This window comes from Alkalicoccobacillus porphyridii (assembly GCF_007293315.1).
In the GTDB taxonomy this organism is placed as follows: domain Bacteria; phylum Bacillota; class Bacilli; order Bacillales; family Bacillaceae_D; genus Alkalicoccobacillus; species Alkalicoccobacillus porphyridii.
This window is the reverse complement of the sequence record NZ_VLXZ01000001.1, coordinates 461,371-519,041: the sequence shown is the minus strand read 5'-3', so window position 1 is coordinate 519,041 and position 57,671 is coordinate 461,371. Positions and strand designations below refer to the sequence as shown.

The window sequence follows — 57,671 nt, the reverse complement described above, 5'->3', positions numbered from 1 at the left end:
TAAACAAGCTAGCGCATGACGAAGGGTTAACAATAAATGTAGTACCAGGTCAGAGTGTACATCTTGATGATGATTTACCAAGGGCTTTTTCAGAAGGAGAACTTCAAACACTAAATGATACACAATATATGCTATTGGTATTAGATGGAGAAACCATTCATCCGAGGATATCAGATATACTATATAATTTACAACTTGCGGGTGTTAAACCTATCATTGCTCACCCAGAGCGCCATAAAGAAATTATTGAACAGCCGGAGATTTTATATCGTTTAGTAAAGGGCGGTGCATTAGCACAATTAAACGCATCTAGCTTCACTGGCAGAGTAAGTGGTTACACCAAAAAGTTTTCAGAGCAGCTGATTGAGAATCGACTCGTTCACTTTTTAATGTCCTCTTCCCTTAACACAAAATCAAGAAGCAGTGATTTTTTAAAAGCTTTTCATATATTAGAACGCAATGGTGACGGATCAGATGCGCAGTTTTTTAAACAAAACGCAAATCGATTAATGAAGGATTACAACATCTATGTGGAGCCGCCTTTGCGAGTGAAGAAGAAGAGATATATGGGATTATTCTAAATATCATTTGATGACCATTTGGCAGGGGGTTTTCTCTATGCTGAATGGCTTTTTTTGTATGAGAGCAGGAGCAGTATACCCTGTGATTATGAGGAAATGAAATCGATGTAAAGAGATTTGAGAAAGAGGATATTTTGTTTCTTTGGCTGCCGCTCTCGAAAATGGGGGCACGCTTACCGCGGAATGTATCAAGAAAGAAGCATCGTGTACCAAGAACGAGCTCAATACCAAGAGCCAGGGTACGATACCAAGAAAGAAGGACTGCCCATCAAGAAGAACAAGAGCATTACCAAGAGCCAGAGCAGGAAACCAAGAAAGAAGCCCCCCACACCAAGAGGAACGAGCGCCTTACCAAGAGCCAGAGCTTGTACCAAGAAAGAAGCTCCGCATATCAAGAGGAATGAGCGCCTTACCAAGAGCCAGAGCTCAATACCCAGAAAGAAGCTCCGCACAGCAAGAGGAACGAGCGCCATACCAAGAGCCAGAGCTCAATACCCAGAAAGAAGCTCCGCATACCAAGAGCCGGAGCTCAATACCAAGGAAGAAGCCTCGCACACCAAGAGGAACGAGTGCCTAACCAAGCCCCAGAGCTCAATACCCAGAAAGAAGCTCCGCACAGCAAGAGGAACGAGCGCCATACCAAAAGCCAGAGATGGAAACCAAGAAAGAAGCTCCGCATACCAAGAGGAACAAGCGCCTTACCAAGATTCAGAGTTGGAAACCAAGAAAGAAGTATTGCCTACCAAGAAGAACGAGCTCAATACCAAGAGCCAGAGCTTGTACCAAGAAAGAAGCTCCGCATATCAAGAGGAATGAGCGCCATACCAAGAGCCAGAGCTCAATACTAAGAAAGAAGCCCCGCACAGCAAGAGGAACGAGCGCGATACCAAGCCCCAGAGCTCAATACCCAGAAAGAAGCCCCCCACACCAAGAAGAACGAGCGCCTAACCAAGAGCCAGAGCTCAATACCCAGAAAGAAGCTCCGCACACCAAGAGGAACGAGTGCCTAACCAAGCCCCAGAGCTCAATACCCAGAAAGAAGCTCCGCATACCAAGAAGAACCAGCACCATACCAAGAGCCAGAGCTCAATACCCAGAAAGAAGCTCCGCATAGCAAGAGGAACGAGCGCCTAACCAAGCCCCAGAGCTCAATACCCAGAAAGAAGCTCCGCATACCAAGAAGAACCAGCACCTAACCAAGCCTCATCCCCACACATCAAAAAAATCCACCCAAAACGGATAGATTCAGCGGTGAACTCTATAGGAAGGAGCACTAATCACGAGTTACCTCTAGCTCCATCACATACTTATTAGTTCTGAATTAACTCTCGTAAACGTTCAATCATGACATTATCTGTATAGATTTCTAAAAATTCAATGCCATAGAATGAGAGAATGGTCATTAGAATGGTCCACAATGTGAGGGAAATCATCATCCAGACGGTTGTCCGCATGCGGCTTCCGCTTAATGACATTCCTATTAAGGCAGTAAGGTGGCTACCAAACGTTGGTCCAATTAGGCATAGGCCGGGTAAGCCATATTTTGCAAAGATGCGTTGAGCACGTTCGTTCTTTTTAGTTTTCGCTGGTTTTCCCTTTTTCTCTCGTCTGCGGTCTAACCAAGCTTGAATTTGTTCAACAAAAATAATAACAAGTATCACGGTTAATGCGTTTCCGAGCAAAGCAATAAACCCAGTAAGGAAAGGATCTAAGCCGGCAATAGTACCGATTGGAATCACGGATACGACCTCAAAGAATGGTGTAGCAGCTAATAAAAAAGCGACGAAATATGCAATGATATAACCCATTATAAATAATCTCTCCTCTAATGATTATAAATGTATTAGTTTAAGTAACGTTTAATTTCAATGTACATAATAGAATATTGAATAATGGCAAGTATAAACAACAGGATCAGAGGCACTTCAGGAAAATATGGGAATGAGACCATTAAGGCTCCCATCAATGGAATGGCATACCAGTACATGACATAGACCTTCCGACATGCACGGTTCGTCACCCATTGTTGACCTTCATCATCTTCTAGTAGTTCGTAAGGCGTCATCGTAAAGAATCGAACTTTTCGATTGGGGTTTCTTTTATTATGGATGAACATCAGTATTAAAAAGGCTATTAAAAAACCCACTAGTATGACTAGAACTATGGGGACCAAAGTAGGAAATGGTTTGGCAAGTACATAAAACCATATCATCAGCATGCCAACACAAAATAATTGGGTAATTGGCGAACGGATCATCTTCTCAATCATTGGGTTGTTCCTCTCCTTCTAACCAAAATACGTCCTCTAGTGAAACCCGAAAGACGGCTGCTATTCGTAAGGCAAGCACAACAGATGGTGCGTAATCTGCCTTCTCAATCATTCCGACTGTTTGTCTAGTGGCACCAATTTTTTCTGCTAAATCTGCCTGGGTATAGTCATGTCTTGCACGCAGTTCGCGTACTCGATTTCTCAACATAGAGTTAATCCTTTCTCTATTAGATAATCACAGTGTAAACAATTCTGTTCAAAATGTAAAGAATAATTGTCATTATGTTCATAAAACCTGTCACGATGTACAGTTTTTTTTCCTTGCTTCTTTTTATAGGGACATAAATGGGAAATGCCTGTAATTTACGTCTTTCGGTTAAAAAAACAACTATTTATCTAACAATCACTGTATAATCATGAATAAATCCGAACATTAGGTTGCCCAACTCTTTAAATTTATGTATAATAACCCTACAAGAGATTTTCATTATCTTCTATCAGGTGATGGCGTGGAATTAAAATCAAATGAAACAAAAAAACTGCTCGCACATCTTTATAATGAAGTGTCAAAGGAAATGTTTGGAGTAGGCACAACTTTACTAAAGGTTTCCATTGAAAATGACATTATTACTTTTCAAGCTAAGCATCGACGTTCTCCACGCTCTACAGCGTTAGAGGGTGAGGTGCCAAGTCTTAAGCAGGAAGTTGATTTTCAGTTATCGCTTTTATATAAGAAGAAACTACTGCAAAAGCTAGAGGAACAAACCGATTTAGCCATTGATGTCGTGTTACGCGATTTTGATGCGAGAACCCAGTGGGCTTTCACGAACATCATTTTAAAATAAGGATTTTCTGATCGGATCTATCTGAGTAGAAAACCGTAATACATACTGACGGGTGTAACCAATTCTTTGTATACAAGGAAAAGGGACTCTTGGAGAATGCATTTAATTCTGCGAGAGTGTCTTTTTCTTTTTTTATGGGAACTTTTAGCGTGAGCTGGGAACCCTATACCTAATAAAGAACTCGGGAGGATTTCACATGAAGAAAGTAATAGGAACGTCGCTCATTGCATTAACTGCTGTCGCTTTAACTGCCTGCGGGGGTTCAGATGAATCTCAAGGATCAAATGGTTCACCAACTAAATTGGTGATTTCAACATGGGGTTTCTCGGAGGATTTCTTTAGGGAAGAGGTTTATGCTCCTTTTGAAGAGGAACATAATGTAGAAATTGTTCTTGATGTTGGGAACAATGCAGAACGTTTAAATAAAATCCGCCAAGGAACATCAAATGTTGATCTTGTGTATCTTTCGGATTATTATGCACAACAAGCAGTAAACGACGATTTATTTGAAGAGATTGATCGTAGTAACATTCCTAATATTGAGGAGATCTATGAAATGGCCCAAGCTCCATTAGGAGAAGAATATGGTCCGGCCTACACAATTGGTCAATTTGGAATTGCTTATAATGCAGATGAAGTAGCTGGTGAGATCTCTTCATGGGCTGACTTATGGGATACAAGTCTTGCGAGAAGCCTAACGATTCCTAGTATCACTTCAACAACAGGTCCAATGTTCTTAGATGCTGCTTCAAAAGTTGCTGGAGAAGATACATTTAATGAGGATGCGGCGTTTGCTCAGGTTCAAGATTTGTCTGGAAATGTTGTAAAAGAGTATAGTCAAACATCCGACTTTATTAATATGTTTGCACAAGGAGAAATTGTTGGCGGTCCTGTGATGGAAATGTACGTTAACGATTTAAAGGAAGCTGTTCCTTCTGCTGTGTTTGTTTCTCCGGAAGAGGGCGGTTATGCCGTGATGAACACTGTGAATATTGTCAAGGGCAGCGAAAATAAAGAGCTGGCTGAACAGTTTATTAACTATCAATTAAGCCATGATATTCAAGAAACGACTGCCAAAGCTAAAATCGATTCTCCTGTTAATACATCCGTTGAGTTAACGGAAGAAGAAGCGGAAGGTATTACGTATGGACAAGATCTTGTAGATAGCTTAAATCAGTTAGACATGGAATTTGTTAATGATGAATCAGCAAAATGGATTGAGCGCTGGAATCAAGAAATCGCTAACTAATGTAACGTTGAAATAAGGCGCCGGTTATATTTTAGTCGGCGCTTTTATCATGCCCAAGGGAGTGGTGAAGATGGTCCGAAAAGTAGTATTGGATGTGGATACAGGTGTTGATGATGCACTAGGTATTTTGCTTGCCGTACATTCGCCTGAATTAGAGGTTCAGGCGATTACAACAGTGAATGGAAATGTTTCGTTGTCTACAGCAACCCTTAACACGTGTAAGATCGTTGAGATGACTGGTCAAACCTCTATACCTGTCATTCCAGGAGCAAACCAGCCATTAAAGCGGGTTTCTTACTTTGAGCATCGGATTCACGGTGTCGATGGCATAGGTGGCGCATTAAAAGACATGGTTCCAGTTAAGCAGCCTGAATCTGCATACGCTCCAGATGCAATCATTCATCTTGCCAAAACGAGTAGCGAACCGTTAACCCTTATCATGACGGGGCCGATGACAAATTTAGCTGAAGCGCTGCAAAAGTGTCCCGAGCTCCCTACATACATTGATGAGGTCATATATATGGGTGGGGCCGCACTAGATATGGGCAATGTGACTCCAGTCGCAGAATACAATATGTACGTTGACCCTGAAGCAGCATGGGACGTTCTACAGGCAGGCTTCAAAAAACTAACGCAGGTTGGACTGGATATCACTAGAAAGGCTTTACTCACTGAAGACCATTTAAAACGCTTGGATGATACAAAGTATGGTGCGTATGTTCGTGAAAGTACTTCTGACTATATGAAACGATATAGCGAGCGTAATGGAGTCAAAGCATGTGCCATGCATGATCCATTAGCTGTGGCAACGGCTATTCAACCAAACCTTATAGAGACGAAGCATCTATATGTCGATATCGAGACAAATAGCGACTTATGTGATGGACAAACAGTCTGTGATTTTCAAGGCAGATTAGCGAAAAAACCCAATGCTCATGTAGGGTTACATGTTGATGCAGAGGCCTTTCTCGATTTGTTTGTTCGCACAATCAGTCTTTTGCAGGAGGAGTCATCGTGAAAAAGAAATACATGTATTTGCTGTTAATGCCAGGTGTCTTATTTTTAACCGTTTTTATGGTAGTGCCACTTGCATTAACCTTTGCGGCCACCTTTACAGATGCCGGAAGTTTTTCCTTCCAAGGCTACTTACAATTTTTTCAGAATGAATACTTTATGGAAATTCTCTTTCGAACGATTCGTGTTAGCTTAGTGACGACATTCGTTTGTATCCTTTTAGGGTTTCCTGCCGCTTATTTTATTTCTGGCTTAAATCCGCGAATGAAAGCGATCATGCTACTATTATCTGTCTTCCCGTTATTGGTTAGTCCGGTGGTGCGTTCGTTTAGTTGGATGATTATTCTTGGACGTAATGGATTGCTAAACCAAGTCTTAATGGGAACGGGATTACGCTCGGAGCCACTAGAAATGATGTATACACCCGTGGCTGTAAACATTGGACTTATACACTTATTCCTACCGTTGATGATTGTTACGCTAGTTGGTGTACTCGAAACGGTTGATCGTAATCTAATGGAAGCTGCAGAAAGCTTAGGTGCACCTCGTATCACGATTTTCAGAAAAATTTTGCTCCCGCTTTGTGTGCCTGGTCTAATGATTGGAAGCACACTTGTGTTTGTAGGTAGCTTTACCGCCTATACCACTCCGGCTTTGCTTGGTGGGAACCAACGAGTGATCTCGACCTTTTTGTATCAAAATGCAGTGACCTTAAATGATTGGCACGTGGCTTCCATCGTTAGTGTCATCATGATTGCTGTAACGGTTATTTTTGTGATGGCCATTAACAAACTTGCACTGAAACTAAATCCAAGGGGGTAGATAGCGATGAAAAAAAACTGGCTCTTATCCGTTATAACATTTTTTGTTTTTGCTTTTTTGATTGGTCCGCTGGTGATCATCTCTATCACCTCTTTTGAGCCGGGAAGTGTGCTGCGCTTTCCACCAGAGGGCTTCTCATTTAATTGGTATGAAAACATCTTTAAAGTCTCGATGTTTTTAGAAACCTTTAAGATTTCCATTCTAGTCTCATTAGCAGGAAATTTAATGGCGCTTATCCTAGGTATACCAGCGGCTTATGCGCTTAGTCGTTATGACTTTAAAGGGAAACAACTGTTAAATGCAGTCTTTATATCACCTGTGTTGATTCCAGGTATTGTTCTTGGCTTTACATTTCTGCGTTACATCATTGTTTCTTATGGCATCCCTGTGTACGCAGGTTTGTTTATTGGACATACCATTATTATGCTTCCCTTTATTATTCGAGTGATTTCATCAAGTCTTTCGAATTTTGATTTCTCCATAGAGGAAGCAGCCTTAAGCTTAGGGGCAGGGCCAATTCAAACCTTTTTCAGAATTGTACTACCAAATATTCGTTCCGGTATTATTGCGGCTGTCCTGATTGCCTTTTTGGAGTCGTTTAACAACGTTGATATATCAGTCTTTATGACTGGACCAGGGTTCAGTACCTTACCGATTCAGATGCTAACCTATGTGGAGAATTATTTTGATCCAACGATTGCAGCCATTTCAGTTCTGTTGATGATTCTCACAGCTGGCATGATGTTTCTAATTGAACGATTAATGGGCATTGCATATTTCACAAAAAGATAATGGAGGCACGTGACATGGCATTACTTACATTAGATCAGATTGCGGTAGCCTATCAGAAGCAAGACATTCTGAAGGACTTTCACCTAGATATAGAAAAAGGCAAGCTTGTTTCACTCCTTGGACCAAGTGGGTGCGGTAAAACCACGACTCTTCGATTGATCGCGGGATTCCTTGAAGCAAGAGAAGGAAAGTTCCTTTTTAAAGATAAGGATTATACTCGAGTACCTGTCAGTAAACGCAACTTCGGCTTTGTGTTCCAGAACTATGCGTTATTTCCGCATATGTCTGTTTTTGATAATGTAGCCTTTGGATTAAGACTGCGCAAAAAAACAGCCGCTGAGACAAAAAAGCTCGTTCACGAAATGCTTGAGGTTGTTAATTTATCCGGATATGAAAATCGTTTCACACAGGAGCTGTCAGGTGGTCAAAAACAGCGCGTAGCCATTGCGCGTGCGTTGGTTATTAAGCCTGATCTGCTTTTATTTGATGAACCTCTTAGTAACCTGGATGCCAATTTGCGTGAAAGCATGCGTGTTGAAATCCGTCGTATCCAGCAGGAGCTTGGAATTACGACTGTATATGTATCACATGACCAAGAAGAGTGCTTCTCCATTTCAGATCAAGTGGCGATTATGAACAAAGGCATCATTGAACAACTGGATCAGCCATCGGCCATCTATTCTTATCCAAAAACAAAATTTGTTGCGGATTTTATTGGGTTCAAAAATTTCATCACGTTTACCGGTAAACAGGAGGTAGAAGGTGGATACATTATGGAAGCTGGAGGTAAGAGTTTTCATGTGGCAGATCAAAAACAGGCAGCCAGTCCAAACAGTATGATTGGTGCGATTCGTCCTGATTATTTGTCCATTCAACCGTACAAAGGAGAACAGCAGCAAGCGAACGAGATAAATGGTCGGATAACAGTTAGTACGTTCTTGGGTAGAAGTCATCAATATGTGGTGGATACAGAGCTTGGTCATTTTACCATCAATCAGGATGCAGAATATGCATTTGCTTCAGGTGAACAGGTGACCATTCACATTCCTAAAGAGAAGCTTGTTCTTGTTGATTAATTCTGGAGGGGCCGTTTATGCAAATTGATACGCTGATTACTGGGGTAAGAGTATTTAATAGCTATGAGAAGACATTTAAATGGGCAAATGTTGCGATTAAGGATCAACACTTTCTCTATATTGGTGAGAAGGATGCCTCGTTTTTTCAAGCGAATGAGTTAATAGATGGGCAAGGCAAATATATGATTCCCGGATTAATCGATATACATCTTCACATTGAGAGCACAATGGTCACACCTGCTACATTCTCAAACGCACTGATTCAAAATGGGGTAACCACCATCGTACCTGAGCCACACGAAATGGCCAACGTTTTTGGAGTTGAAGGTGTAAAGCAGATGATCCGAGCAAGTGAAGAGTGTGAAGTGGACATGTTCTATTCCATTCCAAGCTCGGTGCCAGCTACATCTATGGAAACAACGGGCGGAGCCATTGAGATTGCAGACATAGATGAGCTAATGGCAACAGAGAATATCATCTGTTTAGGTGAGATTATGAATTATGTTGATGTGATTTCGGAGTCTGATAACAAAACCAAGCAGCTTCTCCAGCATGTGAGACAAACCTATCCAGATCTCATTATTGAAGGTCATGTTCCTAAGCTTGTTGATACCGATCTTCATCAAATGATTTTTGCTGGAGTTGATTCTGATCATACGCATCAGACCATTCCAGGAATGGAGGCTCGCATCGAGGCAGGTATGTTTATCGAAATTCAAGAAAAATCCATGACGCCTGAAGTGATAGATTATTTAAGCACACAAGATGTTAGCGAACATTTCTGCTTTATCACGGATGACGTGATGGCTGATTCATTGATAGAGCGTGGCCACCTGAACCAAATTGTTAGAAAAGCAATTCAGATGGGCATGAAGGCGGAGGATGCGATTTACGCAAGTACAACCACTCCAGCTAAGCGGATGCGTATGCACGATAGAGGAGTCATCGCACCTGGAAAGGTAGCTGACTTTTGCTTCCTGACTAGCTTAGAGGATTTTAAGCTAGACGCTATTTATAAAAACGGGAAACAAGCTGAACAGAAGGCAGTTACAACTGATATAGAAAAGCAATTCCCGGCGGCCTTTTACGAAAGTGTAAACCTCGCACCGCTCGGGCCGGATGATTTTCTGATCAATGTAGATAAAGCAGATGGGCTCTACACCGCTCGTGTGATGAAGGTTCAGGATGGATCAACCTTTACAGCTGAAGAGCATCAACAGGTTGAGGTGAACGATGGATTGCTTCAATGGCAGAAATCAGGTTACCAACAGATTGCTACATTTGAACGATACGGAAAAGGTGGTACCAGAGCACACGGGTTAATTACAGGGGATATCCTTAAACACGGAGCGATTGCAACAACCTATTCTCATGATAATCATAATCTATTGGTAGTTGGAGCAAATGCGGAAGATATGCAACACGCAGCAAATGAAGTCATTAAGATGAATGGTGGCATTTGTGTGGTACATGATGGGCAGATCAAAGCGCACGTTCCACTTCCAGTTGGAGGCATTTTAACAGAGGAGCCACTCGAGGATCTGGCAAAAAAAGTAAAGCAGCTATGTGATTCCTTACGTGAGCTCGGGTACAAACACTACAACCCAATCATGTCCTTCAGCACACTTTCATTGCCCGTTAGCCCAGCACTTAAGATCACAGACCAAGGTTTAATCGATGTAAATGCAGGTAAAGTCGTCCCGTTACTTATAGAGGATGAGGAGTAGTCCTATCATTAGTAAGACCATGATTAGCTACTCACGAAACGAGCGGACGCAAATGGTGGGCTGACACCTGCGGGATGAACAAAAGTCACTGAAAAGGACGTTTTACCTTAAATATAAATGCTAGTTCAAAGACGTGAAAAATGAAAAGTTCCCTCTTTTCACAAGGAAATCGGGAATGAGAGGTGGATACATCTGAAGACTATCTAAACATGCGTGCGTAAGTCGGTAAGCAAAGCCAATCCACCACCATCCCCACCTCACGGATGGAAAATGCGCGATAAGGTGAGGTATGCGCGAAAAAAAGTAAAATGCGCGAAAAACATCGGGTCATGCGCGGAAGCCAGTAAGCGCAGCCAATCCATTTAAAGATGAACAGGCTAAGAAAAAAATAAGCAACTGCCCGCGGTAAGTTGGCCCCCTATTTCATAAGCGGATTAGAGGAAACTTACCAATCTCCCCCTCATTTCAACGCTAATTCCATGAATGACTAAGCAGAAAGCATACCCATATGCCTTCTGCTTTTTCTATAGCAAGGTAGGATTGCGCATATGTTATACTAGACTCATTTACTTTGAAAACGGTTTATGGCTTGGCTGTATGGATTGGGGCATCTGTATGAGAAAAAGAAAACTAACACTACGTACACGAATCTTTTTATTTGTTACAACGATTATCCTTCTATTGATTCTGCTAAGCTCAATCGTATACTCTGTTTTAGAATTTCAGGATTCAAAGCGAAACTATCAGACGTTATCACGACAAACAGCCAATAGTCTTTCTCACATGCAAACAATGGGAGAGGCGATTATAAATCATCGAGTACCCGAAATAGAGGCCATGACCAATCGGGCTAGTCACCAAACGGGCAATCCGATTATATCCGTTGTCGACCGCAATGGAGTCATTCTGGTCCATCCACATCATGACGTACCAGGAGAAGAAGCAACGTTTCATCAACTAAATCATGCTCTAGTGTTTGGTGCCTATATCACTGAAGAAAGCGACGGCTCAGAGGGAGAAGCGATCTTAACGATTGCCCCGATCTACTATCATGAAGGGATATCTAATCAGCTAGTAGGGGCGGTTGTAGTTGAATATCCCATGGAGATGATCTATGAGGATCTCTACCGACACATAGAAAAAGTCATATGGATTGCCCTCCTGTCATTAGTAAGTGGCGGAATAGGAGCGGGTATACTTGCTCAAAAAATCAAACGGGACACGCTGGGGCTAGAGCCTTCAACTATTTCTCAGCTTTACAAACAGAGGAACGCTATTCTGCAATCCATAAAAGAAGGCATCGTGGCGATTGACATGAGCGGGCACATTACACTCATGAACCCATCAGCCAAAGACATGATCATTCAATCTAAAGGTCTAGGAAATGAATTATCGTTTGTAAGCGAACTCGGTCTTACTAGAGTCATTGGTGGACAAAAATTTGAACCCGATAAAGAGCTTGAAATAGAAGGGAAAACGTTTATTGTGAACTCAGTTCCTATTCACGAAAAGGAAAGAGTTGTTGGCGCGATTGCCAGCTTTCGTGATAAAACGGAGATGAGGTACCTGGTTGAGACACTTTCGGAGGTTAAGCAATATTCAGATGGACTGCGGGCACATACACATGAATATACAAATAAATTATACGTGCTATTAGGTTTACTTGAACTTGGAGAACAACAGGAAGCGATAGCCTTTATTAAGGAAGAAACAACACACCAATCTGCTATATCTAAGCATATTCTTAAGACAATAGCAGATGTTCATATCCAGGCGATCCTTTTTGGTAAACTGGCTAAGGCTTCAGAGAAGAAGGTTGATCTTGTGGTGGATGTGAATAGCTCTGTTGATCATCTCCCTAACCACCTTTCACTAACAAAGATGACATTAATCATTGGGAATTTGCTAGATAATGCAATGGAAGCAGTGATGGAACAGAATAAACGGTTCGTATCATTTTTTATTACGGACTTAGGCAGGGATATTGTTATTGAGGTAAAAGACAACGGTCCAGGCTTCACAGATCTTTCTCTGGTGGATAAAGGGATGTCAAAAAAAGGATCTGATCGAGGGTTTGGTCTTTATAATGTAGAGGAAACCATTAACCAGCTAGCAGGAAGCATGGAGATTCATCAACCAGACGAGGGAGGATCTCTAGTTGTTGTTTATCTTCCTAAGACATTAGAGAGAGGAGATGAACCCCAATGAAAAAAGTAGTGATTGCTGAGGATGATTATCGTGTTTCGCTAATACATGAGCGATATGTTAATGAAATAGGTGGATTAGAGGTTGTTGGAAAAGCGTTAAACGGGAAAGAATTAATGGCTCTATTACGTGAACATGTTGTTGATCTATTAATTCTTGATATCTACTTTCCCGATCAGCTAGGGATTGAGCTACTGCCAACGATTCGTCATAGATATCCGACACTCGACATCCTGATTATTACTGCAGCCACAGAGAAACATATGGTAGACACAGCTAAAAAGCATGGCGTAGTTCATTATCTGATAAAGCCAGTGCCGCGTGAGAAATTCGAAAAAACACTGCTTGCTTATGTGAATGAATCCCATTGGCTATCTGAGGTTGGTGAGATTACTCAAGAAGAAGCAGACGCATTGTTTAGAAATGCTGTAGCCCATTCACCAAAAACAACTCAAGCCGATTTACCGACCGGCATTGATGCTATTACCCTCAAAAAGGTTCAAACAAGCTTTTCAGAAAGCGATCAAGAATTAAGTACAGAGGATATTTGCCGCTCAGTCGGTATATCGCGCACGACAGCTAGAAGATACTTAGAGTTTCTTGTCTCCATGGATGAATGTGAAACCATCCTCACTTACGGAGTGATAGGAAGACCGGAACGAATGTATAAGAAAAAGAAGTAGCGTGATGATTAGAGGCTTTAGCATAAAGGAGGCCTCTTTTTTATGGGCTAATGTTTCAATCTGAAAGAGTATTCTGCTTGTGGTCAAAAAGGTTAAAAAGGAAGTAATCATTTTAATAGTGCAAAACGAGTAAATATTGAAGCGTCTATTCATCAATGCTAAGGTAAGGAACATGTATGAAAACGCTTACGTGATGAAGGAAGGGGATACATATGTTTTATCGATTAATTGGGTTGTTAACTATATTCTTAGTTATTGCCGGATGCCAAGCGGAGGAGAATGAAGCGTCTAGCAACTTTCCTAGCAAAACACTTGAGTTAATTGCACCTGCTACTCCTGGGGGAGGCTGGGATCGTACGGCACGTTCAGTTCAACGGACCTTAAATAATCAAGGAGTTGAACAAAACGTCACGGTAGTAAATAAGCCAGGTGGTGGTGGTGAAGTAGGGTGGCAATATTTATTACAGCAGGACTCACATTATCTTGCATTAAATTCTAGCCTACTTATGACGGGTTATCTCTTAGGACAAAGTGAGCTTTCATATGAGAGCTTTACGCCAATATCTATTCTTTCTACGGAATGGTTAGCGGTTAATGTCAGAGCCGATTCAGAAGTGGAAGATGCGGAAGATATGATGCAGCAGCTGAAAGAGGACCCTAAATCATTAAAGATTGGCGTATCTCCATCACTTGGAAGTGGAAACCATCTTTCATTTGTACAAGCTGCAATGGAGTATGGCATTGATCCAAAGGATTTAGACTTTCTCGTTTATAACAGTGGGGGAGACACGATGATTGCCATGCTTGGTGGTCATATTGATATTGGGGTGGACTCCATTTCAGGCATGAGGGAACAGTATTTAGCTGATGAGGTTCGAATTCTCGCCATTACATCTGATGAGCGCGTAGATGAATTTCCTGATGTTCCAACGTGGACCGAGCAAGGTGTTGATGTAGTATTTCCCCACTGGAGAGGGCTAATGGGCCCACCTAATATGAATGAAAATGAAATTGATTCATGGGATCAAATGCTGACAGAAATGGTTGAAACCGAAGAATGGGACAACATTTTAGATACAAATGGTTGGGAAGGATTTTATATGAATAGTGAAGAAACAAAAGCATTTTTGGATGAACAGCATGAGGTATTTGGAGACATTCTTCGTAGCTCAGGACTGGCACCCGAATAAAAGAAGGAAGGGATGTGTAAAGAGATGAATACCGTAAGACTTTCAATGCCTGTATTTTTTATCGTGGTTAGTTTAGGCTATGCTTTTTTGATTATGCGGCTACCTACTGCAAACCTGGGCGACCCATATGGACCATTTTATTTTCCATTATTTATTTGCATTGGATTGTTCATCTTTAGTGTCGTTGATTTTATACAGTTAAAACGATCAGAACCAGAAGAAAACGAAGAATTACAGTTACTTCTAGATCCAAAATTATTAAAAATTATAGGTGTCATTCTGGCATTATGTGTGATGTATACAGCAATCTTTGAAATCGTTGGCTTTTTAATAGCAACCGTATTGTTTTTGGGAGCCCTTCTGTTTTATTTAAACGGTCGAACAAAATGGGTGCTAAATCTAGTTGTAACAGCGATTTTTTCATTTTCAGCATGGTACATCTTTACACAGCTGCTTGATATCAGCTTACCGTAAAAATTGATTCTTACTTGGAGGTGTTTATTCTTTGGATATTCAAGTGATATACGAGGGCCTGTTAACCGCCCTGCAGCCGATGAATCTGCTATGGTTGCTTTTTGGCGCACTGCTCGGGACGATTGTCGGCATCTTACCCGGACTAGGACCAGCAACTGGGGTGGCTGTGCTCATTCCTTTAACATTTGGCATGGATCCAGTGAGCGCATTAATTTTAATGGCAGCCATTTATTATGGTGCTTTATTTGGGGGCTCAAGAAGTTCCATTCTTATTAATACACCTGGTGATGGATCCTCAATTGCCGCCACCTTTGATGGCTATCCAATGACAAAACGGGGGATGGCAGGTCAGGCGATGTCCATAGCGGCAATGGCTTCACTGATAGGTGGACTTATTGCTATTGCTGGGTTTATCTTTTTAGCTGCGCCTTTAGCAAGCTTTGCATTAAACTTTGGGCCGTCAGAATATTTTCTTTTATTCCTATTCACCCTGTCTGCCGTCGTGTCACTTTCTTTAGGGCAAATGACAAAAGGGTTTATCTCCATGTTTTTAGGACTTGCTATCAGTACTGTTGGTATTGATTTGCAATCTGGTGTGCATCGATTTACCTTTGGTCTTCCTCATCTTACAGATGGCATTAATTTTATTATTATAATCATTGGTATCTATGCATTAGGGGAAGTTCTTTACAATATGCTAACGATTAATAAACCGAAACGCGATACGAAGCGAGACATTGGGAAGAAGTGGTTTACGAAAGAACAATGGAAACGCTCAAGAGGTCCAATTCTTCGTGCGGGACCTTTAGGCTTCTTTCTTGGAGTACTGCCTGGGTCGGGTGGGACGATTTCTTCTTTATTAGCTTATAGCACCGAAAAACAAATCTCAAAACGATCCGATGAGTTTGGAAAAGGGGCTGTTGAGGGATTAACGGCACCTGAATCAGCTAATAGTTCAGCAGCTGTAGGTTCACTCATCCCGATGTTAACAATGGGTATTCCAGGGTCTGGAACGACAGCTGTTATGCTTGGTGCCCTTATCATGATCGGAATTACACCGGGTCCATTATTATTTGAAAATAGTCCGGATCTTGTATGGACACTGATTAACAGTATGCTTATTGGTAATATTCTGTTAGTAGCTATAAATATTTTAATGGTAGGCATGCTTGTAAAGCTACTTGATACGCCTCCGAAGGTTCTTTATCCCTTGGTCCTCATGTTATCCTTCATAGGAGCATATACCTTAGGCTACAGTACCATAGACTTTTATATCCTTATCATAGCTGGCATTCTTGGTTTATTGATGAGAATCTTACACTATCCAGTGGCTCCTATGATTCTGGCGCTGATCGTTGGTAATGAGATGGAACAGAATCTCCGTCGCAGTCTCATTATCTCAGATGATCTATCGGGTATCTTTTTTGCTTCACCCATCACGATTGTGTTATCGATTCTAACGGTTCTTTCTCTCTTATCTCCTTTATTAATGAAGTGGTTTAGTAGAAAGAAACCATCCGTAAATCAATAGATAGTAGAATCATTCATTTTTATTGTTAAGTAACCTGACACAGTATCAAGACTGGGTCAGGTTACTTTTTGCTATTTCTCCACGTTCTATAATAAAAACGCCAAAGAACCTCTAAGGTTTTGTTTATAATAGACAATGGCGTGCACCACATCGCTAGGCTACAATAAGGTCTATTACAAAGCAGAGGGGTGCGAGAATGGAGCCAGAGAAAAAGGTTTCACCAACTACAACAACAAAAAAATCAAAGTGGACGATACCTCATATCTATGTCTTACTATTTATGATCAGTGGCTTATCTGCCATTTTAACGTATATCATTCCCGCTGGATCATTTGAGCGAGTGGATGGTCCAAATGGTAGAGAATCCATTGATCCAAATTCCTTCACTGAGATAGAAGCCTCTCCGCTATCCTTCATGGATTTTATGTTAGCTATCCCACGTGGTATGTCGGACGCAAGTGAAATTATATTTTTCACGTTTATTATTGGCGGTATGTTTATGGTGCTCCGGCGCACGGAGATTATTGAAATTGGTGTAGACAGGCTTGCTCGTAAATTTAAAAAACAGAGTATTCTTATCATTCCAGTACTTATCACTGTTTTTGCCGCAGTAGCCACCACCATTGGAACGCCAGAGCTTGCGTTAGTATATATTCCCGTATTAATTCCTCTATGTGTCTCATTAGGATACGATTCGATGACTGCAACAGCTATCGCTTTAATATCAACCGTTCTAGGTTTTACAGCAGGGGTAATGAATCCGGGAACAGTGGGTATATCACAGCAGATTGCTGGACTCGAAACCTATTCCGGATTTGGATTACGGGTATTAGTGCTTATAATTATTGTTGGCATTGGGAGCATGTATGTCATGAGGTACGCGCGACGGGTGAAGAAACGTCCAAAAGATAGCTTCACCTTTGATGAAGATGAACAGAAACGATTAACCTATAAGGATGCATTAAAGCAACCAGCAAAGCAAATGAATCAAAGGCAGTTTATTGCAATGGCCACGCTACCTATCTTTTTTGCTATTTTAATTTTTGGGGTAACTCAGCTAGGATGGTTTATGCTTGAGATGTCTGGTTTGTTTATCTTTATGGGCATTATCGTTGGATTCATTGCCGGTTTATCATTGACAAAAATATGTGAGGCATTTACAGAGGGGTTTCGCGAGGTACTCATGGGAGCGATTATTATTGGAATTGCTAGATCTGTAGCCATTGTTCTAGAAGACGGTCAAATCATGGATTCAATCGTATATGGATTGGGTTCTGTGGTAGGTCATCTGCCAAGCACTCTAAGTGCCATTGGAATGATGGTTGTTCAATTAGTGATAAACTTCTTTATCCCATCTGGCAGTGGACAGGCCCTTGTAACCATGCCAATCATGGCTCCACTCTCTGATCTTGTTGGTGTAACAAGACAGACTGCTATCTTGGCATTTCAGTTCGGTGATGGCTTTGCCAACATACTTTTCCCAACCTCAGGATATTTTATGGCTGCTCTTGTAGTAGCAGGTGTAAGCTGGAGTAAATGGATTAAGTTCTTTCTACCATTATTCCTTATATATATGGGTGTTGGAACAGTTTTTCTCATTTATGCACAAGTAACTGGTTGGACTGGATAACAAAATAAAAAACAGATTAGAGACGTTAAGTGATGCTTAACGTCTCTTTTTGTGCAGGGATAGCCAAAAGATCAGCGAATAAAGAGGATATAAGATGTTACTGTTTCCGAAGAAAGGGTATTAATAGAATAGATATAACGTACACAATCAGTATAGGAGGTTCGATCATGACATCACTACAAACGACTTTAACACTTTCAGACGGCCATCGTATTCCCATTTTTGGTCTTGGTGTCTATAAAATGACGGATGAAGAAGCTTCATTTTCAGTACATAAAGCATTACGCTATGGTTACCGGCTTATTGATACAGCAGCAATGTATGAGAACGAACGAGCAGTGGGAAGTGCAATTCGGGAAGCCGTTGTACAAGGTATACCAGAAGAAGAGATCTATGTAACTACAAAGGTATGGAAAACAGAGCTTGGTTATGAAAAGACAAAACGGGCTTTAGAGGTAAGCTATGAAAAGCTGGGTTTAGGTAAAATAAATCTCGTGTTAATTCATTGGCCAGGAACTGCCAAAGAAAATGCTGAAAGCTGGCGAGCTATGGAGGAACTTGTTCATGAAGGCAAAGTAGATTCCATAGGTGTGAGCAATTTTTCGGAGGATCAACTGGACACATTACTCGAATCTGCGGTCATAAAACCAGTAGTGAATCAGGTTGAATGTCACCCCATTTTATCTCAAGAAAAGCTTCACCAATATTGTCAGGAGCAAGATATTATTCTGCAATCCTGGTCGCCATTAATGAGAGGAAGGCTAACCGATCATCCAGTCTTAAAAGAGATTGCTGATCATTATGATAAGGATACGGCACAAGTCATTTTAAGATGGAATATTCAAAGAGAGATCGTTCCTATACCAAAATCAAGCAAGGAAGAACGAATTGAATCTAATGCAAACATCTTTGATTTTGAGCTAACTGACAAACAAATGGATCAAATCACCAAATTAAATGAAGAAAAAGGGGTTCACGGCTAATGTAAACAAGGGACCAGCTCAGTGAGGGGAGGTTCCTTGTTTGTTAGAAGAAGATTTTTGGATTCCTATAATACTAGGGTAGGTATCTCTATGATCTTTATTGGAAAGAATTGAAGTAGCATGTATGTAACTAGGCATTGATAAAAGGTAAACTAGGTAGCAATAGTCATAAAGCAGCCTTTTATATCATTGATAAAATGTCATGTGCTGGCTTTTATTAATATAGTAAGAAACTATTCTCTATATAATATGAAAGGGGGAAAGAAACAAATGAAAAATAGTATAGCACGAGAATTAGCTGATTTCCCCGGAAATAGTCGATTAGCCGCCAAAAGGCCTATGTGTAGGTTTCAAAGGGAATTGTAACGAACAATGAGGAGAAAGAAGGGAGCATTCCAAAATGGAAAACTCAAATTTACAAGTGAATGAACAATTTATAAGAAAGTTGGATACATTGCTGCAAACAAAACAAGAGTATCAGCCTTCAGATGATAACGTAGCCATTTTTGTGGACTATGATAATGTATATTGGACGTTAATGAACAGATATAACCATAATCCTAATCATGAAGAGAAGGCTAAAAATTTATTTCAATGCCTTTGGGAAAGGTACGGGCAGGATCGTGTTCGAACATTTAGAGCCTACGCAGACTTTCAAAGAATTCGCTCCAGTCTAACGGACTTACAAAAACAACGGATTCAAATTAAGCATGTGTACTCTAATGATAAGGATGGAGATTCCAGAAAGAACTCTTCGGATATTGAGCTATGTATAGATGCAATTGAGAGTACATTTAAAGATGAAAGTATTTCCTGCTACGTGTTTGTAACGGCTGATAGTGACATGGTTCCAATTATGAGTCGTTTGATGTATAAAGGGAAACGTGTGGAATTATTTTATTTGTCAGATGCAGCCCCTAAACATACTGATATTACAAATTATTCTCATCATAGTGAAGACCTTGGCTCTTTCTTAAAGCTAGAGGAACAAGAATATGAATTGGATGGTTATGTGGATCAATCTCTTCTATTTATTGACGAATGGGAGAAAAAATATGGAGATAGTGATTTATATCTTGGTGCGCCGTGGCTTCGAAATCAATATTCTCTCAAATTTTCAATTCCGGCAAATTCTGCAAGTGAGTTGATTGATTTATTAAAAGTAAGAAAGCTAATAGATACAATTAATAAAGATTTAAGCACAGGAGAGGTAAAGCCTAGTTTGGCACTAACAGAAAAAGGCCGTAACATGGTTACGCCCTTTAGTGAATCTACTCCTGTCAGAAAATGATAGAACTTCTCGAATTAAAGGTTGACTTCAATTCGAGAGTTTCATATTATAGTGGTAGAGTTAAATTATTCGTTAAACCGATTCGCTAAACATTTAGTACGTTAAGCAAATACGTTACAAAGACAGGGACATACCTTGTCTTTTTTTATATTCTGATCAGGAAATGTAGATCTTATTTAGCATAGTTCCCAGTTTCTTATATAGTTAAACCATTTATTTAAAAAAAGATTTAATTTATATAATTATTCTGAAAAATAAGTCTTTACATTAAGGGTGGCTATACGTATAATGAACCTATCGAAAGGGGGTGGTTCAGTGAAGGTTGAATGTACAATGATTGACCCAGCTGCAGACTGTTGCAGCAAGATGAACCACCTGCTTATTTACTAGACGGCCACATGGCCTGGGCGGTTCAGAAGGAGGAGAGTCCCTTAGCGGGAACTCTCCTTTTTTGGTGTGTCGAAATAAAAAAGAATAAAATGATATACTAAGAAAACATATACGAGTAAGTGGGAGTGACCCCAAGTTGAAATTTCAGTATAAACTAATGCTATTAATATTCAGTTTAATCTTAGTCATCATTAGTATTTTAGGCATTTCCTTTCAGAGAATTATTGAGGATGCATTAGAACAAGAAATTGGACAACGTGCCTTAGATGTTGCGGAGACCCTCGCTTTAAACCCAACGATTATTGAAGCATTCCAATCAGAGGATCCTGAATCATCTATGTACCAAGTGGCAACAGATGCTTTTCAAGTGAGCGAGGCCGAATTTATAACCATCGCTAATCAACAGGGGATTCGATATTATCACCCAGATCCTTCAAGAGTAGGGCTGCCCTCTGTAGGTGGAGATAACGATCCGGTTTTAAATGATGGTCACTCTATTATCTCTAAAGCGGAGGGCTCTTTAGGTTTATCTATCAGAGGTAAAGCCCCCATTAAGAACGGAGAGGAGATCGTAGGCTTTGTTTCAGTTGGTTTTCTAGCAGAGAGCATTCAAGCTACTGCTCAAATGTATGAAAGACTAGTTCTTTTAATTGGAATTGGCACAGTGATCCTTGGACTAATAGGCGTATTATTTGTGACAAGAGGTCTGAAACGAGCAACGTTAGGTATGGAACCCAATGAAATTGGCCGCCTGTATCAAGAAAAGCAGGCCATAGTTGAATCGGTAGGAGAAGGGATCGTTGCTTTTAATCAACATCATGAGATTACATTGTTAAATGCTCGTGCAAGAAAGCTTTTAAAACTAGATCCTGAGCAAGAGTATATGGGGATGTCGATGGATGTGGTTGATCACTCGGCTGTACTAAAAGAGTTATCATTACAAAGCGATGGGACTAGCCATACTCAACCAGCCATTACGATGACCAAAGGGATAGTCGTTCAAAAGGTACCAATTTGGAATAAGGGGAAAGAGTGGATGGGCACCGTCTTTAGCTTGAGAGATATTTCAGACCTGAATGAATTAACGGAACGGCTGAGTCAAACCCAAAATTATGCGGATGCGCTACGAGCTCAAACCCATGAATTTTCGAATAAGCTATATGTGCTTTCTGGTCTTCTACAACTGGAATCTTATCAAGAAGCCATTGATTATATTGAAGAAGAATCACAAGAACAACTGAAAAAGACAGAGGCCTTTAAGTATCAACGTGTAGATCCACTTTTACACTCTCTGCTTATCGGGAAGCAGCATCAAGCGGAGGAAAAAGGCATTGATTTTACAATTCAACTTCCTACTAACACTTTGAGCCTGAGTCAATACCTCAGACGACCGGTAGTAACAATCATTGGGAACCTATTAGACAATGCTATGGACGCTGTTCTTAAACCAGAGGCTAAATCCAAAAAAATAACCATCTCATTTACTCAGCAGGATCAAGCCTTGATGATGACCATTTGCGACTGGGGGATAGGATTTAGTGAGCACTCATTTGAGTCCCTCTTACGTACAAGGTATTCTAGTAAAGAACAAAAAAATCACGGGTACGGTATGAGAATTATTCACCACATGCTCGATGAAGTGGATGGAACGATTACACATTGTGAGGATTCTGATGCTGTTACTTGCATTAAAGTCAGCATTCCAATGCATCAATCACAAACAAAATAAAAGTTTAAATCGGGCGGTGACTACAGTATGATTGATGTCTTAATAATAGAAGATGACGTAAAAGTAGCAGAAATAAATAAACGTTTTGTTGAGAAAGTGGATGAATTTAATGTGGTAGGCATCGCTCAATCAAAGGATGAGGCAGAGACCCTTTTAGAATTACTCCAACCCCAGTTAGTGATATTAGATATTTATTTACCTGATATGCATGGGGTGGAGTTTCTACCGGAGTTAAAGTTAGCGTACCCTACCGTGGATGTTATTATGATTACGGCGGAGAAGGACGCAAGTATGATCGTAGAATCATTACGGTTTGGTGTTTTTGATTACCTGACAAAACCCTTAATTTTTCAGCGATTTAAGGATATGCTGATACGCTATAAGCAATTTCGTAAGGATATTACGACACTGACAAATGAACAGAAGACACTAGATCAAGGGGACATTGATCAGCTTTTTAACATAGGTACTGAGCATCAGGCAGAGCATGTTCCCTATGTCAAAGGAATTGATCCAATTACCTACGAAAAAATTCTAGAATTAATTTGCCAGAAGGGCGAAGCTACAACAGAGTTAGTAGTAGAAGCCATTGGGGTTAGTCGATCTACGGCGAGGAGATATCTAGCAGCATTAGTAGACAGGGGAGATGCACATAGCGATGTTACCTATGGAGTCGTAGGTAGGCCGGAAAAAATATATAAACCCTCTAAAAAATTTAGATAAAGAAAGGAATCTATCAAATGAAAGCGAATACATCATGAATAGTATTGCATATAATTGACTAAACTCCTTAAAAAGGGGGGAGCGCATAATGGAGTATGAAGGTAACCTAATTGAAGGAATTCTCTGGGGGACGCTACTAAGTATGCCTCTATGGTTAGCAATTATTGGATGGGTTAAGATTACAATGAGTTTTTTATAAGGTAGCATCTTCTTCAAATGTAAGGCTATTCAGTGGTAGTAACAACTCCTCTTGAATAGTCTTTTTTTTCTCTATTCATTCGAGCATGTTAGAATGAGAGGAAGATCAGATGGGAGTGTGCAGAATGAAGGAGTATTTAACAAGTCAGCAAGATCAAATGCTGAAGCTTCTTGAGAAGCTCGTTAATGTAGATAGTGGATCCTACAACAAAGAGGGCGTAGATCAGGTTGCTAGCATGTTGAAGGACGAGTTTGAGCGTGAGCCCTTTCATGTAGAAGTAAGAGATATTCAAGACTATGGAAATCAATTAATTGTTACTCACAAAGAAGCACAGAAGCCATCCATTTTACTTGTACTTCACATGGATACCGTGTTCCCGAAAGGCACTGCTTCCGAAAGGCCATTCAACATCAAAGAAGGAGTCGCATATGGACCCGGTGTGGTTGATATGAAGGGAAGTCATGTCACCACCTTGTTTGCACTTAAGGCGCTAGCGAATGAAAGCAGCGAAGCTATAAAGGCTGTTAAAATCCTTTTTACTAGTGATGAAGAAATTGGCGCACCGGTAGGTCGTGATTTCATAGAGGAACAGGCTGAAGGGATGGACTATGCTTTGGTTATGGAGCCTGCTCGAACAGATGGTTCATTAGTTTCATCTAGAAGAGGTGGAGGGAAATACATACTAACTGTAAAAGGCATAGCTGCGCATTCTGGCATTGAACCTGAAAAGGGAAGAAGCGCGATTGAAGAGCTGTCGCATAAAGTGATTGCGCTTCATCAGTTAAGTGATCACGATAAAGGCATCAGTGTAAATGTCGGCTTAATCGAGGGTGGTTCTGCGGTTAACACAGTGGCGGACTCAGCAAGAGCGGAGATTGATATTCGTATATCTCAGATGGAGCAGGCTCATACGCTGGATCAGTCCATTAAGGAGATCTGTTCAAAGGCGACAGTTGAAGGGACAACCATTCAGCTAGAGGGTGGGATTGAGCGCCCACCCATGGAGAAAAACGAACAAACCATTGAGCTTCTGCAAACCATTCAAGCTGTGGGGGAAGAAATTGGATTGTCAATAACAGATATCTCAACAGGTGGCGGCTCAGATGCCTCTTTTACTTCAGCAATGGGCATTGCAACCGTTGACGGTTTAGGACCCAAAGGCGGAAAGCAGCATAATGAAGGAGAGTATCTAGAAATCGACACACTCGTCGAGAGAGCAGAGCTGCTAGCATCGGTGATTGAGCGACTTGCGAAGTAATATAGAGTCTTGCTATTGTATAAGGTATATGGATGTATAGAAGTAGAGGAAGGATAAAGTTTGGTTTCTTGGTCCGCCTAGGAAAGTGAAGAACTCCTGTAGCGGTCCATCTTCACACATTGTAAACAAACAAAAAGCTTAACAATGAATGGAAAGACTCCTACATTGTTAAGCTTTTTCATGTTAAGTTAGCTTGCTTTGTTCTGTAATCTTTTCTCTTTCAGCGTCGAGCGAATAATAAATGCAATGGTAATCAAGGTTAAGACAACAAAGATGAGTGAAATGGGACGAGTGAAGAATGGAACCAAACTTCCTTCAGTCAAAATGAGTGATGTACGGAGGTTCATCTCAAATGTAGCTCCCAATAGCAACGTAATAACAATAGGCAATGTAGGGAAATCAAGCTTGTGAAATAGATAGCCAATAATCCCGAAGATCACCATGATCCAAATATCTTCTACACGATAGCCAATGTTATAAGCGCCAGCAATACTCATTACTAATACAAAAGGCAGTAAATACATCTTTTTAAATGCAAGCATTTTTGGAAATACCCGCATTCCAATCGTCATCATAAATACGTACATAGCAATAACTGCTAAGAAAAAGGATATAAATAGATTAACGATAAATTCAGGCTGGTTTTGGAATAGTAGTGGTCCAGGCTGAAGACCTTGAATCTGTAGCCCTCCAAGAAGAATAGCCGAGACGGAATCCCCAGGAATTCCTAAAGCTAGTAACGGAATAAGATTCCCTGCAATAACCGCATTATTAGCTGTCTCTGAAGCAATCAGCCCATCCACATTTCCTTTACCAAAGGTTTCTGGTTCCTTACTTGCTTTTTTCGCTTGGTCATAGGACACGAAGTTAGCTAAAGTACCACCAATTCCAGGTAAGATACCAATGGCGGTTCCAATAAGACTTGAGCGTAAGTAGTTTGTCCATGAAGCACGTAACTCTTTAAATTTTGGATAGATATTTTTTAAAGAGATCTTCGGAATAATTGTGTTTTGAGTACCACCTTCTAATTCTATGAACACTTTTGAGACTACAAATAAACCAATCATGGCAGGAATAGGTGTGATCCCCCCAGCGAAAATCTCCAAACCAAAAGGATTTCTCTCAGTTGAATTTAATGGATCAAAGCCAATTAACGCAATTCCAAGTCCAACAATAGAGACGAGTAAGCTCTTGAGAAAGTTCCCAGTTAAGCCGGCTACTGTGATAAAGGCAAATAATATAACCATCGTGTACTCAATTGGACTAAATCGCAGTGCAACAGCTGCAAGCTGTGGTGCTAGAGTGACTAGGAAGAACAAGGATACTAAAGATCCAATTAAACTTCCTGTGGCTCCAATAGCTAATGCTTTACCGCCGAGACCCTGCTTTGCCATCGGATACCCATCATACACTGTTGTAATGGATGAGGGTGTACCAGGCATCCCTATTAATACGGAGGCAACCACCCCACCTGATATCCCACCAATGTAAGCAGCAATCAGCATAGCGATACCTGATGAAGGGTCCATTCCGTATGTGAAAGGTAGTAATATAACAATGGCAAGTGTTGCAGTTAAGCCAGGAAGCGCCCCAAAGATAACCCCAAGTACAGTCCCTGCTAGGATATATAAGATAGCTGAACTAGTAACAATCTCAAGAAAAATTCCAAATACCGTTTGAATATCCATGCTTTCTTCCCCCTTGACTAAATCAACAACGTATTTGGAAAATAAACGTTGATGATATCAAATACAATATATAAAACAACGGTTAAGCCAACAGCAAAAGAAGCTGATTTTACTATATTTTTTCTTGTTAACTCACCTAAATAAACAGTAATAGCAAAGATAAATAGTAGAGTCGATGTAAAGAATCCAATAAAGGTCGCACCTAAAACAAATAGCAGAGTAGCACTAATAATGATGATGACTTTTTTGCTAATATGAAACGCGGGCAATGTGTCTTTTTCATTGGTTTTACGACTTTTTCTCCATTCAAAAAAGATACTTAAAAGTGAAATGAGTAGAATAAGAGAGGCTACAATTAACATGTAATCTCTTTGGTTAAGCAAATCCTCGCGTATCGTTAACGTTCTTACCGAAGTAAGAGCGTTCAAAAATAGTAAAGCGGAAAATACGATAAACATAATTTGAACAATATAACGTTTCATAATTAAATCCTCTCCGTCCTATTCAGTTTGAACATCGGAAGCAATGTCATCAAAAATGGCTTGGTGGCGGTCGTGATACTCCGCATATTCTTCTGCATCACGATAAAGTGGCTCCATGCCCATTCTTTCACCGAAGTCAGCAAATTCCTCACTATTTACAGCTTCTTCTATTGCACTAGCAAGCAATTCAAGACGGTCCTCAGGAACGCCTTTTGGAGCGTACACGCCATACATCAGATTTAAATCAAAGTCGATTCCAAGATCTTTCATTGATGCGGCGTCACTTAATAATGGATGAGGGTGCTTCTCATAGCTTGTGGTGACTAATGGAATGATATCGCCAGACTCGGCATAATTCACTGCATCAAGTGTAGCGGACATTCGCATATCTACTTGTCCACCCATCAGAGCGGTTGTTGCACCAGCCCCACCTGTATAAGGTACAATCGCAAACTCTTCGTTAATATCGACAACTCGAGTGAAATACTCGTAAGCCAAATGTGATACGGGGCCGAGTCCTGGTAACCCAACCCGTACAGAGCGCGGGTTCTCTCTAGCGGCATCTACATATTCTTGAAATGTCTTCATATCTGAATCCCCAGAACCAACTAATAAAAGAGGGCTTTCTGCGATTTGGGATACAATCTGAAAGTCATCATGAGAGATATCTATCATATCTAACGCGTTCATAGAATTTAAGGATGAGTGATGCAAAAGCACGGTATGACCATCAGGAGTTGCATTTAATACTTCTCCTAGGCCGCTTCTCGTATTACTACCGGGTAGATTTACAACAATGGGGTCTGCTCCTGGTAATAAATCTTGCTTAGAAATGATTTCAACCAGCTTTCTAGCAGTGACATCACTTCCTCCACCAGCTTCGTATGGGACAACAAAACGAATATTTCTAGTTGGAAAAGCTCCACTTGAAACGCTTTCGGATTCTTCTACATCTGTATCTATAGCTTCCGTTTCTTCTGGGTTTGACGAATCTTGGCAACCAGCTAAGAAGATAATAGAGACTAGTGTCAGTGCAATTTTTTTCATCATGGTGATGGTCCTCCTTCAGATTAAGATGAGTGAACTATATGTTTCGGTTGATCTGTGGAGGTTAGAACGCTTACAATGTTGTCCACACAGACCTCACTGAGAATATTTATAGCGCCTGGTGTGTATCCAGCCACGTGCGGCATGGCAACAAAGTTATCAAGGCTATAAAGAGGTGATTCTTTAACAGGCTCATTTTCAAATACATCTAAGGCTGCACCTGCGATTTGTTTATTTAAAAGAGCATCATATAGTGCACTTTCATCTATGATGCCACCTCGTGAAGCATTAACAAGGAAAGCTGTCTCTTTCATCATGTTGAGTCGATTAGCATTTAGTAAATGCCTTGTTTGTTCTATTAGAGGCATGTGTAAAGTAACGAAATCACTCTCCTTAAGAAGAGTTTCTAAGTCTACGGATTGTATTTGGTTTTCTTTGGCATATGTCTCATCAATATAAGGATCATAGGCTAGGACGTTCATTTGAAATCCAGTTGATCGTTTAGCTACTTCTTTACCAATGGCACCCAGTCCAATGATTCCAAGAGTTTTTGAGTGGATATCTGAACCGAAAAGGTGTGGCCATTCTCCCGCTTTTGTTTTTTGATTACCATAAGGAATTAATCTCGCCAAACTTAATAAAAGACTAAAGCTATAATCTGCTACCGCATGCTTATTGGCATTAGGCACATTTGTCACAAGGACTCCATACTTCTTAGTCGCTTCAAGGTCAATGTTATCCACACCGACGCCGTGCTTTGAAATGATTTTTAGCTTAGGGAGTTTGGATAATACGCTTTCATTTATTTCATTAAAGGCCACGATAGCCGCATCTGCATCTGCTGCCGCTTCAATGAATGTATCTTGATCAATATCCGCAGGGACACGAATGAGCTCGATACCAGCCTCCTTTAATCGATCTATGGGTTGATTTGAATATTTTGCAAATGATGGGGATGTACAAATAACTTTCATCGTTTCACTCCTTTTATTAACCTCATGCATGCGTTTCAAAAATAAACGATTCGACATATTTTTTATGAATGCTCGTTTATTATATGATTATATTGATATAAATTTCAACGTTTTTTTGTTAATGCTTACATTTTGATTGAAAAAGGGTCTATAATACTAGGGAGAATATACATAATGTCAGTTAAGCTCTTTTTACTGGTGTTCATGAATGCAACAACACTTGTTAAGTGTAATTTTAAAAAAGATAACTTGGAGTGATATCATGGGCGTAGAGAATAAGGTTGCTATTATCACGGGAGCAAGTAGAGGAATCGGAAAAAGCATTGCATTATGTTTGGCGTCAGAAGGAATACACATTGTGGTTAATGGAACAAACGAAGCGCTATTGACAGAACTAACGGAACAAGTAGAGTCAAATGGTGGAACGTGTATAAAAGTGGCTGGGGATGCAAGTTTACCTGAAACAGCAGAAAAACTTGTAGAGGCTGCGCTAGATCGTTTTGGTCAAATTGATATTCTAGTAAACAATGCGGGAATTAATATGAGACATTCCACATTGGAAACAACACTTGAGGATTGGAAAAAGGTCATTGATATTAACCTAACTGGAACCTTTCTCTTAAGTAAAGCTGTCCTGCCTGCTATGATTAAGCAGGGAGCAGGGAAGATTATAAATATTAGTTCAACCGCATCAAAAACGCCGCACAAAAATGCAGCGCCATCCTATGGTGCATCTAAAGCGGGAGTTAACTATTTAACCATGCACCTGGCACAAGAAATGGCAAAGCATAATATCCATGTAAATGCAGTTTCCCCTGGGCCAATTGAAACAGATATGAGCAAGCAATGGACACCAGAATATCGTGAAACAGTAGTAGAGAAGATTCCATTAAAGAGAATCGGACACACAAAAAATGTCGCGGACGTCGTGCGCTTTTTAGCGTCGGATGAGGCGGATTTTATTACGGGACAAACGATTAATGTAAATGGTGGGACGTTTATGAATTGAGTGGGATGCTATAAGTACGGGGGCAGTGCTCCTGTGCTTTTTCTTTTAAACTCTATGCGTAGATATGGAAGTACTTATAAAGGATATATGATATAATTTTGTTTACATATGCAACGTTTGGAGCTGGTAAGATTGAAAATCCTTGCTATTGCCCCCTATGAGGGACTGAAAGAAATATTTAAAAAAGTTGGAGAAGAGTATCAGTGTGATTTTGATGTTGAACATGAAGATTTCTGTAAGGGAAAAGAATTGTCTAGGAAGGTTATGCACAATCAAGCAGATATCATAATTAGTAGAGGAGGAACGGCTTCCTATGTGGAAAGGGAGTTATCTGTACCTGTAATTGAAGTTGAGGTTTCAGGATACGATATCTTACGCATCCTCACATTCATTAAGGATTATGAAGGTAAAAAAGGTTTGATAGCGTTTTCTAAAATTGCAAATGGTGCTAAAACGATATGTGACATTTTAGATATTGATATCTCTATCTATGCCGTTAATAGTGAAGAAGAGGTTCAACAACGCTTAGAACAAATGAAGCGTGAGAACTATGAGGTTGTGGTGGGAGATGTGATTGCTGTTCAAAAGGCAGAATCTATTGGCCTCAATGGATTTCTATTAACCTCTGGAGAGGAAAGTGTCAAAAAAGCTTTCGACCAGGCGAGGAAGCTTTTTAATCATTTGGAAGAAGTGAAATCTTCGTATAAACCGATTGAACTCTATGTTGAACATTCTAATGAAGCTGTAGCTATCCTATCTAAGGATAACCACATTCTCTATTCAAATCAGAGGTTTGTTCAGCTTCAGCAGGCGAATAATTGGCCAGAGGAAGTTGTGTTAATGGCTGTGGAGAGAATGGAACGAACAGGATCAAACAAGTCGTTTGTAGAACACAGTGGGCATTATCTAGATATTGAGTTAGAGAAGCTTGATCAAGAATTAGTCGCTATCACATGCCGTGAAAGTGATCTTCAGCATGTAAATCAACATGAAAGTGTAAACATTGTTGATCCGAACTGGCAGCTTTCTCGAACAATGAAAACGTTCATAACAACCGGTAACGATCAATTAAAAAGGGTTATTGAGCAAGCCCAGAGCTACCATCAAGATGTAAGAAATATCTGGATTACCGGTGCTGTTGGTACGGGGAAAGAAAGCCTTGCGCATTTTATACATTTTAGTGAATCGTCTGAAGTTACAACGCCTCTTGCTGTGTTACATTGTGAGCGAGTAGCCCAGAATATACCACTTGAACAATTAACGTTAGACTCGGATTATTCGGTACTTTTACTTAATATTGAAAGGCTAACACATGCGATGCAACAGCAGCTTTTAGACCATATAAATACTCAACCAAAAGACGTACGTTACTTAGTAACCTGTAATATTGATATGGAGGAAGCGGTTAGAAATCAAGAGTTTCTTGCTGAGCTCTTTGAAAGACTTTCTACCGTCAAAGTTGATATTCCGCTTTTAGCTGAGCGAAAGGAAGACATTGAAGTACTTGCATTATCGTTCATTCATGAATTTAATCTAGAGCTTGGAAAACAGGTTGTTGGACTGCGATCAGAAGCCCTTGAGCTATTGAAGGAGCAAAGCTGGGAAGGGAATGTAAATCAGCTTAAAGCAGTGATCAAAGAATGCGTGGCGGTAACAAACACCCCATATATTGAGCGTGAATCATTAGAACAGGCATTAAAAAATGAAAACGGGTCATCTTCCCCTTATTCCATTGATTTATCTGGAACGCTAGAAGACATTGAAGGTAGAATTATCTATAAGATCTGGAATGAAGAAGGACAAAATCGAACCAAAACAGCCAAACGCTTAGGAATTAATCGAACGACACTATGGAGAAGGCTAAATAAAGTGAACCCATCTTAAGGGTGAAAAATTCAAGAGGGGTTCGGGATATTACTGCATATGTGTATTCCTCTGATGCTTATGTATCTCCATTGTCTAAGAACATCATTTATATCTTCCAACCATACTAAGATTAGTGAGTAAGGTCATCTATGACTTTACTCACTTTTTTTAATTAGGAGTTAAATCCATAGCTTTTACACAGATTTCGGCCAACACCTGCAGGATGAACAGGAGGCCATTGAAAAAAATGCTTTAAATGATAGTGAATCTTCTTATCAACAAAAAAATAGGCCTCATTACCTTAAATAGAAAACATTCGTCATTTGTTTGATCAGAACATGAGCGGAAGGAGAACCCGTAGACTCCTGTGGAACAGAACGAGTCTGAAGACATCGAAGTGATGGTTTTCCACTTCGAGGGCTGAGGCCGTTCCCACGGAAAGCGTAGGGTTCTCCTGTAGCGGCGCCACCCTTATTTATTGTTTAAATTTGAAACGAAATAATAAAATAATTATTATATGTTGCTTTTATGAACAAGTGATCGTATACTGACTTTGAAAGCGTTATATATTACGCATAAAAGGAGTGGACCCTCTTGGAATTAAAAGGAATTTATCCTGCTTTATTAACCCCGATGGATGAAAAAGAAAACATCAATGAAGCAGTATTAAAACAATTAACCAATCACCTAATTAAATCTGGTGTTCATGGATTGTTTGCGTTAGGAACAAATGGTGAGTTTCATGCCTTAACAACAGAAGAAAAAGTCCGCGTAGCAGAGATCCTCGTAAAGGAAGCTGCCGGGCGTGTTCCCGTTATGGTCGGAACAGGAGGTAATAATACAGCTGAAGCAATCCTGCTATCCCAGAAAATGGAGCAGATTGGCGCAGATGTACTCTCAGTGATTACTCCATATTTTATTCCACCCACACAAGACGAGCTATATTACTATTTTAAAGAGATTGCCGATTCGGTATCTATTCCAGTACTTCTATATAATATCCCCTCAAAAACAGGTGTAAATCTGGAGGCGAGTACGGTTAAGAGATTAGCTAGTCACCCTAAAATTATCGGTGTTAAGGATAGTAGTGGAAATTTTGATACGATTCTTAGCTACATTGAAGTAGCAAAGGGTGAAGATTTCAGTGTATTTGCTGGCACCGACTCACTCATTCTTAAGACGTTAAAGGCGGGTGGCCAAGGAGCCGTGGCAGCTACGGCTAATGCTTTACCTAAGGTCGTTGTGTCAATTTATGATTCTTGGAAGAATGGTGAGCTAGACAAAGCAGAAGAAGCACAACAGACTTTACAGCCATTAAGAGATACATTTGCACTTGGTTCCATACCGGCCCCGCTTAAAAAAGCAACAGAGCTTTTTGGTATTCCGGTTGGCCCTCCAAGAAGCCCAATCAAACCAGTGAATGAAGAAGCCGTTACGAATATAAAAAAGATGGTTCAATCCTACGAATCTATTAACTAAGGAGAGAAAAAAATATGCTACAAAACTATCAATTTCAATCAGCTGATCGAATTCTTGCTGGAGTAGATTCTATTAAGAACATTGCAAAGGAAGCTAAGTCCATTTCAAAGCAAGCGAGCAAAGTCCTTATTCTTACACAGCCTTTTATCATAGATCTTGATTTCTTTAAGACAATCATTTCTGAGCTACAAGATGAAGGACTTCAAGTTGATGTGAATACTGAGCTTGAACCAGAGCCAACAGATGCAAATATTGAAGGCATTTACCACAATATCAAAACAGAAGGCTATGACGTATTAATTGGTCTTGGTGGTGGGAGTGTGCTTGATGGCACCAAGCTCTTATCCGTGCTCATCACAAATGAATGCTTGCTTGAAGACATTCTCGGTACGGATTTAGTTGAAAAAGAAGGGCTGCCAACTGTGCTTGTACCGACAACATCAGGCACTGGATCAGAAGTAACTCCTAATGCGATCGTCACGTTCCCTGCTAAAGAATTAAAAATTGGGATTGTTAGTAAGCACCTACTTCCGAAGCTTGTGATCCTGGATCCTGTGTTAACGGTTAGTTTGCCAAAACCAATTACAGCAGCAACGGGCATGGACGCATTTACCCATTCACTAGAATCGTTTATTTCTAATAAAGCGAATTATATTAGCGACACCTTTGCACTAGAATCCATTCGTTTAATTTCACAAAGCATTGTAACGGCCTATGATGAAGGTGATAACCTTGAAGCGAGAGAAAAGATGTTAATTGGCGCAACTTATGGTGGGATGGCCCTTACAGCTGCAGGAACAGCTGCGGTACACGCGTTAGCTTATCCACTAGGTGGAAAATTTCATGTGACTCATGGTGTAGCAAACTCAATGCTTCTTCCGCATGTTATGGAATACAATATGAACTCGATTGTTGATCGATTAGCAGAGGTTGCCGGTCCGATGGGCATTAACACAGCTAATCTATCAAATGAAGAAGCGGCAACTAAGGTTGTAGAGAAAATTAAAGAGTGGACAGCTCGTCTGAACATTCCCCAAAACCTATCCGAGTTTGGTGTGACAGAGGATGATCTACAGTCGTTAGCAGAAGCAGCGTTTAATGTAAAACGTTTAATGGATAACAATCCTAAGCCAGTACCTGTTGAAGATATTAAATCCATCTACAAAAAGCTGTTGTCTTAAGGAGTGTAAAGAGATGAAGATTGCTGTGATTGCAGATGATTTAACAGGTGCAAATGATTGTGGCGTTCAACTAGTGAAGTTTGATTTAGAGGTTTCGGTTATGATTGATGCCAATGGTCAGCCTGAACAAGACCAGGAAGTATGTATCTATAATTCAGACAGCCGAGCGTTAAAACCTGAAGTAGCTTATCAGAAGGTAAAGGATATTAGCGAACAAATTATTCAAAGTGAACCAAGCATTATCTACAAAAAAATGGATAGCACGATGCGTGGGAATGTTGGAAGTGAACTCAATGCATTAGTTGATGTATTTCCGTGTGACTTTGTTTTTATTGCTCCGTCTTATCCGGATCAAGGAAGGCAAATTATCCAAGGCATTCATTATGTACACGGTGTGAAGTTAGCTGAGACCGAATTTGCGAAGGATCCAAAAACACCTGTGACTGAGTCGTATATTCCACAATTAGTTGAAACGCAGACAGAGAAGAAGGTAGGTCTTTTAAGCAGACAGGATTTGCAGCTTGGCACCGACCATGTACAGGCAAAGCTCGCTGAATGGAAAGCTGAGGGGACCGTATATATTGTTTGTGACTCCATAACAGAGAACGATCTCAGAGAGCTAGTAGAACAGGCTACTACATGGAGTGGCACTGTGCTATGGGCTGGGTCTGCGGGTTTAATGAATCACCTCCCACAAAGCATTCGTTTTGATAAACATGCACCATCAAAAAAATTACCATCAGGAGACTCTAATGTATTCTACGTGGTGGGTAGTGTGAGTGGGGCAGGACGTAAGCAGCTACAGCTCTTATTAAAAGAGACAGACGTTACACCTATAGAACTGAATTCATTTGATCTTGTCGCTGGGCCCATGTTAAAGAAGCTAGAACTAAAGCGTGCTCAGGAAGCGATTGAACAAGCGTTTCAATCAAATCAGCGTATTGCCTTTTTTTCTAACAATGACGTTCAAAGGACGCAAGAGATTGGTAGGCAGAATGGTTTAACTGAAATTGAAGTGAGTGAGGTTGTTTCTGAGGCGCTTGGACAGGTGGCTGCAGCTATATTAAAAAAACAAGACATCCAGCTAGCCTTTTTAACTGGAGGCGACACAGCCTTTGCGATCATGCAAGAACTAGGAGCCTCGACCTTCTATCTTGTTGAAGAGCTTGAACCTGGCGTACCGGTCGGACAAATTGACCAGACCACTGATTTATTTGTCATAACAAAGGCAGGGAACTTCGGGACGGAACAAGTCATGGTTAAGGCACTGAATCTATTTGAAGGAGAACGTGTATGACAAAACCTAAAATCGGAATCACGATGGGTGATGCAGCTGGAATCGGACCGGAAATCATTGTTAAGGCTCTTTTAGATGAACAGGTATATCAACAGTCTCGCCCTTTTGTAATCGGAGACGAATCAATTCTTCAACGGGCCGTTCAAGTAACAGGAGCAAACGTCTCGCTTCATAAAATCACTGAGGTATCTGAAGCACAATTTGAGCATGGAACCATAGATTTTATTGATTTAAATTTGCTTTCAGCCGACCTATCTTTTGGTCAGGTATCACCTGAGGCTGGGAATGCCGCATTTGAATACCTGAAAAAAACAATTGAGCTTGCAAAGGCAGGAGAGATTCAAGCGATTTGCACAGCGCCATTAAATAAAGAGGCCTTGCAAAAAGGCGGACATATGTATCCGGGACATACCGAAATTCTAGCGGAGCTCACCGAGACAACAGATTATAGTATGATGCTCTCCTCTCCTAAGTTGAAGGTAATTCACCTAACAACTCACCAAGGACTACTCGATGCCATCAGTTCAATTAATCCCGAGCGGACGTATACCGTACTTGAGCTTGCTCATCGTACGTTAACTAAGGCAGGTTTTAAAAAGCCGCGTATTGCGGTATGTGGTATTAATCCTCATGCTGGAGAAAATGGCTTATTTGGAAACGGGGAAGAGGAAGAAAAGCTAATCCCAGCGATTGAAAAAGCACAAGCTAAAGGCTGGGACGTATCGGGCCCGCATCCAGCCGACACCCTTTTCTTTCGTGCAGTACGTGGCGACTTTGATATCGTGGTTGCCTGCTATCACGATCAAGGGCATGTGCCAATTAAAGTGCTAGGTCTGGAAGAAGGGGTGAACATCACCGTAGGATTAAAAGGCGGAATTATCCGTACCTCGGTTGATCACGGAACAGCATTTGATATCGCTGGAAAAAATATAGCAGATTCACGTAGCATGCTGGCAGCGATTGAATCTGCTGTTGAGTTAGCGCCAAAGGAATAATGGATGAACGCATAGGATATATTTCCTGTGCGTTTTTGTTTCGGTATAAGTTCTTTATATCGAACGATGACTGGTATTGTCGAAACTATAGGAATATAACAATGCCTGTATTATGATATAAAAGTACTAATTTACATTACATAGGAGAAGAGGGAAGGACATCTATGAACACAACATGGAAATCATCTTTTGTTGCCCTGTTTAGCGTTTTACTTTTACTAAGTGGATGTGGCAGTGAGTCAACTGCTAATGCTGGTCCAAGCTTAGAAGAATTACAAACGTTAACACAAGAGCAAGAGCAACAAATAACGGAACTTCAAGGTGAAAACGAACAGCTTAAAACAGACATTACTGAATCAACGGACAAGCTAACTGAACTTGAAGAAGAGCTAAAAGACAAAAAATCGGTTGAGGACTTAGAAGGAAAGATAGTAAAGCTTGAGGAAGAGAAAAAAGCTCTCCATGAAAAGAATGAAGCTTTTGAAGGGGAAAAGAAAGAATTAATAAAAGAAAATGAAGAGCTTACTTCAAAGATTTCTTCTCTTGAGGAAGAAAAACAAACACTGCAGGAAGAAATTCAGACAAAGGAAGCTGAGCATAAAGAAGCTCTCTCTAGTGCTCAGAACTCAGGATCGACCTCAGAACAAACAAGCAATGATACGGAAGGACAAGCTAGCTGTGACATTAAAGGAAGCGTGAACGGGATTTATCATGTACCTGGGAGCACCTATTATGCGCAAACCAAAAATGTTGCTCAACACTTCTGTTCAGTGGAAGAAGCCGAAAAAGCAGGATATAGAGCACCTAAACGATAGTGGAAACAAAATAAAGTCCCCGTATCTTAGCCATTAAGATGTGGGGACTTTTTAAAGGGCTGCTCTATTTGTGATGCCTGGGATAGCATTGATTCACTCCTTTTAATATTTCTTACTTACATCTATTCCTTCGCTAAAAGATCCACCACAAACTGAGACCAGGTTTCCATCCGGTCATACTTGTCTTTTGCTTTTAACTGATCAAGGCTCATCCAGTAACCGGCAATTTGCTCGGTCTCTTTTACTTTTACCTCAGCGCCTTCTGTTACATCAAGCACTGAGAGGATCCCAATATGTACACGACCTACTTCAGATTCATCATCGTTGATTAAGCCTATCGTTTGAATAGATACTTTGTCCGCCTCAGCCAGATGTAATTCTTCGTTTAACTCTCGGTCTGTGTTGATACGTAGCACGTCATCAAAGCTGTCTGCTTCAATATGGTTCATATGGCCACCGAATCCTAAGGACAGCTTATTATGTAATCTAGATTCTCCGCCCCCAGCTAAACGCTCATAGGCAAAAAACTCTGAACCACGTCGAATGACAACGTAGGGGATTGGTTGCTTAAAGCTTGGATCTTCCTCGGCATCGCCACGTCGCATTTCCCGGTAGGTTTGCTTTAGTTGGTTCATAATGGCTTCCGTTTGTGATTGTTCTCCAAGAAGACCTTGAAAGGTAAGGGTTTCAGCTTGAAACACTAATTCTCGTGGTGCTACTAATATTTGCTCGTCCATCTTTCCCATTATTCAACGTCCTTTCTATGTATAACAAAGGTAAAACGCAGGAGAGGCCTAGGCCTGCTCTTGCGTTTCGAAAATAAAGTCGTCATCTCTTACTGGTTCAACGGTTGCTTTTTTATAACCGTTCCCCTTCATGGAGAAAAAGTCATGTGACTTTGTTTTTGTGTTTAATCCATTAAGAATAATTGGATTAATTTCTTCCTCTTCAAAGTAGCCGTCAAAGCCGAGATTCATTAATGCTTTGTTCGCGTTATAGCGTATGAACTTCTTCACATCATACGATAGCTCAACCTGGTCGTACACATCCTCCGTGTAAGCAAGCTCATTTTCATAGAGCTTTTTTAATAGATCAATGGAGAAGGCTTGAAGTTCAAGCTGCGTCTCAGGCGTTTGTTTTTTATAAATTTCTTGTGCCAGTAGACCTATGTATACACCATGAATGGCTTCGTCACGAAGGATAAGGTTGATAATCTCTCCGCTTTGCATAAGCTTACCTTGTCCATAGAAATAAAGTGGGTAGTAGAAGCCACTGTAGAAAAGAAAGCTCTCAAGATAAACAGAAGCGACCATGCCTTTATATAAGGAGATATCGTCATTCTTTTTAATATCTTCGTAGAGACCTACGATTATTTTAGCTTTATTTTGTAAAAAGCGATTTTCCTTCACCCAATCAAATGCCTCATTAATGGTTTCGGTAGGGGCTAGTGTCATAAAGATATTACTATAGGATTTTGCGTGAACTGCATTTTCCATCATCGCCATAAAGTTTAGTACGGCTTTTCGCTGATGGCCTTCTACATGGTCTGCAATAATAGGCATACCCGTATTTCCTTGCTCCGTATCTAGCAATGTTAGACCAGCAAGCACCTTCATATAGGCATCCTTTTCAGCATCATCAAGATACTTCCACGTAAGTAGGTCACCATTTAAGGCAACTTCCTCTGGGAGCCAGAATTGCTTAACATTCTGGTTATAAAACATCTGCGTGAAATCATCTTCATGCTTAGACCAGTTCGCTGCGTCAAATACTCTATCCATGATTTTGTGTCTCCTTTTGTCGCAACTTTCATAGACAAGCCCCCATCACAGGAGGGGGCTAATGTCCAAAAGTAACAATGGTTGGTTTCGTGCTAATTAAACGACGCAGGATAAGCAGCCTTCTTGCCCTGTATCCTTTGTTCTTGCGTAATAGATTGTTTTGATGCCTTTGTGATGAGCATATATATCAATTCGGTTTAAATCACGTGTTGTCATTGTATCCTTTAGGAACAAGGTAAAGCTAATGCCTTGATCCACGTGCTCTTGAATGGTTGATATCATGTCAACAACCTTAAACATATCCATATCATAGGCTTCTTTATAGAAGAACCAGTTGGATGGAGTTAGTCCTGGCATTGGGTAGTAGGTTTTGCTGTTACCATAGGTACGCTCTTCCATACGCTCCATGATTGGCATAACAGAAGCTGTACTTGATTGTACATAAGAGATTGAACCAGTTGGTGCAATACATAAACGATAGCTATGATAAAGACCATGTCTGGCCACATTCTCTGCTAGCTCTGCCCAATCTTCTTTAGATGGGATACTCATGCCTTCAAATAAAGCAGCAATCTTCTCAAATTGTGGAGAGTAGTCCTTTGTTAGATACTTCTCGAAGTAAGTACCATCTGCATAGGTTGAGCCTTCAAACTCATAATACGTGTCGCCAGTGTCTCGAGCAATCTCATTTGAACGTTTAATAGAGTAGAAGTTCATCATCATAAAGAACGTATTGGCGAAATCTCTTGCTTCCGCGCTTTCATAGGCAATTTGATTCTGAGCAAGATAACCATGAAGGTTCATCGCCCCTAAACCAATTGAACGCATCGCATTATTCGCACGACGAACGGCTGGTGCATTTGGAATATTAGTCGTCACTGAAACATGTGTCAGTGAATCCGTCGCAATGGCAACCGTTTGCTCGAGAGATTTATTTTTCATGACATTCATGATGTTAATAGAGCCAAGATTACAAGAAATGTCCAGACCAATTTCATCTTCTTCATCATAATCCCCGTAAGATGAAACCTGTGAGGCCTGAAGAACCTCTGAACATAGATTAGAAAACTTCACCTTGCTAATGTGATTGTTGGCGTGAGCATTATTCACATTATCGGCAAACATAATATAAGGATAGCCTGATTCAGAGCGCAAAATCGCTAGCTTCTGTAGAAGACGACGCGGGTTGATTTTATCTTTACGTACACGAGGATTGTTCACAAGCTCCTCGTACATTGCAGTCATGTCCATTTCGTCCATATGTTGTCCATACTCTTTGTAGATCGTATGTGGATAGAACACATAGGCATCCTTATCCTCGCGAGCTAGTTCAACAAATTTATCTGGAATAACGACTCCAATTGAAAGTGTTTTAACACGAACATCTTCATCGGCTGAAATCTTACGTGTATCAAGGAAGTCATTAATATCACTGTGAAAAATATTAAGATAAGCGGCCCCTGAACCCTGGCGCTGCCCCATTTGGTCTGCATAGCGGAAGGCATTATCAAGAAGCTTCATCACACCTACTACACCTTTAGTAGCATTCTCTACATCCTTAATTGCCTCACCCTTAGCGCGAAGCTTTGAAAGATTAAGAGAAACACCGCCGCCAAGCTTTGAAAGTTGCATGGAAATATCAATTGCTTTAGAAATATCATTCAGAGAATCATTCACTTCAAGAAGGAAGCAGCTAACAAGCTCTCCGCGACGCTTACGACCGGCATTTAAGAACGATGGTGTGCTCGGCTGGTACTCTTGTTTAATCATTGTCTCTACATATTGCTTAGCTTTAGCCGTATCCCCTTTAGCAAAAAATAAAGCGACAATGGAGATTCGGTCCTCATAGCGTTCGAGAATTTTTTTCTTGTCATTTGTTTTCAATGCATAATCATTGTAGAACTTAAAAGCACTCATGAAAGAAGGAAAGCGGAATTTCTTTTCATAGGCTGTTTGAAAGACCTCTTTAATCTCTTCCATCGTATATAGGTCAATAACATGCTCTTCGTAATAATCGTTTTCCACTAGGTATTTAATCTTCTCTTCAAGATCATGGAAAAAAACCGTGTTCTGGTTAATGTAATCAACAAAATAACTGTGGACAGCCTCCAAGTCCTTATCAAATTGGAACTGGCCCTCTTTACGAATCATAATTTGGTTATTCAGTTCAACCCATTGTGGAATGCTGTTTTGTTGTTTTTGTAGTAGCATCATTGACCTCCTGTGTGAATGTTTCTACATCTGAAGAAGTTCCGCTCAGCTCAAACTTCCTAAAGATAGGAATGTTATATCGCGCAGATATGGTATCTGCACTCTTCGCGAAATTGGCTCCCCAGATCCGATTACCACTTGCTGCAACGCCAACCAGATAGTCTGCGTTCTCTTTCAAAAAATCCTCCGTACTTTCCGGAACATTTCCAAACCCCGTTGTGTACGTAATAAGAATAAACGGCTGATTTATGTGAGTATCATGTTGTAATGGTTGTTTGTTCTCAAACGGAAGCTTATCAGCAAACCGTTTTACGTTCCCTGTTTTTGAATCGTATATGATTTGCATGTCATATCACGTTCCTTGTTCTTAATCTTATGTACATGAACTATACCACATATAGTATAAGATAAACATACAAAAATCAATATATAGATATTACCCACAGGTTGTGCATAAACGACAAAAAACGCGTCGCCCCCGCTTTTGGTCATGTGGACAAGTATTTTTTGCGAAAAAATTAACGCATTAGGCTGAAAATTGATTCTTTAAAATAAAAATAAGATCGAAGGTTTAGTTAGACTATATCTTGATCGTTTAAGAATAAAAAAGAAGCCCGATTCGGGCTTCTTTTTTATTCGGTAATGAAGTTCATCATGTAGTCTGCTAAAAGCTGGTGACCTTCTTCAGTGGGGATTCCCTTCTCAACATAACCATCAAGGTCTTCGATCGTAAAGTTAGGCCACTCATTCCAGTGGTTAGCATAATTCACAAAGGTTTCTTCACCAAAGTCATTTAGAGAATCAATTTGTCGCTGATAATAATTAGGGGTCGGAACTGGATTTGAAGGTAACAAAATAATCTCTGATTGAGGAGAAACGTCAGTCAATTCTTCTAAAATATATGTTAAATTCTCTTCCGACTCTTCAATAGGAAGAGCAAAACTATTATCATTTAATGTTAATGATTCAACAAAGACTATATCTGCCTCAGATTCTAATAACAAATCTAATTCAGATGAATCTAACACATCTCTAGTTGATTTTTTACCAACGGTTATTACGTTTGTTTCCACTTGAATTGTATCAAGCTCAAGCTCCTCCTCAAGAAGTTGCGGCCATGTCAGAGTTCCATCTTCACTTGTGTCCACCGCTTCAGAGCCAAAAAAAGTAATGTTGATTGTGTCAGCATTAGAATTGTTCAGTACTTGCCCTAACAATCCATCAACTTGTTCTACATCTTCATTAGACCCTTCCGACTCAGTTTGTTCTGGAGACGTTAGAGTGGATGGAGATTCTGACCCACTACTCGCAAGTCGATCGAGTTTATCTTGATAGGATATATAGCCAAAAATAATAAGAACAAAAGATAAAATAATTGTAGAAATAAAAGCAAGATTCTTCAGGGGAATGCATTCCTCTCTATGTAGAAATATGTCAACGAGATGAAGCTAACAATATGTAATTATATAACTTGAATATTGGTTTGAAAAGGAATTTTAGATAATTCTTCGACTTTTTTAGCGAATAAAATAGAAAAATGTAAACAGAACGTAAAGATAAGGTTAAAAATGGCATAGTTTAAGGGTAGAAAATATGATAGCATGAAATGTGGTATGTTTTACGGAACCCAGTAATGAAATCAATTATTAAGCAAGGGGAATATAGATTATGCAAAAGAAAAATTATTTATTTAGCATCGTCATGCCTATATATAACGTAGAAGAATATCTAAAAGAAGCTATAGATAGCATAATCTCCCAAACAATTGGGTTTGAAGATAATGTTCAATTAATTCTCATTAATGATGGGAGCCCTGACAATAGCGAAGAGATTTGTTTGGAGTATGCAGATGAATATCCCGAAAACGTGGTCTATATTAAAAAAGAGAACGAGGGTGTAAGTGTAGCTAGAAACAGAGGGATGGATCTTGCTACTGGGGAATATATAAATTTCCTAGATCCTGATGATACATTAGATTTAGATGTTCTTGAAAAAGTAAAACTTTTCTTTGATGAATACAAGAATGAAGTGGATTTAATAGCGATTCCCATTGTCTTTTTTGAAGGGAAAACTGGAAATCACATGTTGAATTATAAATTCTCGCACACTCGAGTTATCGATGTAGAGATAGAGCCACATCTTATACAAATGTCTGGTGCATCTACTTTCTTTAAAAGAGAGGATGGGCTTGGAGAATTAAGGCTAAACCCAGGCCAGAAATTTGGGGAAGATGCTTCTTTAATGACAGATATCGTCATGAAGAAAAAAAGATATGGTGTTATTCACGATGCAAACTATAATTATCGTTTTAGAATAACTGGAACATCGGCACTTCAATCCAGTAAAGAATCTTATGATAACTACTTTCCTATATTTGAGCAATTCTTTATGCCTAAACTAAGGCACTATGCTGAAGTGTATGGAGAGGTACCTAAATATGTTCAGCACGTTATCATGTATGATCTTCAATGGAGAATAAGGCTAAAAGAAGTACCTGAAGTTATTAAAGATAAAATGAATGAATACTATGATGCTGTTTTAGCAGTGTTACATTTTATTGATAAAGATGTCATTATGAAACAAAATTTTCTGAACTGGTATCAAAAGCATGCCCTATGCACAATGAAAGACACAAACAAATGGTTTGTATTTGGAGACAGCTATTATAAAACAAAAAAACGAATGTTAATTAAAGGTAAACAGAGAGTTGATGATCTAGTTGTCATTGATAAACAAGGATCAATAAAAGATAAACTAGATGGCAGATCTGCAGAAATAGACTTATTTGAAGTGACGGATGGGAAATTATTAATTTTAGGTCGAGTAGGTTCTCTACTTCCTCAAGACACAATGAAAGTATATATTGAGGATTCCAAGGGTGGAATGTATCAATCAGAAAGGTTTAGTTTTCCGAATGAAGATCGCTACATGACAGGCTCGGTGATTTATAAATTTTATGGCTTTAAATTTGAACTCCCAATTACTGATATTCAAGAAACAAGTACACTTAAGGTTTATCTAGAAGTTGAGAATGTTATTCATCAAGTTTCACTGAAATTTTCACCTTCAACTAGATTATCAAACAAAATAACAAACTCGTATATAGTCTATAACAACAGCTGTATGATTGGGTATAATCATAAAAAGAATAGGTTTGATATCGGAAAATACAGTTTGAGCAATATGTTAAAAAAAGAAAGAAAATATCGTGCGGAGATGGGTCGAAAAAAAGTAAAAAACTTTAAAAAAATCTCACGTATGAGAATCGCCGTTCGAATCTTAAAGATGTTTAAGAAAACGCCAATCAACCTTTTTATGGACCGAATTGATAAAGCCGATGATAGCGCAGAAGTGTTAATGACTTATTTTGAACAAAATAAGAACACTGATAAACAAAAAAACTACTTTGTTTTAGATAAGGACTCAGCAGATTACAGCAGGTTAAAAGATAAATTTAAAGTAATTAGTTACAAAAGTAATATTCACAAATTGCTCTTTTTGCTTGCTGACAATTTAATCTCAACTCACTGTGATCGTTTTATCTATCAACCATACACCGGTACAGATAATTACTTTAAAGATTTAAAAGAATATAAGTTTGTATTTTTACAACATGGCATTACCAAAGATGACATGTCCCATTGGTTAAAAAAATATGACAAGAATTTTTCTTTATTTATCACTTCTTCAAAATTAGAATATGATTCGATTATTAATGGGAATTATGGATACACAAGCAATGAAATTAAATTAACTGGTTTACCAAGATTTGATCGGTTAATTGACACATCAAAAAATGATGAAAAAATTGTTTTAGTTATGCCTACATGGAGACAGAACATTGTAGAAGAGTTTTCTCATAGTATTAATGGTCGTCCATATAGCGACAAATTCAAGCACTCTGATTATTTTATCAGGTGGAATAATTTCTTTAATGATGAAAATCTTCATACGTATTTAAAAGAACAGGGATATAAGATGATCTTTGTCCCTCACCCGTCCATCAGACAACAACTCGATGACTTTCAACTAGATAAGGTTGAAGTGGCTCCTTATGAAGAAAGTTACTCTTCACTTATGAAAAAAGGTAGCATTCTTGTGACGGATTTCTCATCTGTATATTTTGATTTTGCATATATGAAAAAGCCTGTTTTCTACTATCACTTTGACCAAGGAAATTGGGATAATGAAAATGGATATTTTTCTTATGGAGAAATGGGCTTTGGCGAGATAACGGGTAGCCACAATACTCTTGTTACAGATATTATTAATACTTTGGAACAAGGGGCGAACATGGAAGAAAAATATCTTGACCGTGTGACTTCTTTTTACGAATACACGGATCAAAATAATAGTAAGCGTGCATACGAGGAAATAATGGGATTGTCAAATGACAATAATTAGATCATATTTCTACTATTGTTGTCGTGGTTAGAAGTAGGCTAAAGGTCTGCTTCTTTCTGCATTTGAAATGATATAAAAAAGGGATGGACTGACATGGAACAACAAAGATTTTTATTTTCCGTTGTAATGCCTGTATATAACGTAGAAGATTATCTTGAAGAGGCGATTAATAGTTTAATAAATCAGACAATAGGGTTTGAAGAGCATGTTCAACTAATACTAGTGAATGATGAAAGTCCAGATAATAGCGAAGCGATTTGTGAACGATATTCAAAACAATATCCGCAAAATATAATCTATACTAAACAAAAAAACCAAGGTGTTAGTGTGGCACGTAATACAGGAATTGAGCTAGCTACAGGAACGTATATAAACTTTCTTGATTCTGATGATTATTTTGATGAGGATACCCTAGAAAAAGTATGGGGTTTCTTAAATGAACATGGGGAAGACATTGATGTAGTGGCCATTCCGTTAATTTATTTTGAAGGCAAACAGGGTCCGCACATGCTCCATTATAAGTTTAAAGAATCAAGGATTATTGATGTTACATTAGAGCCGGATAAGTTTGTAATGCAATCTGGATCGACATTTATTCATCGTACAGAGGGTCTTGGAGATTTAAGATTCACTCCAGGCCAAAAATTTGGAGAAGATGCCTCTCTCTTAATAGATATTGTTATGAAAAAAAAGCGTTACGGTGTTTTAAATACTACTAAATATAATTATAGAGCGAGAGTAGCAGGTACATCTGCCTTGCAATCAAGTAAAGAGTCTTATGATTATTATTTGCCTTTCTTTGGTAAGTACTTGCTTACTAAATTAGAAAAATACAATCAATTATATGGGTATGTTCCTAAATATGTTCAAAATGTCATAATGTATGATTTGCAGTGGCGGCTAAGATCTAAAGAAACTCCCGAGGTTCTTAAGCCAGATCTTGATGAATTCTATTCTAAAATAATTGACATTCTGCAGTACATTGATGAAGATGTCATCGTGGGTCAGAGGTATTTAAATTGGTACCAGAAACATGCAGTTTGTACAATGAAGCAGACCAAAGGAAAGTTTGATGTAAGAAAAGGATTTTACAGTACTAAGGTACTAAACAATTCAGAGGGCTTTAAAGATTTAATGGTCATTGATCATAATGATCAGGTTGTCGATTCTCTCACTCAGAGACATTTAAATATCGACTTGTGTGAAATTGAAGAGGGTAATTTGAAGGTCGTTGGAAGAGTTGGCTCCCTACTTCCACAGGAAAATATGAAAGTCTTTATAACGGATTCTAACAATGAAATATATCTACCACAAGAATTCCCATTTCCATTAGAGAATCGTTTTTTGGTAGGAGAGGTTATTTATACATTCAAAGGTTTTGAATTCGAGATACCATTTGAAAAGATAAAAAACAATACAAGTATACAAGTTATATTAGAAGTTGAAGGTATACAATCGCGTGCAGACTTAAAATTCTCCCCTTCAGCTAGGTTATCGCATCAATTAACAAATTCTTATATCGTCGCTAATAACCAGTACATGATTGGATTTAATCATACAAACAAACAGTTTGAAATCCTTCCGTATACGTATCAAAATATGATGAAGCGAGAACTAGCCATAAAAAAAGAAATGAAGAAAAACAAGATTAAGAACTACAACAAAATATCTAGAACAAGAATTTTGATTAGAACCATCAAGCGTAACAAAAAACACTCGATTCATTTATATATGGATCGAATTGATAAAGCAGACGATAGCGCTGAAGTTCTTATGAGGTACGTCAACGGACTTAAAGAAACGAATGTTAAGAATTATTTTATTCTTGATAAACAATCTCCGGACTTTACTCGGCTTCAAAAAGAATTTAATCCTATAGGCTATAAAACGGCTAAGCATAAATTTTTATTCTTGTTAGCAGATAAATTGATCTCTACTCACTGTGATCGATTTATCTATCAGCCTTTTACCGGGACAGAAAATTATTTTAAAGACCTAAAAGAATATAAGTTTGTCTTTTTACAGCATGGAATTATTAAAGATGATATGTCTAATTGGCTTAAGCGCTATGATAAAAACTTTAAACTGTTTGTTACGTCTGCCAAATTAGAGTATGACTCGATTGTAGGCGGAAACTATTCTTTCACTGACAAACAAGTTAAATTAACGGGATTACCAAGGTTTGATCGATTAACTGATACATCTTCAAGTGTAAAGAAGAAAATTTTAGTTATGCCTACTTGGAGACAACATCTTATCAATGAATTCTCCAACAAAATTAACGCGAGACCTTACAGTGAAACATTTAAAGAATCGGACTACTTCAAGAGGTGGAATCAATTTCTCAACGATCCAACAGTTATTAGTTATGCGAGGGCAAACGGTTATGAGCTTGTTTTTGTACCACACCCGTCCATCAGACAGCAGCTAGTGGACTTCAATTTAGAGAATGTTACTTTAGCTCCTTATGAAGAGAGTTATTCATCGATCTTAACAAAAGGGAACCTGCTTATTACTGACTATTCATCTGTCTATTTTGATTTTGCCTATATGAAAAAACCTATGCTGTATTATCATTTTGATACAGGTAACTGGGATAATGAGTCGGGTTATTTTTCATATGATGAAATGGGATTTGGCGATATCGTTACAAGTCATGAAGCTCTGGTATCAAGTGTGATACATCTATTAGAAAATGATTGTTTAATGTCACAAAAGTACCAAGAAAGAGTCGAAAATTTCTACCCATATACCGATCAGAATAACAGTGAGAGGGTTCACAAGGAAATCATGAAGCTTTAACTATGGCGTTGCGTGGCTAAAAAGGAGAAAAATGCATTGGTAAAACTCAGTGTGCTAATTGTAACTAAAAATGAAGAGAATTATATTGCTAGGCTGTTGGAGGATTTACTGAATCAAACCATAGAGAAGCAGTTGTATGAGATCATTGTTGTTGATGGAATGTCCACTGACACCACAGTAAAAAAGGTGAAACTTTATTTGGAAAGTCATTCTCAAACGGTTAAATTGCTGACAAATCCTAAGCAAACGTTACCTCCAGGATGGAATATTGGAATTAAAGAGGCTCGCGGTGATTACATCATGCGTGTGGATGGCCATACTTCTATTCCAAAGGATTTCCTGGAGAAATACTTAGAGCTTCTTGAAAAGCATCCAGAGGTAGATTGTGTTGGAGGTATCATTGAGTCAAAAGGTTCGGGTTTTCAAGGAACAATTAATCAATATGTCTTCTCCCATCAATTTGGTGTTGGAAATTCTAAATTTCGTACGACAACTGGAATATGGGAAGGTTTTGTTGATACTGTTCCTTATGGAGCGTATAAACGTAAGGTGTTTGATGAAGTTGGCTACTTTACAGAAGGCCTTAAGCGAAATGAGGACATTGAATTTCATAAACGAATGAAAGACAAGGGAATGCAATTTTATATGTCTACCTCCATAAAATCGACTTATTATGTTCGTCCCACTCTAAAGGGAGTTATTAAAAAATCATTAGGTGACGGAACATGGAACATTATTGCTGATCAATCTGTTAAGGGAAGCTTACGGAATAGACATAAAGCTCCTCTGATAGCTTTTTTAATGGGTTTACTAGTATTATTGGGTTCTTTTTTCTTTTCCCCATTTAGGTGGGTACTCGGGGTTGTAATCTTTCTTTATTTTACCGCTGCAACGATAGCGAGTGTCGGGTTAGTTAAACAGCAAGGAGTTAAGTATTTAATTCCTACTGTTTGTACGTTTTTCTGTTTACATTTCTTTCGAGGTTTAGGTAATTTTTTGGCATTTTTCAAGAAAGAATTTTGGCGATTTAGATGGAATAGACGAAAACGGTAAGTGACAAATTGAACAAATAATGATATAACTTTCATGTGTTAAGTTCAAAGTGGTAAGGTTGAGATCTGATGAAGGAAATTCTACAATATAAAGAGCTTTTATATTTTCTTGTGCATAAAGAGTTGCGAGTTCGTTACAGAAACACCTTCTTTGGTTATTTCTGGACTTTGCTTGAACCTCTTGGTTTAATGTTAATTTTTACATTAGTTTTTAGTATTATTGCTAGAGTGACAATTGACAACTATACGTTGTTTCTTGTTACAGGGTTAATCCCTTTTATGTATACACAGCATGCTGTCTCTAGAGGCGCAAAGAGCTTAACGTCAAATAGCTCTCTTATTAAGAAAGTGTATTTTCCTAGAGAACTATTTCCTATTACAATAACGTTCTCTAGCTTGGTTAACCTATTGATATCGTTAATCCTAGTAGCTGCTTATTCATTATATGTAAATGGCTCTATCCCTTTAATGGGACTGGCTGTATTACCTTTAGTTATTTTACTTCAAACCATGCTGCTTTTAGGAATTGTGTTTTTCTTTTCCTGTATTAATGTGTACTTTAGGGACATTGAATTCATTGTTGGGCTTTTAATGAGGGGCTGGATGTATATGTCAGCTGTTATGTACCCATTAATTCAAGTGAAAGAGCAACTGGGCGAATCATATTTTATGATCTTTCAGATTAACCCGATGGTCACAATATTAAGTATCTATCGTTGGATTTTCCACGGTGGGGAATTACTCCCTACATTTGGAATGATCGCTTATACTGTCGTATTCTCTATCGTTATCTTCTTTGTTGGTTGGAGATTCTTTAGAGTTATGAGTCGAAAAATCGGGGAAGTGATGTAGGATGAGTAACGCAATAGAAGTTAAAAATGTTCAAAAGGCATTCCGAAAACCAACAGAAAAAACGCTAAAAGGTCAGATGATCTCTTTATTTAAGAAAGAAAAGACAGTTGATAAATTCCAAGCACTTAACGATGTCTCTTTCACCGTTAAAAAGGGTGAGGGCTACGCCATCATTGGAAAAAATGGCGCCGGGAAAAGTACATTGTTTAAAGTGATCTCGGGTGTTATCGTCCCTGATTCTGGTTCAATTCAATTAAATGGGTCGCTCATGCCTCTAATCGAATTAAGTGCAGGTTTGAGTGGGGATTTGTCCGGACTTGAAAATATCCGTCTGAATTGTGCTATTTATGGGCTCAAGAAAAAGCAAATTGAAGAATTATTACCTGTTATCATTGATTTCGCAGAATTAGGTGAATTCATTAACACTCCAGTCAAATTCTATTCCTCAGGTATGAAAGCGCGACTTGGATTTTCGATTGCTGTACACATCGAAACGGATATTGTTTTGATTGATGAAGTACTAGCTGTTGGAGATAAAGATTTCCGAGAGAAGTGTAATAAAAAGATGCTCGAGATGAAGGCTGAGGGTCGGACAATTGTTATTGTTTCCCATAGTATGGGACCATTAAAGAAGCTGTGTGACCGAGCGATTGTACTAAAACGAGGCACAGTTGAAGCTGAGGGCGATATTCAAGAAATGATTGATTTATACGAATCAAAGTAATCATCAAGAACTGTGAAGTTTTAGTGTAAAATGTAAAAATAAAGAGGCTTTTTTTAAAGAGTGTGTTAAAATAACCCTTAGACTATGAATCTAGGGGTTATTTACATGCCAAATATCTTTCCTAATAAATTTGCCAGAGGTTTCATCATTGCAGTGGACCTCTTTATTATAATTGTGGCGTATGTACTTGCTTTCACTGTGCGTTATGAACAGATTGCTCCGCGAAACATCGAAGCGTTTATGTCCGTTATCCCTTGGATACTCCTTATAAGTGTCCTTTTTATCTGTATATATGAAGTGGACCGTCTTGTACAATATGACGTATGGGATATCGTGCGGAAGTTAGCTGTTTCCTTGACTTTTATTATGCTACTAACTATGACTGCTTCGTTTTTATTTAGAGAATTTGGCCTTCCTCGTTTAGTTATTATATTGGCGCACATATTTGCCTTTACAATGCTGCTCATTTGGAAGGTGCTTTACACGAAGTACAATCAGCTTTCTAGAAAAGGAAAGCTAATGTTTATTGGTGACGAGTCAGAGTTTGATGAGATTGAAGATAATCTTTCTAAATTTCTATCTCATAATGGGAACGTTAAGTACTTTGACAAGAAGTCGAATGTTCAACAATTAAAAGCACAGTTATTAAACTATAATTTTATTTTTCTAAGCAATTCCCTTGAAGAGGATAAAAAGAATCGTTTGATCTTTCATGCAATGAAAAATAACAAGTTAGTATATGTGGTACCAACGGTTAATGATCTACTTGTTATGAATACAGCCGTTACTACACTTGATGATACGATGGTTATGCAGGTTAAACCGTTTACGTTGCCACTTGCTCAATTGGCTATGAAAAGATTAACTGATATTGTATTCTCTTTAGCCATTTTGATCTTTACACTACCCGTGTTTCTAATTACAGCTCTTTCTATTAAACTAGAAGATGGAGGCTCTATTTTCTTTAAGCAAGAGCGAATTGGAAAAGATCATAAACAGTTTCATATATTAAAGTTTCGCTCCATGGTAGAAAACGCGGAAGCTAAAACGGGGCCAACACTTGCTCAATCTGGAGATCGTCGCATTACGAAGATAGGTAAATTCATTCGTAAGACAAGGATAGATGAACTACCTCAATTAATTAATGTGTTGATTGGTGATATGTCACTTGTAGGACCAAGACCTGAGCGCGACTTTTTTGCGGATCAGTTTCAAAAGGATAATAAATGGTTTAACTACCGTAACACAGTGAAGCCTGGAATTACAGGCTATGCACAAGTAATGGGTAAGTACACAACCAATGTTGATAAGAAACTAAAGTTTGACTTGCATTACATTCGTAATTATTCACTCTGGCTTGATTATATTATTCTACTACGCACAGTGCTAGTGGTTATTAATAAAGCCAAGTCTGAGGGTGAAGTGAAACCCGCTAAGAAAATCAGGATGTTTTCTAAGAAGCAAGAAGACTATAGATAGGCCTATAACCTCTTGTTCATACAATGCCTTGTTCACAGGCTTTGGGTGAGAGAGGTTTCTTTTGAATTAAGGAAAAGAAGGTGAAGCATAATGAAGGCATTGCTGAAACAGTTAAAGCAGCATCCTTTTTCAAGACAGGTCTCAAGATGGGTCTTTTTAGCAGCAGCACAACTACCCGTTCAACATAAACTGATTATGTTTGAAAGCTTTTCAGGAAAGCAATACAGCTGTAATCCTAGAGCGATTTATGAATACCTCAATCAACATAGTGAGGGTTATGAATTAATTTGGAGTATTAATAAAGGTCAGGAGTCGTTTTTTAAGAATGCTGGGATTCCCTATATTAGAAGGTTATCACTACAGTGGTTCATTAAGATGGCACGTGCCAAGTATTGGGTAACAAATAGCCGTATGCCTTCCTGGGTACCAAAACCGAAGCACAATATCTATATCCAGACCTGGCATGGCACACCTCTTAAAAGGCTTGTTGCCGATATGGAAGAAGTTCATATGCCTGGGACTGATAGGAAAAGCTATATTGAAGGGTTTCATCAAGAAGCGAAGCATTGGGATTATTTGCTCTCGCCAAATCAATACTCTAGTGAGATTTTTAAACGTGCTTTTGATTATAGTGGAGAAATTATTGAAAAGGGTTACCCTAGAAATGATGATTTAATCAATTTAAATCATGAGGAAGAAATTTCTAAACTAAAGGAGCAATACGGGCTACCTAAGTCAAAAAAAGTCATTCTGTATGCACCTACTTGGCGAGATAATGACTTCTATGAACCAGGAAGATATAAATTTAAGCTTCAGCTTGATCTTTCGATGCTTCAAAAGGAGCTTGGGTCTCAATATGTAGTTATTCTTCGTATGCATTCTTTTATTTCAGAGTCATTAGATATTAGTGAGTTTGAAGGCTTTGTCTTTGATTATTCTAAAGGCGTAGACATAACAAACTTATATTTAGTATCGGATGTACTAATTACCGATTATTCTTCTGTTTTCTTTGATTATGCTATCCTTAGAAGACCGATGTTATTTTTTACGTATGACATTGAACTATACCGTGGGAAAATCAGAGGGTTCTATTTCGACTTAGAGAAGGAAGCCCCAGGTCCCTTAGTAATGAATACTCAGCAAATTATAGATGAAATTCAAAAGTTTAATGATGATTCAAATCCGGAACAAGAGCAAAAGATGGCATCATTTATAGATCGTTTCTGTTACCTTGAAAAAGGCGAATCTGCGAAAAAGACGGTAGAAGCAGTATTTGGTGGCAAAGAATAAAACAAAAGTGAGGAGATTGTCACTGTGGCTTCTGAGAAGTTATCTACATTCTTTTTTGATTCAAAACAAATAATAGAGCTAAGGCGTAAGGTTCAACCTTATAGTGCTAAAGAAGATCTTTGGTCGTGGTATGTCTTAAGAAGAATGTCTATATATTTTACTTTGTTATTTAATAAAATGAATTTCACTCCGAATATGGTGAGCTGGTTAAGTTTATTTTTTGTTTTATTATCTGGTTTATTAGTTATGTTTGCAACGCCACTTGGCTTCTTATTTGCCTTTATATCATATAATATTGGGTATTTGTTTGACTGTGTGGATGGAGAATTGGCTAGATTAACTAAAAGAACCTCAAAGCTCGGTTTTTTTATAGATATGCTTATTCGGGCAGCAACCTTACCTGTTTTTCTTTCATTTGTAGTAACGTTCTTATTAATGACAGATGCTTTAGTTTTGAGTAACTTAGCCATTATTATATTATATTTAGTTATGGTTAGTGTGATAATGTCACTATTACTGCCATTATCCTTTGATTTAACGCATCAACAAGCAAATGAACAGCAAGATCCAGTCCAAAAAATTAGAAATAAATCAATTGTATATGAGTTTGCAGGATTTATTTTAGGTTTACCTGGGTTCTTTTTAACACTGGTTATATTAACGTTACTGGAGTTATTAATAACGATTGAAATCACTCCATTTTATTTATTACTCTTTGTTTTCATTCTTGTTCTTAAAGTAATCTTGAGGTTTATAGTAACGGTTAAAACCTTTAAATAAAGAAGCAAATGCTTGCTATGTTCTAGAAAATAGGTGAAGTTATGAGTTCTTTTTTCTGTGATGATGTGAAATGGGATGGACAATATATAACCTTAAAATGGTCCTTACAAAATGAAGTGGATTGTTCAACTATTCAACTTCTACTGAAAGAAAGAAAAACACAAAAAACAATAAATGTGGAAGTTGATTTCACTCAAACAGATTCTAATTTAGTAACAAGTATTAAAGCCAATTCACTTAACCACTTAACTGCGGGTATTTGGGACTTTTATTTGAAAAAAGGGCGTAATAGAAAAGTGTCCAGAATTTCTCTTAATGCTAAAGCGGTTTCAAATGAACAGACCAGATATTACATTCCTTTTTACAAAGTAGGAAAAAACCTTAACTGCACATTATATCTAACAGAGGATTATGGGGTTTCATTGAGGTACGCTTCAGAAGATATACTTGAGTCTAAAGCCTATAATGTTGTCACATACCAATATGTAATTGAAGGCATTAAAGATAATTATCAAGAGCTTAGGCTGCAAGTTACATTGTCTAAACAATGGCATTCAAAAACCATACTTATTATTAAAAATGAATATGGTGAACGCTATGAGATGCCAGCTATCTTTCAGAATCAAGATTTGGTCATCGAGAAAGAAGGTTATTCTTTCTTACAAGGCAAGTGTTCTTTTTATTTACAAAGGAAAGAAGGGCGTATTTTAGAACAAGTGCACCTTTTTATAGATGAAAAATCGTCAAGACTATGGGAAGGCTACGCTTTAAAAACGACTAGGTATGAGCACATATCTATAAGTGAAACAGCCTCCTTTAAACTACAAGTAAAGGAATCAAACCGACCTGATCATATAATTAGTGGTGAATTAATTGCAGAAGACTTGACCATGACTCAACAATGTATGAGCTTCCACGTATCTTTAGATGAAATGGGCGCAGTTGAGGACTGGACTTTCTTTTTGAAGAGAAAATCTAGTGAAGAGAAACTTTATCTTAGGAATACATTTATTTTAGAAGCCAATATAGCGGTTATTTCTATTGAAATGGAGCAAACGAACTTTATTGTATCCAAAGGAACTACCTGGATTCTCCATGCGGAGAAGCGGCATATTAACTATATTGAAGAAAGAAAAGTTGGGTTATACCAAGCTAGCTTACCGACTAGATCTGACAGATATATCGGTTTTTATGAACTTACAGATGAGATAGGTGCAGTGCCGATTATACAGAAAACAAGAGTATATGCTGTTAGCTTTATGACTAGACAACAATACTTTAAGCTGAAAGCACCTGCCGATGTATCTATTCATTCATTAAAAATGAAAAAAGGAATTATGACTTTAACAGTTAGTATTGCATTAGTAGATAGCAATGCTATAACTTTTAATGGCTTAAGACTTATTGAAAGAAATGAACATAAACGTATTATTGAACTGCAGACAAATAAAAAAGTAACAACTAAAAATGGTAGAATAAAAGTAACGAGTGTGGTTGATTTAAATCAACTTGATCTAGATCCTTTTTACTGGGACTTTTATGCTTCCATTTCGATGGATCATCTTGGAGATAGAGATATACGAATCTATAGCGATCATTACGGGGTTATCAAAAAGCTTAGACATTTCATGTTCAAATATACATTAGTAGATGAACAAGGATATATGACTTATCCTTACCTTACAGTGAATGGTGGATTAAGTATTACGCATCGTAAAAAAGGGGAGTATGAAGAAAGAAAGAATAAGTGGACGGAGTATGCAGCTTATTTTTATTACCACTTTTTTTATCAATTCTTTTCACGGAAGCCCGTTTGGTTGGTGCATGAGAAATTCTCTGAAACGGCACAGGATAATAGCTTTTATTTCTTTCGATACTGTTATATGAACCATCCGCAAAGAAAAGTGTACTATGTAATTAAAAAGGGCGCTCTGGATGAAAAGAATGTAAATGAATATAAGGATCGTGTTGTATATTTTATGTCTTTTAAGCACCTAGTCCTGCTTCTTTCCTCCAAAATGATTATCTCATCTGAAGCAAAAGGTCATGGTTACGCGTGGCGTGTTTCACAAGGCGTCATTAAAAAATTCGTTACTGAAAAGAAATATATTTTTCTACAACATGGGGTACTTGGCCTAAAGAAAGTAGATAGTACGTTTGATTACAATACTCAGAATTCAGCGGAACTCTTTGTTGCTTCATCCGATTATGAGAAAAGCATCATTACTAAATATTTCGGTTATAGCAATAACCATGTAATCGTTACCGGTTTGCCAAGATGGGACGTTTTAGAAGATAAAACAAACCTATTGGAAGTAGGAAAGAAAAGAGAAATACTCTTAATGCCTACGTGGAGAAATTGGTTGGAAGAAGTAGAAGAAACTGATTTTGTTAAGTCTGATTATTTTCACGCGTACAACTCACTGTTACAATCGGAAAAATTGCATCAGGTGCTTTCAGAGCATAATCTCTTATTGAATTTCTACGTGCACCCAAAATTTATGCCATATGTTAAAACGTTTACAAAATCAAGTGAGCATGTACGAGTTTTTCAATTTGGAGAAGAGAAAGTAAATGAGTTAATAATGAAAGCAAACCTACTTATCACGGATTATTCCAGTGTGAGCTGGGAGATGTATTACCTAAGGAAACCCGTTATATTTTTTCAGTTTGATCTAGATCAGTATACAGATTTTCAAGGTAGCTATATGGATTTAAATAAAGAACTTTTTGGTGAAGCGGTTTTTAATCCAGAGGACTTAATAGCTTCTATTGATAGTACAGCAAAAAATGGTTTCATTG

At 38.8% G+C, this 57,671-nt stretch carries 48 protein-coding genes (2 of these 48 only partly in view); 36 read left to right on the top strand and 12 right to left on the bottom strand.

Annotated features, from left to right (window positions below; genetic code table 11):
* Together FN960_RS02395 and FN960_RS02390 are read left to right on the top strand one after the other, a co-directional pair.
* Positions 1-581, top strand: partial view of a tyrosine-protein phosphatase gene (locus tag FN960_RS02395; protein ID WP_143846769.1) — the 3' portion only. It extends 184 nt beyond the left edge of the window; only the last 581 of its 765 coding nucleotides appear in the window; its start codon lies off the left edge, out of view; it ends in the stop codon at positions 579-581.
* 183 nt (positions 582-764) lie between these two features.
* Positions 765-1,397 (top strand): hypothetical protein, encoded by a 633-nt coding sequence (locus FN960_RS02390; RefSeq protein WP_143846768.1) that lies wholly within the window; start codon positions 765-767, stop codon positions 1,395-1,397.
* Positions 1,398-1,891: 494 nt separating this feature from the next.
* Here FN960_RS02390 and FN960_RS02385 read toward each other — a convergent pair whose 3' ends face one another.
* The 3 genes from FN960_RS02385 to FN960_RS02375 are packed head-to-tail and all read right to left on the bottom strand — an operon-like array spanning position 1,892 to position 3,058.
* Positions 1,892-2,389, bottom strand: a complete 498-nt coding sequence (locus tag FN960_RS02385; protein WP_143846767.1) for a small multi-drug export protein — start codon at positions 2,387-2,389, stop codon at positions 1,892-1,894.
* A gap of 35 nt (positions 2,390-2,424) precedes the next feature.
* Entirely contained in the window at positions 2,425-2,850 is a 426-nt protein-coding gene (locus tag FN960_RS02380; RefSeq protein WP_143846766.1) for a hypothetical protein, read from the bottom strand.
* Positions 2,843-3,058 (bottom strand): helix-turn-helix transcriptional regulator, encoded by a 216-nt coding sequence (locus FN960_RS02375; RefSeq protein ID WP_143846765.1) that lies wholly within the window; start codon positions 3,056-3,058, stop codon positions 2,843-2,845. The genes FN960_RS02380 and FN960_RS02375 overlap by 8 nt, the downstream gene beginning before the upstream one ends.
* A gap of 250 nt (positions 3,059-3,308) precedes the next feature.
* On the opposite strand from FN960_RS02375, the gene FN960_RS02370 reads away from it, so the two are divergent.
* The 18 genes from FN960_RS02370 (at position 3,309) to FN960_RS02285 (ending at position 24,661) form a co-directional block, all read left to right on the top strand.
* The gene (locus tag FN960_RS02370; RefSeq protein ID WP_143846764.1) at positions 3,309-3,695 is read left to right on the top strand and encodes a DUF2294 domain-containing protein; all 387 of its coding nucleotides are present in this window, start codon (positions 3,309-3,311) and stop codon (positions 3,693-3,695) included.
* 196 nt (positions 3,696-3,891) lie between these two features.
* On the top strand, positions 3,892-4,944 hold the full coding sequence (locus tag FN960_RS02365) for an ABC transporter substrate-binding protein (RefSeq protein ID WP_143846763.1): 1,053 nt from the start codon (positions 3,892-3,894) through the stop codon (positions 4,942-4,944).
* 70 nt (positions 4,945-5,014) lie between these two features.
* Positions 5,015-5,962, top strand: coding sequence for a nucleoside hydrolase (locus FN960_RS02360; RefSeq protein ID WP_143846762.1), 948 nt, complete (start codon positions 5,015-5,017; stop codon positions 5,960-5,962).
* Positions 5,959-6,780, top strand: coding sequence for an ABC transporter permease (locus FN960_RS02355; RefSeq protein WP_143846761.1), 822 nt, complete (start codon positions 5,959-5,961; stop codon positions 6,778-6,780). The genes FN960_RS02360 and FN960_RS02355 overlap by 4 nt, the downstream gene beginning before the upstream one ends.
* A 6-nt stretch (positions 6,781-6,786) precedes the next feature.
* Positions 6,787-7,572: an ABC transporter permease gene (locus FN960_RS02350; protein WP_143846760.1), complete on the top strand. Its 786-nt coding sequence runs from the start codon at positions 6,787-6,789 to the stop codon at positions 7,570-7,572.
* A gap of 14 nt (positions 7,573-7,586) precedes the next feature.
* Positions 7,587-8,648: an ABC transporter ATP-binding protein gene (locus tag FN960_RS02345; protein WP_143846759.1), complete on the top strand. Its 1,062-nt coding sequence runs from the start codon at positions 7,587-7,589 to the stop codon at positions 8,646-8,648.
* Between the two features lie 17 nt (positions 8,649-8,665).
* A complete protein-coding gene (locus FN960_RS02340; RefSeq protein ID WP_143846758.1) occupies positions 8,666-10,375 on the top strand; it encodes an adenine deaminase in 1,710 nt (569 codons plus the stop codon).
* A 615-nt stretch (positions 10,376-10,990) separates the two neighbouring features.
* Entirely contained in the window at positions 10,991-12,583 is a 1,593-nt protein-coding gene (locus FN960_RS02335) for an ATP-binding protein (protein ID WP_185970869.1), read from the top strand.
* A complete protein-coding gene (locus FN960_RS02330; RefSeq protein WP_143846756.1) occupies positions 12,580-13,263 on the top strand; it encodes a response regulator in 684 nt (227 codons plus the stop codon). The genes FN960_RS02335 and FN960_RS02330 overlap by 4 nt, the downstream gene beginning before the upstream one ends.
* A 212-nt stretch (positions 13,264-13,475) precedes the next feature.
* Positions 13,476-14,453 carry a tripartite tricarboxylate transporter substrate binding protein gene (locus FN960_RS02325; protein WP_143846755.1) on the top strand — a complete coding sequence of 326 codons (978 nt, stop codon included), beginning with the start codon at positions 13,476-13,478 and terminating at the stop codon, positions 14,451-14,453.
* A gap of 24 nt (positions 14,454-14,477) precedes the next feature.
* On the top strand, positions 14,478-14,927 hold the full coding sequence (locus tag FN960_RS02320) for a tripartite tricarboxylate transporter TctB family protein (protein WP_185970868.1): 450 nt from the start codon (positions 14,478-14,480) through the stop codon (positions 14,925-14,927).
* A gap of 79 nt (positions 14,928-15,006) precedes the next feature.
* Positions 15,007-16,458, top strand: a complete 1,452-nt coding sequence (locus FN960_RS02315) for a tripartite tricarboxylate transporter permease (protein ID WP_143846969.1) — start codon at positions 15,007-15,009, stop codon at positions 16,456-16,458.
* A gap of 196 nt (positions 16,459-16,654) precedes the next feature.
* On the top strand, positions 16,655-18,088 hold the full coding sequence (locus tag FN960_RS02310) for a YfcC family protein (protein WP_143846753.1): 1,434 nt from the start codon (positions 16,655-16,657) through the stop codon (positions 18,086-18,088).
* Between the two features lie 167 nt (positions 18,089-18,255).
* Positions 18,256-19,071 carry an aldo/keto reductase gene (locus FN960_RS02305; protein ID WP_143846752.1) on the top strand — a complete coding sequence of 272 codons (816 nt, stop codon included), beginning with the start codon at positions 18,256-18,258 and terminating at the stop codon, positions 19,069-19,071.
* Positions 19,072-19,471: 400 nt separating this feature from the next.
* Positions 19,472-20,362, top strand: coding sequence for an NYN domain-containing protein (locus FN960_RS02300; protein ID WP_143846751.1), 891 nt, complete (start codon positions 19,472-19,474; stop codon positions 20,360-20,362).
* A 526-nt stretch (positions 20,363-20,888) separates the two neighbouring features.
* Positions 20,889-22,481: an ATP-binding protein gene (locus FN960_RS02295; protein ID WP_143846750.1), complete on the top strand. Its 1,593-nt coding sequence runs from the start codon at positions 20,889-20,891 to the stop codon at positions 22,479-22,481.
* 27 nt (positions 22,482-22,508) lie between these two features.
* Positions 22,509-23,204 carry a DUF977 family protein gene (locus FN960_RS02290; RefSeq protein WP_143846749.1) on the top strand — a complete coding sequence of 232 codons (696 nt, stop codon included), beginning with the start codon at positions 22,509-22,511 and terminating at the stop codon, positions 23,202-23,204.
* A gap of 323 nt (positions 23,205-23,527) precedes the next feature.
* Complete coding sequence (locus tag FN960_RS02285) at positions 23,528-24,661, top strand: M20 family metallopeptidase (protein ID WP_143846748.1); 1,134 nt, start codon at positions 23,528-23,530, stop codon at positions 24,659-24,661.
* Positions 24,662-24,849: 188 nt separating this feature from the next.
* On the opposite strand, the gene FN960_RS02280 is transcribed toward FN960_RS02285, so the two are convergent.
* From FN960_RS02280 to FN960_RS02265, 4 genes are read right to left on the bottom strand one after another with little or no spacing between them, the layout of a single operon-like run.
* Complete coding sequence (locus tag FN960_RS02280) at positions 24,850-26,349, bottom strand: tripartite tricarboxylate transporter permease (RefSeq protein ID WP_143846747.1); 1,500 nt, start codon at positions 26,347-26,349, stop codon at positions 24,850-24,852.
* A gap of 17 nt (positions 26,350-26,366) precedes the next feature.
* Positions 26,367-26,831, bottom strand: coding sequence for a tripartite tricarboxylate transporter TctB family protein (locus FN960_RS02275; protein ID WP_143846746.1), 465 nt, complete (start codon positions 26,829-26,831; stop codon positions 26,367-26,369).
* A gap of 18 nt (positions 26,832-26,849) precedes the next feature.
* Positions 26,850-27,881 carry a tripartite tricarboxylate transporter substrate binding protein gene (locus FN960_RS02270; protein WP_143846745.1) on the bottom strand — a complete coding sequence of 344 codons (1,032 nt, stop codon included), beginning with the start codon at positions 27,879-27,881 and terminating at the stop codon, positions 26,850-26,852.
* 20 nt (positions 27,882-27,901) lie between these two features.
* Positions 27,902-28,852, bottom strand: a complete 951-nt coding sequence (locus FN960_RS02265; protein WP_143846744.1) for a phosphoglycerate dehydrogenase — start codon at positions 28,850-28,852, stop codon at positions 27,902-27,904.
* A 262-nt stretch (positions 28,853-29,114) separates the two neighbouring features.
* Between FN960_RS02265 and FN960_RS02260 the strand changes: the two genes are divergently transcribed.
* The 7 genes from FN960_RS02260 to FN960_RS02230 all read left to right on the top strand — a co-directional run bounded on the left by FN960_RS02260 (position 29,115) and on the right by FN960_RS02230 (position 37,494).
* Positions 29,115-29,861 carry an SDR family NAD(P)-dependent oxidoreductase gene (locus FN960_RS02260; protein ID WP_143846743.1) on the top strand — a complete coding sequence of 249 codons (747 nt, stop codon included), beginning with the start codon at positions 29,115-29,117 and terminating at the stop codon, positions 29,859-29,861.
* Positions 29,862-29,993: 132 nt separating this feature from the next.
* Positions 29,994-31,745: a sigma-54-dependent Fis family transcriptional regulator gene (locus FN960_RS02255; RefSeq protein ID WP_185970867.1), complete on the top strand. Its 1,752-nt coding sequence runs from the start codon at positions 29,994-29,996 to the stop codon at positions 31,743-31,745.
* Positions 31,746-32,321: 576 nt separating this feature from the next.
* The gene (gene dapA / locus FN960_RS02250) at positions 32,322-33,206 is read left to right on the top strand and encodes a 4-hydroxy-tetrahydrodipicolinate synthase (protein ID WP_143846741.1); all 885 of its coding nucleotides are present in this window, start codon (positions 32,322-32,324) and stop codon (positions 33,204-33,206) included.
* Positions 33,207-33,220: 14 nt separating this feature from the next.
* A complete protein-coding gene (locus FN960_RS02245; RefSeq protein ID WP_143846740.1) occupies positions 33,221-34,387 on the top strand; it encodes an iron-containing alcohol dehydrogenase in 1,167 nt (388 codons plus the stop codon).
* A gap of 13 nt (positions 34,388-34,400) precedes the next feature.
* Positions 34,401-35,684 carry a four-carbon acid sugar kinase family protein gene (locus FN960_RS02240; protein WP_143846739.1) on the top strand — a complete coding sequence of 428 codons (1,284 nt, stop codon included), beginning with the start codon at positions 34,401-34,403 and terminating at the stop codon, positions 35,682-35,684.
* Complete coding sequence (gene pdxA / locus FN960_RS02235; protein ID WP_143846738.1) at positions 35,681-36,679, top strand: 4-hydroxythreonine-4-phosphate dehydrogenase PdxA; 999 nt, start codon at positions 35,681-35,683, stop codon at positions 36,677-36,679. The genes FN960_RS02240 and pdxA overlap by 4 nt, the downstream gene beginning before the upstream one ends.
* A 164-nt stretch (positions 36,680-36,843) precedes the next feature.
* On the top strand, positions 36,844-37,494 hold the full coding sequence (locus tag FN960_RS02230) for a sunset domain-containing protein (RefSeq protein ID WP_143846737.1): 651 nt from the start codon (positions 36,844-36,846) through the stop codon (positions 37,492-37,494).
* Positions 37,495-37,616: 122 nt separating this feature from the next.
* Here FN960_RS02230 and FN960_RS02225 read toward each other — a convergent pair whose 3' ends face one another.
* From FN960_RS02225 to FN960_RS02205, 5 genes are all read right to left on the bottom strand, one after another.
* On the bottom strand, positions 37,617-38,240 hold the full coding sequence (locus tag FN960_RS02225) for a hypothetical protein (protein WP_143846736.1): 624 nt from the start codon (positions 38,238-38,240) through the stop codon (positions 37,617-37,619).
* Positions 38,241-38,288: 48 nt separating this feature from the next.
* Positions 38,289-39,275 carry a class 1b ribonucleoside-diphosphate reductase subunit beta gene (gene nrdF / locus FN960_RS02220; RefSeq protein WP_143846735.1) on the bottom strand — a complete coding sequence of 329 codons (987 nt, stop codon included), beginning with the start codon at positions 39,273-39,275 and terminating at the stop codon, positions 38,289-38,291.
* Between the two features lie 96 nt (positions 39,276-39,371).
* Complete coding sequence (gene nrdE, locus FN960_RS02215; protein ID WP_143846968.1) at positions 39,372-41,486, bottom strand: class 1b ribonucleoside-diphosphate reductase subunit alpha; 2,115 nt, start codon at positions 41,484-41,486, stop codon at positions 39,372-39,374.
* Positions 41,443-41,832: a class Ib ribonucleoside-diphosphate reductase assembly flavoprotein NrdI gene (gene nrdI / locus FN960_RS02210; RefSeq protein WP_143846734.1), complete on the bottom strand. Its 390-nt coding sequence runs from the start codon at positions 41,830-41,832 to the stop codon at positions 41,443-41,445. The genes nrdE and nrdI overlap by 44 nt, the downstream gene beginning before the upstream one ends.
* Before the next feature lie 286 nt (positions 41,833-42,118).
* Entirely contained in the window at positions 42,119-42,703 is a 585-nt protein-coding gene (locus FN960_RS02205; RefSeq protein ID WP_143846733.1) for an SGNH/GDSL hydrolase family protein, read from the bottom strand.
* 451 nt (positions 42,704-43,154) lie between these two features.
* On the opposite strand from FN960_RS02205, the gene FN960_RS02200 reads away from it, so the two are divergent.
* From FN960_RS02200 to FN960_RS02160, 9 genes are all read left to right on the top strand, one after another.
* Positions 43,155-45,890 carry a CDP-glycerol glycerophosphotransferase family protein gene (locus FN960_RS02200; protein ID WP_143846732.1) on the top strand — a complete coding sequence of 912 codons (2,736 nt, stop codon included), beginning with the start codon at positions 43,155-43,157 and terminating at the stop codon, positions 45,888-45,890.
* Positions 45,891-45,983: 93 nt separating this feature from the next.
* A complete protein-coding gene (locus tag FN960_RS02195; RefSeq protein ID WP_143846731.1) occupies positions 45,984-48,692 on the top strand; it encodes a CDP-glycerol:glycerophosphate glycerophosphotransferase in 2,709 nt (902 codons plus the stop codon).
* A 36-nt stretch (positions 48,693-48,728) separates the two neighbouring features.
* Positions 48,729-49,745 (top strand): glycosyltransferase family 2 protein, encoded by a 1,017-nt coding sequence (locus tag FN960_RS02190; protein WP_260681894.1) that lies wholly within the window; start codon positions 48,729-48,731, stop codon positions 49,743-49,745.
* Positions 49,746-49,813: 68 nt separating this feature from the next.
* Positions 49,814-50,596 carry an ABC transporter permease gene (locus FN960_RS02185; RefSeq protein ID WP_143846729.1) on the top strand — a complete coding sequence of 261 codons (783 nt, stop codon included), beginning with the start codon at positions 49,814-49,816 and terminating at the stop codon, positions 50,594-50,596.
* A gap of 1 nt (position 50,597) precedes the next feature.
* Complete coding sequence (locus FN960_RS02180; protein WP_143846728.1) at positions 50,598-51,320, top strand: ABC transporter ATP-binding protein; 723 nt, start codon at positions 50,598-50,600, stop codon at positions 51,318-51,320.
* Positions 51,321-51,425: 105 nt separating this feature from the next.
* Positions 51,426-52,799 carry a sugar transferase gene (locus FN960_RS02175; RefSeq protein WP_221936783.1) on the top strand — a complete coding sequence of 458 codons (1,374 nt, stop codon included), beginning with the start codon at positions 51,426-51,428 and terminating at the stop codon, positions 52,797-52,799.
* Between the two features lie 90 nt (positions 52,800-52,889).
* Positions 52,890-54,089 carry a CDP-glycerol glycerophosphotransferase family protein gene (locus tag FN960_RS02170; RefSeq protein WP_143846727.1) on the top strand — a complete coding sequence of 400 codons (1,200 nt, stop codon included), beginning with the start codon at positions 52,890-52,892 and terminating at the stop codon, positions 54,087-54,089.
* 24 nt (positions 54,090-54,113) lie between these two features.
* Complete coding sequence (locus tag FN960_RS02165; protein WP_143846726.1) at positions 54,114-54,869, top strand: CDP-alcohol phosphatidyltransferase family protein; 756 nt, start codon at positions 54,114-54,116, stop codon at positions 54,867-54,869.
* Between the two features lie 41 nt (positions 54,870-54,910).
* Positions 54,911-57,671, top strand: partial view of a CDP-glycerol glycerophosphotransferase family protein gene (locus FN960_RS02160; RefSeq protein ID WP_143846725.1) — the 5' portion only. It continues 233 nt past the right edge of the window; 2,761 of the gene's 2,994 nt are visible here — the first part of the coding sequence; the start codon lies at positions 54,911-54,913; its stop codon lies beyond the right edge, outside the window.

Coding starts and splice junctions, on each gene's coding strand:
- FN960_RS02390 (WP_143846768.1), top strand. CDS start 765: ATGTATCAAGAAAGAAGCATCGTGTACCAAGAACGAGCTCAATACCAA.
- FN960_RS02385 (WP_143846767.1), bottom strand. CDS start 2,389: ATGGGTTATATCATTGCATATTTCGTCGCTTTTTTATTAGCTGCTACA.
- FN960_RS02380 (WP_143846766.1), bottom strand. CDS start 2,850: ATGATTGAGAAGATGATCCGTTCGCCAATTACCCAATTATTTTGTGTT.
- FN960_RS02375 (WP_143846765.1), bottom strand. CDS start 3,058: ATGTTGAGAAATCGAGTACGCGAACTGCGTGCAAGACATGACTATACC.
- FN960_RS02370 (WP_143846764.1), top strand. CDS start 3,309: ATGTATAATAACCCTACAAGAGATTTTCATTATCTTCTATCAGGTGAT.
- FN960_RS02365 (WP_143846763.1), top strand. CDS start 3,892: ATGAAGAAAGTAATAGGAACGTCGCTCATTGCATTAACTGCTGTCGCT.
- FN960_RS02360 (WP_143846762.1), top strand. CDS start 5,015: ATGGTCCGAAAAGTAGTATTGGATGTGGATACAGGTGTTGATGATGCA.
- FN960_RS02350 (WP_143846760.1), top strand. CDS start 6,787: ATGAAAAAAAACTGGCTCTTATCCGTTATAACATTTTTTGTTTTTGCT.
- FN960_RS02345 (WP_143846759.1), top strand. CDS start 7,587: ATGGCATTACTTACATTAGATCAGATTGCGGTAGCCTATCAGAAGCAA.
- FN960_RS02340 (WP_143846758.1), top strand. CDS start 8,666: ATGCAAATTGATACGCTGATTACTGGGGTAAGAGTATTTAATAGCTAT.
- FN960_RS02335 (WP_185970869.1), top strand. CDS start 10,991: ATGAGAAAAAGAAAACTAACACTACGTACACGAATCTTTTTATTTGTT.
- FN960_RS02330 (WP_143846756.1), top strand. CDS start 12,580: ATGAAAAAAGTAGTGATTGCTGAGGATGATTATCGTGTTTCGCTAATA.
- FN960_RS02325 (WP_143846755.1), top strand. CDS start 13,476: ATGTTTTATCGATTAATTGGGTTGTTAACTATATTCTTAGTTATTGCC.
- FN960_RS02320 (WP_185970868.1), top strand. CDS start 14,478: ATGAATACCGTAAGACTTTCAATGCCTGTATTTTTTATCGTGGTTAGT.
- FN960_RS02315 (WP_143846969.1), top strand. CDS start 15,007: ATGAATCTGCTATGGTTGCTTTTTGGCGCACTGCTCGGGACGATTGTC.
- FN960_RS02310 (WP_143846753.1), top strand. CDS start 16,655: ATGGAGCCAGAGAAAAAGGTTTCACCAACTACAACAACAAAAAAATCA.
- FN960_RS02305 (WP_143846752.1), top strand. CDS start 18,256: ATGACATCACTACAAACGACTTTAACACTTTCAGACGGCCATCGTATT.
- FN960_RS02300 (WP_143846751.1), top strand. CDS start 19,472: ATGGAAAACTCAAATTTACAAGTGAATGAACAATTTATAAGAAAGTTG.
- FN960_RS02290 (WP_143846749.1), top strand. CDS start 22,509: ATGATTGATGTCTTAATAATAGAAGATGACGTAAAAGTAGCAGAAATA.
- FN960_RS02285 (WP_143846748.1), top strand. CDS start 23,528: ATGAAGGAGTATTTAACAAGTCAGCAAGATCAAATGCTGAAGCTTCTT.
- FN960_RS02280 (WP_143846747.1), bottom strand. CDS start 26,349: ATGGATATTCAAACGGTATTTGGAATTTTTCTTGAGATTGTTACTAGT.
- FN960_RS02275 (WP_143846746.1), bottom strand. CDS start 26,831: ATGAAACGTTATATTGTTCAAATTATGTTTATCGTATTTTCCGCTTTA.
- FN960_RS02270 (WP_143846745.1), bottom strand. CDS start 27,881: ATGATGAAAAAAATTGCACTGACACTAGTCTCTATTATCTTCTTAGCT.
- FN960_RS02265 (WP_143846744.1), bottom strand. CDS start 28,852: ATGAAAGTTATTTGTACATCCCCATCATTTGCAAAATATTCAAATCAA.
- FN960_RS02260 (WP_143846743.1), top strand. CDS start 29,115: ATGGGCGTAGAGAATAAGGTTGCTATTATCACGGGAGCAAGTAGAGGA.
- FN960_RS02245 (WP_143846740.1), top strand. CDS start 33,221: ATGCTACAAAACTATCAATTTCAATCAGCTGATCGAATTCTTGCTGGA.
- FN960_RS02240 (WP_143846739.1), top strand. CDS start 34,401: ATGAAGATTGCTGTGATTGCAGATGATTTAACAGGTGCAAATGATTGT.
- pdxA (WP_143846738.1), top strand. CDS start 35,681: ATGACAAAACCTAAAATCGGAATCACGATGGGTGATGCAGCTGGAATC.
- FN960_RS02230 (WP_143846737.1), top strand. CDS start 36,844: ATGAACACAACATGGAAATCATCTTTTGTTGCCCTGTTTAGCGTTTTA.
- FN960_RS02225 (WP_143846736.1), bottom strand. CDS start 38,240: ATGGGAAAGATGGACGAGCAAATATTAGTAGCACCACGAGAATTAGTG.
- nrdF (WP_143846735.1), bottom strand. CDS start 39,275: ATGGATAGAGTATTTGACGCAGCGAACTGGTCTAAGCATGAAGATGAT.
- nrdE (WP_143846968.1), bottom strand. CDS start 41,486: ATGCTACTACAAAAACAACAAAACAGCATTCCACAATGGGTTGAACTG.
- nrdI (WP_143846734.1), bottom strand. CDS start 41,832: ATGCAAATCATATACGATTCAAAAACAGGGAACGTAAAACGGTTTGCT.
- FN960_RS02200 (WP_143846732.1), top strand. CDS start 43,155: ATGCAAAAGAAAAATTATTTATTTAGCATCGTCATGCCTATATATAAC.
- FN960_RS02195 (WP_143846731.1), top strand. CDS start 45,984: ATGGAACAACAAAGATTTTTATTTTCCGTTGTAATGCCTGTATATAAC.
- FN960_RS02185 (WP_143846729.1), top strand. CDS start 49,814: ATGAAGGAAATTCTACAATATAAAGAGCTTTTATATTTTCTTGTGCAT.
- FN960_RS02180 (WP_143846728.1), top strand. CDS start 50,598: ATGAGTAACGCAATAGAAGTTAAAAATGTTCAAAAGGCATTCCGAAAA.
- FN960_RS02175 (WP_221936783.1), top strand. CDS start 51,426: ATGCCAAATATCTTTCCTAATAAATTTGCCAGAGGTTTCATCATTGCA.
- FN960_RS02170 (WP_143846727.1), top strand. CDS start 52,890: ATGAAGGCATTGCTGAAACAGTTAAAGCAGCATCCTTTTTCAAGACAG.